General features: G+C 65.4%; 37 protein-coding genes, 2 tRNA genes and 3 pseudogenes. 21 read left to right on the forward strand and 21 right to left on the reverse strand.

Annotated features, from left to right (window positions below):
* The coding region (locus A39O_RS0109000) for a tyrosine-type recombinase/integrase (RefSeq protein WP_020504332.1) at positions 1-401 on the forward strand (401 nt) is incomplete at its 5' end.
* A 200-nt stretch (positions 402-601) separates the two neighbouring features.
* On the opposite strand, the gene A39O_RS40620 is transcribed toward A39O_RS0109000, so the two are convergent.
* The 6 genes from A39O_RS40620 to A39O_RS0109030 form a co-directional block, all read right to left on the reverse strand.
* On the reverse strand, positions 602-763 hold the full coding sequence (locus A39O_RS40620; protein WP_157639887.1) for a PDDEXK family nuclease: 162 nt from the start codon (positions 761-763) through the stop codon (positions 602-604).
* 66 nt (positions 764-829) lie between these two features.
* Positions 830-1,768, reverse strand: coding sequence for an oxygen-dependent coproporphyrinogen oxidase (hemF, locus tag A39O_RS0109010; RefSeq protein WP_020504334.1), 939 nt, complete (start codon positions 1,766-1,768; stop codon positions 830-832).
* 9 nt (positions 1,769-1,777) lie between these two features.
* Positions 1,778-3,079, reverse strand: a complete 1,302-nt coding sequence (locus A39O_RS0109015; protein ID WP_020504335.1) for a citrate synthase — start codon at positions 3,077-3,079, stop codon at positions 1,778-1,780.
* A gap of 42 nt (positions 3,080-3,121) precedes the next feature.
* The gene (locus A39O_RS43120; RefSeq protein ID WP_281170068.1) at positions 3,122-3,256 is read right to left on the reverse strand and encodes a hypothetical protein; all 135 of its coding nucleotides are present in this window, start codon (positions 3,254-3,256) and stop codon (positions 3,122-3,124) included.
* A gap of 143 nt (positions 3,257-3,399) precedes the next feature.
* The gene (locus tag A39O_RS36425) at positions 3,400-4,224 is read right to left on the reverse strand and encodes a tellurite resistance TerB family protein (protein WP_157639889.1); all 825 of its coding nucleotides are present in this window, start codon (positions 4,222-4,224) and stop codon (positions 3,400-3,402) included.
* A gap of 177 nt (positions 4,225-4,401) precedes the next feature.
* Positions 4,402-5,172 (reverse strand): hypothetical protein, encoded by a 771-nt coding sequence (locus tag A39O_RS0109030; protein ID WP_026199261.1) that lies wholly within the window; start codon positions 5,170-5,172, stop codon positions 4,402-4,404.
* 156 nt (positions 5,173-5,328) lie between these two features.
* On the opposite strand from A39O_RS0109030, the gene A39O_RS0109035 reads away from it, so the two are divergent.
* Complete coding sequence (locus A39O_RS0109035; protein WP_020504339.1) at positions 5,329-6,267, forward strand: hypothetical protein; 939 nt, start codon at positions 5,329-5,331, stop codon at positions 6,265-6,267.
* Between the two features lie 14 nt (positions 6,268-6,281).
* Here the strand turns inward: A39O_RS0109035 and A39O_RS40625 are convergent, their stop codons facing one another.
* The gene (locus tag A39O_RS40625; RefSeq protein WP_020504340.1) at positions 6,282-6,995 is read right to left on the reverse strand and encodes a response regulator transcription factor; all 714 of its coding nucleotides are present in this window, start codon (positions 6,993-6,995) and stop codon (positions 6,282-6,284) included.
* Positions 6,996-7,149: 154 nt separating this feature from the next.
* Here A39O_RS40625 and A39O_RS36430 point away from each other — a divergent pair, with 154 nt between their 5' ends.
* Positions 7,150-10,839, forward strand: coding sequence for a PAS domain S-box protein (locus A39O_RS36430; RefSeq protein WP_020504341.1), 3,690 nt, complete (start codon positions 7,150-7,152; stop codon positions 10,837-10,839).
* Between the two features lie 47 nt (positions 10,840-10,886).
* Here the strand turns inward: A39O_RS36430 and A39O_RS0109050 are convergent, their stop codons facing one another.
* From A39O_RS0109050 to A39O_RS0109085, 8 genes are all read right to left on the reverse strand, one after another.
* Positions 10,887-11,684, reverse strand: a complete 798-nt coding sequence (locus A39O_RS0109050) for a type III pantothenate kinase (protein WP_020504342.1) — start codon at positions 11,682-11,684, stop codon at positions 10,887-10,889.
* Positions 11,681-12,658, reverse strand: coding sequence for a bifunctional biotin--[acetyl-CoA-carboxylase] ligase/biotin operon repressor BirA (gene birA, locus A39O_RS0109055; protein ID WP_020504343.1), 978 nt, complete (start codon positions 12,656-12,658; stop codon positions 11,681-11,683). Before birA ends, A39O_RS0109050 begins: the two co-directional genes overlap by 4 nt.
* A 7-nt stretch (positions 12,659-12,665) precedes the next feature.
* Complete coding sequence (locus A39O_RS0109060; protein WP_020504344.1) at positions 12,666-14,522, reverse strand: M61 family metallopeptidase; 1,857 nt, start codon at positions 14,520-14,522, stop codon at positions 12,666-12,668.
* Positions 14,523-14,634: 112 nt separating this feature from the next.
* A complete protein-coding gene (locus tag A39O_RS0109065) occupies positions 14,635-14,934 on the reverse strand; it encodes an RNA recognition motif domain-containing protein (protein WP_020504345.1) in 300 nt (99 codons plus the stop codon).
* Positions 14,935-15,055: 121 nt separating this feature from the next.
* Positions 15,056-16,357: a DEAD/DEAH box helicase gene (locus A39O_RS0109070; RefSeq protein ID WP_020504346.1), complete on the reverse strand. Its 1,302-nt coding sequence runs from the start codon at positions 16,355-16,357 to the stop codon at positions 15,056-15,058.
* Positions 16,358-16,620: 263 nt separating this feature from the next.
* On the reverse strand, positions 16,621-17,028 hold the full coding sequence (locus A39O_RS0109075) for an H-NS histone family protein (RefSeq protein ID WP_020504347.1): 408 nt from the start codon (positions 17,026-17,028) through the stop codon (positions 16,621-16,623).
* A gap of 404 nt (positions 17,029-17,432) precedes the next feature.
* Positions 17,433-17,517 (reverse strand) — tRNA-Leu (locus tag A39O_RS0109080).
* Positions 17,518-17,594: 77 nt separating this feature from the next.
* Positions 17,595-17,668: transfer RNA gene (locus A39O_RS0109085), tRNA-Cys, on the reverse strand.
* Positions 17,669-17,945: 277 nt separating this feature from the next.
* Here A39O_RS0109085 and A39O_RS0109090 point away from each other — a divergent pair.
* The gene (locus A39O_RS0109090; protein ID WP_020504348.1) at positions 17,946-20,669 is read left to right on the forward strand and encodes a cation-translocating P-type ATPase; all 2,724 of its coding nucleotides are present in this window, start codon (positions 17,946-17,948) and stop codon (positions 20,667-20,669) included.
* 50 nt (positions 20,670-20,719) lie between these two features.
* On the opposite strand, the gene A39O_RS0109095 is transcribed toward A39O_RS0109090, so the two are convergent.
* A complete protein-coding gene (locus tag A39O_RS0109095) occupies positions 20,720-21,673 on the reverse strand; it encodes a hypothetical protein (protein ID WP_020504349.1) in 954 nt (317 codons plus the stop codon).
* A gap of 266 nt (positions 21,674-21,939) precedes the next feature.
* On the opposite strand from A39O_RS0109095, the gene ndk reads away from it, so the two are divergent.
* From ndk to A39O_RS0109140, 9 genes are all read left to right on the forward strand, one after another.
* Entirely contained in the window at positions 21,940-22,368 is a 429-nt protein-coding gene (ndk, locus tag A39O_RS0109100; protein WP_020504350.1) for a nucleoside-diphosphate kinase, read from the forward strand.
* 28 nt (positions 22,369-22,396) lie between these two features.
* On the forward strand, positions 22,397-23,530 hold the full coding sequence (gene rlmN, locus A39O_RS0109105) for a 23S rRNA (adenine(2503)-C(2))-methyltransferase RlmN (RefSeq protein ID WP_020504351.1): 1,134 nt from the start codon (positions 22,397-22,399) through the stop codon (positions 23,528-23,530).
* Positions 23,527-24,291, forward strand: a complete 765-nt coding sequence (pilW, locus tag A39O_RS0109110) for a type IV pilus biogenesis/stability protein PilW (RefSeq protein ID WP_026199262.1) — start codon at positions 23,527-23,529, stop codon at positions 24,289-24,291. The genes rlmN and pilW overlap by 4 nt, the downstream gene beginning before the upstream one ends.
* Positions 24,292-24,304: 13 nt before the next feature.
* The gene (locus A39O_RS0109115) at positions 24,305-25,297 is read left to right on the forward strand and encodes a RodZ domain-containing protein (protein WP_083924595.1); all 993 of its coding nucleotides are present in this window, start codon (positions 24,305-24,307) and stop codon (positions 25,295-25,297) included.
* Positions 25,298-25,364: 67 nt separating this feature from the next.
* The gene (gene hisS / locus A39O_RS0109120) at positions 25,365-26,636 is read left to right on the forward strand and encodes a histidine--tRNA ligase (protein ID WP_026199263.1); all 1,272 of its coding nucleotides are present in this window, start codon (positions 25,365-25,367) and stop codon (positions 26,634-26,636) included.
* Between the two features lie 49 nt (positions 26,637-26,685).
* Complete coding sequence (locus A39O_RS0109125) at positions 26,686-27,315, forward strand: YfgM family protein (RefSeq protein ID WP_020504355.1); 630 nt, start codon at positions 26,686-26,688, stop codon at positions 27,313-27,315.
* A 10-nt stretch (positions 27,316-27,325) separates the two neighbouring features.
* Positions 27,326-28,663, forward strand: a complete 1,338-nt coding sequence (bamB, locus tag A39O_RS0109130) for an outer membrane protein assembly factor BamB (protein WP_020504356.1) — start codon at positions 27,326-27,328, stop codon at positions 28,661-28,663.
* 47 nt (positions 28,664-28,710) lie between these two features.
* Entirely contained in the window at positions 28,711-30,117 is a 1,407-nt protein-coding gene (der, locus tag A39O_RS0109135; protein ID WP_020504357.1) for a ribosome biogenesis GTPase Der, read from the forward strand.
* 90 nt (positions 30,118-30,207) lie between these two features.
* Positions 30,208-30,405, forward strand: a complete 198-nt coding sequence (locus A39O_RS0109140) for a hypothetical protein (RefSeq protein WP_020504358.1) — start codon at positions 30,208-30,210, stop codon at positions 30,403-30,405.
* Here A39O_RS0109140 and A39O_RS38150 read toward each other — a convergent pair.
* Positions 30,400-30,564: pseudogene (locus A39O_RS38150) on the reverse strand (type II toxin-antitoxin system RelE/ParE family toxin); the annotation flags it as partial. The gene A39O_RS0109140 and the pseudogene A39O_RS38150 sit on opposite strands and share 6 nt — an antisense overlap.
* A 199-nt stretch (positions 30,565-30,763) precedes the next feature.
* On the opposite strand from A39O_RS38150, the gene A39O_RS0109145 reads away from it, so the two are divergent.
* The 3 genes and pseudogenes from A39O_RS0109145 to A39O_RS32805 all read left to right on the forward strand — a co-directional run.
* Positions 30,764-32,458, forward strand: coding sequence for a diguanylate cyclase domain-containing protein (locus A39O_RS0109145; protein ID WP_083924596.1), 1,695 nt, complete (start codon positions 30,764-30,766; stop codon positions 32,456-32,458).
* The gene (locus tag A39O_RS0109150) at positions 32,386-32,718 is read left to right on the forward strand and encodes an EAL domain-containing protein (protein WP_157639893.1); all 333 of its coding nucleotides are present in this window, start codon (positions 32,386-32,388) and stop codon (positions 32,716-32,718) included. The genes A39O_RS0109145 and A39O_RS0109150 overlap by 73 nt, the downstream gene beginning before the upstream one ends.
* A gap of 94 nt (positions 32,719-32,812) precedes the next feature.
* Positions 32,813-32,959: pseudogene (locus tag A39O_RS32805) on the forward strand (DUF1640 domain-containing protein); the annotation flags it as partial.
* A gap of 169 nt (positions 32,960-33,128) precedes the next feature.
* Here A39O_RS32805 and xseA read toward each other — a convergent pair.
* From xseA to A39O_RS0109170, 3 genes are all read right to left on the reverse strand, one after another.
* Positions 33,129-34,550, reverse strand: coding sequence for an exodeoxyribonuclease VII large subunit (gene xseA / locus A39O_RS0109160; protein WP_020504361.1), 1,422 nt, complete (start codon positions 34,548-34,550; stop codon positions 33,129-33,131).
* Positions 34,551-34,559: 9 nt separating this feature from the next.
* Entirely contained in the window at positions 34,560-34,916 is a 357-nt protein-coding gene (locus A39O_RS36435; protein ID WP_020504362.1) for an HVO_A0114 family putative DNA-binding protein, read from the reverse strand.
* A gap of 108 nt (positions 34,917-35,024) precedes the next feature.
* Positions 35,025-35,834, reverse strand: coding sequence for a DNRLRE domain-containing protein (locus tag A39O_RS0109170; RefSeq protein WP_157639895.1), 810 nt, complete (start codon positions 35,832-35,834; stop codon positions 35,025-35,027).
* Between the two features lie 353 nt (positions 35,835-36,187).
* On the opposite strand from A39O_RS0109170, the gene guaB reads away from it, so the two are divergent.
* The 5 genes from guaB (at position 36,188) to A39O_RS36440 (ending at position 46,359) form a co-directional block, all read left to right on the forward strand.
* Complete coding sequence (gene guaB / locus A39O_RS0109175; protein WP_020504364.1) at positions 36,188-37,654, forward strand: IMP dehydrogenase; 1,467 nt, start codon at positions 36,188-36,190, stop codon at positions 37,652-37,654.
* Positions 37,655-37,736: 82 nt separating this feature from the next.
* Positions 37,737-39,323 (forward strand): glutamine-hydrolyzing GMP synthase, encoded by a 1,587-nt coding sequence (gene guaA / locus A39O_RS0109180; RefSeq protein ID WP_020504365.1) that lies wholly within the window; start codon positions 37,737-37,739, stop codon positions 39,321-39,323.
* Positions 39,324-39,673: 350 nt separating this feature from the next.
* The gene (tadA, locus tag A39O_RS0109185) at positions 39,674-40,150 is read left to right on the forward strand and encodes a tRNA adenosine(34) deaminase TadA (RefSeq protein ID WP_020504366.1); all 477 of its coding nucleotides are present in this window, start codon (positions 39,674-39,676) and stop codon (positions 40,148-40,150) included.
* 440 nt (positions 40,151-40,590) lie between these two features.
* Positions 40,591-43,326, forward strand: a complete 2,736-nt coding sequence (locus A39O_RS32820; RefSeq protein WP_020504367.1) for an HlyD family secretion protein — start codon at positions 40,591-40,593, stop codon at positions 43,324-43,326.
* A gap of 543 nt (positions 43,327-43,869) precedes the next feature.
* Positions 43,870-46,359, forward strand: a complete 2,490-nt coding sequence (locus tag A39O_RS36440) for a sulfotransferase family protein (RefSeq protein ID WP_020504369.1) — start codon at positions 43,870-43,872, stop codon at positions 46,357-46,359.
* Between the two features lie 355 nt (positions 46,360-46,714).
* Here A39O_RS36440 and A39O_RS41700 read toward each other — a convergent pair.
* A pseudogene (locus A39O_RS41700) lies at positions 46,715-47,364 on the reverse strand (hypothetical protein); the annotation flags it as partial.

A 47,364-nucleotide genomic window follows, 5' to 3' on the forward strand; every position in this document is an offset into this window, starting at 1 on the left:
ATGATCGCGACCTGGCGGCAGGGGCGGGCAACGTGTACATGCCGGAGGCCCTCAGCCGCAAATACCCGAGCGCGGCGCGGGAGTGGATCTGGCAGTACGTCTTCCCGAGCAGCCGCCTGGCGCAGGACCCGAAGTCCGGCGTGGTACGCCGACACCATCTGCACGAATCGTCCTTACAAAGCGANATCANGGCGGCCGGGCAGCGGGCCGGTATCCCCAAGCGCATCAACAGCCATGCGCTGCGGCATTCATTCGCGACACACCTGCTGGAGGCCGGCTACGACATCCGCACGGTGCAGGAATTGCTGGGACATGCCGATGTGTCGACGACGATGATTTATACCCATGTGCTCAATCGACCGGGGGTGGTGCCGGTTAGGAGCCCGGTGGATGCCTGGTAGTCTCAGCAAACCGCGGAGCCCGCCGGTGGAACCTCGTGTAGGGTGCCGATCGCGCAGGTCGCCGGTCCGCAGAGCGGCCCCTACAGGTCCCCGGTCCGCACAGCGGACCCTACAGCGGACCGTCCGCGGCCGGCCGGAACGATGATCAAGGCCGACTCTCCGGTGGGGCGGCGATCGAGCGGGCCACCGTGGGTCGGTTCCTAAGCCGGAAACAACCGAGCGACGTCCAGGGTTAGCCCCTCCAGGATACCGTTCCCGGTAATCCGGTCGGCGGCATCGAAACGCTCGCCCGTGGTTGGGCCGGTGTAGATGGTGACCTGCCGCCGCTTTGGATCGACCATCCATACAGGAAAGCGTGGCACGTGGACCTTTCCACCGGGTCAAGGATAGACCAAAGACGGCTTTTGCGTGAGGTGACCGGCTCGCGTTCAACCGGATGTGACCTCCGGCCTCTCCGTCACCCAATCCCGCGGCACCAGAAAGCGCTCGTAGAGTGCCGCCTCCGGACTGCCGGGCTCCGGCCGCCAGTCGTAACGCCAACTGACCTCCGGGGGCATTGACATCAGAATGGATTCGGTCCGTCCGCCGGATTGGAGCCCGAACAGGGTCCCGCGGTCATAGACCAGATTGAACTCGACGTAACGGCCGCGCCGGTATTTCTGGAAGGCTCGCTCCCGCTCCCCATAGGCGCAGTCGCGACGGCGCTCCAGGATGGGCAGATAGCCGGCCAGGTATTGGTCGCCGACCGCGCGCATGAACGCGAAGCACCGGTCGAAACCCCAGGCATTCAGATCGTCGAAAAAAATCCCGCCGATCCCTCGGGGTTCAGCGCGATGCTTCAAGTAGAAATAGTCGTCGCACCACTGTTTGTAGCGCGGATAGACAGACTCACCGAAGGGTTGGCAGACGCTATGGGCGTTGCGGTGCCAATGGATGGCATCGGCGTCGAAGCCGTAATAAGGCGTCAGGTCGAAACCGCCACCAAACCACCAGACCGGCTGCGCACCCGACTGTTCGGCGATAAAAAACCGCACATTCAGATGCGAGGTCGGCACATAGGGATTGCGGGGATGGACCACCAGGGAGACGCCCATGGCCTGGAAGCCCCGCCCGGCCAGGTCCGGACGGTTGGCGGTCGCGGCGGGCGGCAGCCGGTCGCCGAAGACCTGCGAAAAATTGATGCCGCCCTGCTCGAACACGACCCCATCCGCCATCACGCGGGTGCGGCCGCCGCCCCCGCCGGGTCGGTTCCAGGCGTCCTCCCGGAACCGGGCCTGCCCATCCGCCTGCTCCAGGGCCGCACCGATGCGGTCCTGGAGCGCGAGCAGATAGCGCTGCACCGCAGCGCTGTCGGGGGCTTCAGACATGGGCCGCCGTCAGCCCCGCCGCTCCTTCGGGACATAGTCACGCAAGGTCTCGCCGACATAGATCTGACGCGGACGCGCGATCTTGTTGCGCTGGGTCTGATCATGCTCCCACCAGTGCGCGATCCAGCCGGGCAGCCGACCGATCGCGAAGATCACGGTGAACATGTTGGTGGGGATGCCGATGGCCCGCAGGATGATGCCGCTGTAGAAGTCGACATTGGGATAGAGTTTGCGCTCGATGAAATAAGGGTCGGAGAGCGCAATCTCTTCAAGGCGTCGGGCGATTTCCAGCAGCGGATCATCCCCGCTCAATTGCGGCAGGAGACGCTCGGCGACACTCGCCAACATGCGCGCCCGCGGGTCAAAATTCTTGTAGACCCGGTGACCGAAGCCCATCAGGCGCACCTTGCTGTCCTTGTCCTTCGCCAGTTTGACGTATTCCTCCGGGGTCATGTTGCCCGCGTGGATCTGCTCCAGCATGGTCAGCACTTCCACGTTGGCACCGCCATGCAGCGGTCCCCAGAGTGCACAGACGCCGGCCGCGCAGGAAGCGAACAGATTGGCCCCGCTGGAGCCCACCATGCGGACGGTCGAGGTCGAACAATTCTGTTCGTGGTCCGCATGCAGGATCAGGATCAGGTTGAGCGCCTCACGCACCAGTTGGGGGCAGATATACTGCTTGTACGGCTGCGAGAACATCATGTGCATGAAGTTCGGCACGTACTTCAGACTGGGGTCCGGATAGATGTAGGGCAGACCGCGCGATTTGCGGAAGGCGTAAGCCGCGATGGTGCGGATCTTACTGATCAGACGCGCCGCGGCGTGGCGGAACTGGGTCAGATCTTCCAGTTCATGCAACTCCGGGTGGAAACAGGACAGCGCGTTGATCATGGCCGAGAGGATGGCCATCGGCGGAGCGGTGCGCGGGAAGCCCTCGAACTGGTGCTTCATGCCCTCGTCCAGATTCGCGAAGCGCGTCAGATCCGCGGAGAACTCCTCGTACTCGGCCGGTGTCGGCAATTCGCCGAAGATCAGCAGCCAGGCGACATCGGTGAAGGTCGGGCTGCCCGCGAACTGCTCGATGGGGATGCCGCGATAGCGCAGGATGCCCTGTTCCCCATCGATAAAGGTGATCGCACTCTCGCAACTGCCGGAATTGCCGTATCCGGGGTCCAACGTGATATAGCCCGTACGGTCACGCAAGGTACGGATATCGATGGCCCGTTCGTGCTCGCTGCCTTCGACGATCGGCAGTTGATATTGGCTGTCACCCAGGATCAGGGTGGCCTGTTCGGCTTTGCTTTCAGACATCTATGGGCCTCCGGGTTACTGAAGAAACCGCCGCGGCAACGATCATTGACCGGCCTTGTTGGTGATGGAACGGACGAAACCAACGACCTTGTCTTGCCACTGCCTGGCCCACGACGGCTGGGGCAGATTCCAGCCGATAACGATCCCTATAGCGATAAAAAACAACATCGTGATCAAAACCATGTCTCCCAAGTTTGAGGTCGGATAAGGGGTCTGGCCGGGCCGGGTCTTCCGCATCCAAGCACCGCACCGACGGTGGGCGCTCGCGCCGGCCCAGACCGGCACCAGCCGACCTGGACCACTGGAGACACGACAGCGCATCAGGATAGACCGACCGCCTGGTGCATATAGGTCACCGCGGCCGGATCCAGCTTGAGCTTCGCGGCCAGATCGGCCAGGTAATGCCGCTCGGCATCGGTATCGACGGCGATCGTCATCAGGGACGCGGCATAGAGTTGCGCCGCCACCTGTTGGTTGGGCACCGTCCGGGTGAGGGCGTCCAGGTCGATGGGCTTTTGCATCTCCTCGGCGACGAAGCGCTGCTCCTCGGGCGAAATGCCGCCCTCGTTGAGCTTGCCGAGCAAGCGCTGACGCTCCTGTTCGTCGACCTGACCATCCGCCTTGGCGGCGCTGATCATGGCCCGCAGCGTGAACATGGCCACATCCATGACCTGTTGCTGCTCCTGGGCGTTGGCCGGGGCACGCATGCCGGCCAGCACCGCCGTCTGGTTGTCCATGCGGACGTTGGTTGGACCGCCCGCCTGGGCTTGCGCCCCCCCAAACACGCCTTTTGCCATCTCCAGGGCTTGGGCCGCCAGGGTACCGAATACGGCCAGCGAGCCGGCACCGGTGGCCGTGTTGCCGGGGGCCGCCTGACCGCCCAGCACGGCACCGGCCACCTGCTTGAGTATCTCGGTGGGGAAGCCACCCATCGCGGACGTCCCGCCTTGCCCACCCATCATGGCGCCGGCCACCTTGGAGAGCACATCGAACATGCCGCCGCCCGGCGTACCGCCCGCAACGGCGGGCGCGCCGCCGCCCATCTGCCCACCCATGATCTGACCGAGGATGCTGCCCATGCGATCCCCGGCTTGTGGGGACATGCCGGACTGCATCACTGCTCCAAGGATATCGAGCGCATTCATGTGAACTCTCCGATGGGCCGCTGACTGAAGGCGATGTCTGTCGATCGCCTGAGTCCTGTTGTGGATGTTATCGGGTACGCGCACCCGGTACGCGCGCTGAACGCCGGATCGGGTTGCCGTCTGCCGACTCATGGTACCGCGCCGGGAGGCGCCGGGGTACCGTCAGGCACCGCGCCGTCAGGCGTGATCTTCCAGATGAAAACCCAATGACTCCAAGATAACGCCGGTAATGGCTCCACCCAAGAGCCCGCCGAGAAATCCCGGGGGAAGCTCGCGGCGGATTTGACCCAGCAGATCCTGGCTGGTGCCGTCCAGTGCCAAGGTCGGCGCGCCCCCGAGCAGCCACACGCCGGCACCCACCATCGTGGCGATCAGACCAGCCACGACCGCCGCCGACAGACCGGCGGGAAATAACGCGCCGCCGCGGCTGACCAACCAGCGTTCGGAGAGCTCGAACAGGGTTCCCACCAACGCCACCACGCCGGCAGCCAGCACGAAGCTACCCGCGCGGTGGCCGGTCGCGGCGACCAACGCGGCGACGCCGCCACCGGCGATCACCCCCCCGACCAGCCCGGCCAGGGTCCGGGCCAGCGGACGGCCGCCGCCACCCGTCATCCAGGCAAAAAAGCTCCCGCCAGCCAGCCCCGCGACCCCGGCCGCCCCGGCAATCTGGAGCAGCCCCGGATCGTGGCCGAACACGATCAGCGACCCGATAGATGCCAGCACACCCGCCATGGCCCCGGCCAGCGCAACGGGCATCGCGCTGTAGAAGGCGGAGGTCGTCATGGCCGCGGCCGCGGCCGCCACCACCGGCGGCTGCCAGCCGGTCAGCCCCACGACCAACAGCACCTGATGCAGCCCCGCGAACAAGGCGCCAAACAGCCCCCCCGCGAGTCCCCAGGCGAACAAGGCCATCACGATGGCGGTAAACTGGTCTTTGGTTATCATATCGGCTCCGCCGCTGCAGGTGGTGAACACCGCCAGTCTAACAATATCCGGGACGATGCGACGCGCGGACACCGCGCGACCGCAGGCCGCACCGGCAAGCACGCGACGCCAACCTCCGATACACTTGCCCATCCCACTGGCAGCTCATTAAGTCCTATGTCCGAGCCCACGGCCAACGGTACCCGCCGCCTGATCGATGGCGAGATGCGCGTCTACTACGACGGGTACTGGATCAAACATTACGATCCCCCGATCGACACCCTGGAAACGCGCAAGGGTCTGATCCAGGCACTGACCCGGCGCCTCTTCAATCATGTGGAATTCGGGATCAACATCCCCGGCAACCGCCTCGACGCGGCGCGGGCGGCCTACCAGGCCGAAACCGACACCGAGCGCAAGCGCGTCAACGGGGCCATGCTCGCCGGTGCCCTGTTCAACCGCGCGACGGATATCTTCACCTGCCTGGTGGACTTGCAGAGTTCCGGCATCGAGATCACCCCCGACAACACCCTCATGCGCGAGTGCGGGCAGTGCCTGATGGAGGCCCTCGACCTGGGCAAGATGGTGCGCCATCGCGGCGGTGACGAGGGAATCGACGAACTCTGGGGTGAGCCTTTCAAGGCCTACTCGATTCCCATCGAGGCCTTCTATGAAAGCCGTTACCTCAAGATGGCCATGACCATGAGGGACATCGACCGCATCGGTACCGGCCTGAAAGACGCCTTCTCCAACAGCACTCAGATCACCATGATCGCCCCGCGCGTCGACGCCTTGGCCGAGGCCGGCAAGCGCAAGTGCGAAATGCTGCGCACCGACCCGGGGATCTTTCGCGTGTGGCCAAGTTATGTCGTCGCCCGCGAGCGCCTCTGCAACATCCAGCCCCGGTTGCCGGCGGCCCCGGACGCGGCGACCATCCGCGAGGCTCTGGAAGGCGCGCGCCTGATCCGCGAGGGGACCGACCTGGTCACCAACATCGTGCGTGCCCGCGTCCCCATGCCCAAGAGCACACGGGAATTTCTCGACCGGTGCCACCAGTTCCGCCAGGCCCTGAGCCGGGCGTACAGCACCCGGTCAACGCGCCCTCCGAAGTCCTGAATCGCCTACCGGAATCAGCGCTTGGGCCCGGAATCTGCCGGCAGCACGCAGGTGAGCTGATAGCCGACGCCCCGCACCGGCTGGATACATAACCCGGACATGCCGCCCCCTTGAAGCTTGTGCCGGATGTGGCTCATGTGGACATCCGTCGCCCGGTCGTCCGGGGTCCAATACTCGCCGCGGGCCAGGTCGGCCCGATGCACCGGCTCACCCAGGTGGGCGATCAGATAGGCGAGCAGGGACGTCTCCCGCGCGGTGAACTCGATCCGCGCGTCCTCGCCCTCACGGGTCAGGCACCGATTCGCGGTGTTCAGCCGAAAGGGACCGACCGCGAGCACGGGTAGGGCATCCCGCCCGCGCTGACGGCGGCGCAGCACCGCACGCATGCGCGCGCGTAACTCGTCGGGATCGAAGGGCTTCGCCAGAAAGTCATCCGCCCCGGCCTCCAGCCCCGCGACCAGATCGGCCTTACCACCCCGCCCGGTAATGATGATGAGCCCCGTGGAACGGGTGCGCGCCAACTCACGGGCGATGTCCATGCCATCCTCGGCCCCCAGATTCAGATCCAAGAGCACCAGGTCCACATCACCGCGGTTCAACAAATCGATTAATTCGGCGCCGCTAAAGGCCAGGGAAACATCGAAGCCGTCGCTGATCAGGATGCGCTGCAGCCCCCTGGCCAAGGCCACGTCGTCTTCGACGATGATGATACGCGCGCGTTCAGGCATGATAGATCGCACAAACTGCCGGTGGGGAAGCGCCAGTGACTGCCTTCCTGGCGTCCGTTGCCGATCGCGAGGAAGGCAGCGGCGCGTTGTGAACATCCGCAAACCACCGGATGCTCCCGATACTCTAACAAAATTAACGGGGCCTGGATCTCCTATGACGGCGCTCCCTTTCCCCCCCGCCGCGCAAACCGCGGGTCGACGACTGCCGGCGCGCTTGAGCGACCTCGCCCGGGTGGCCGGACTCGCGGCGGCGGCCTTCACCGTCAGCCTCGCGCATCTGCCGGTCGGCTATGGACTGGACCTGGTCTTCGGGTCGGTTTTTGCCATGTTGGCCATCCACTGGCTGGGGACCGGCGCCGGCGTCCTGGTGGCCGCCATCGGCGGGGCATACACGATTATACTATGGCACCACCCCTATGCCTGGCTGATTCTGATCGCCGAGGCCCTGTGCGTGGGTGTGCTGCGCCGCTATCTACGACCACGGGGTGAAGTGTTACCCCTGGCTGCCGCGGACGGTATCTACTGGCTGGTGCTCGGCATGCCCCTGGTGGCCCTGAGCTACGGCGGACCGCTTGCCATGACCGGCACCGAGGTGGCCCTGGTGGCGTTCAAACAGGCCATCAACGGGGTACTCAACGCCGCGCTCGCCGGCGCGATCGTACTCAGCATCCAGTTACTGCGGCGGCGAGCCGTCACGGTACCCATCGGCGAGATCCTGTTCACCTCCATGGTGCTGGCTGTCCTGGTTCCGGCATTGAGTGTCTCGATCTTCCAAATCCGCCGCCTGACCGATGCTATGGAAGCGGAGGCGTCCGACACCTTGACCCTGGCCAGTCGACTCGCCGCCGCACGTTTCAACCGGCCCGACCCACCGCCGACCCTCGCCGCGGCACGGGCCGAACTGCCGGGGCTCATCGAGCAAATCCATTGGCTCTTGCCCCAGGCCGGCGGGATCACGATGACCCTCTTGCCGGCTCCGGATCACCCGCCATCGGCAGCGCCCGACCGCATGATGGCGCAGCACTCGGCAACCGAGCCGAATCTCCAACCGGCGACCGGCCCGCGGCTATCGCGCATGGCGCGTTTCCGTAAAGGCCGTTTCCAGCAGCGCGCCGACCTGACCCTGGCGGGTGTACCGATCCAACTGGTCTCGGATCTCACCGCAACCTGGGCGGTGGAAGCCTTGCAGCGAGTGCAGCTTAGCGTGTTCCGCCAACTCAGTACCATCCTGGTGCTCGCCCTGATCGGTGCTTTCGTCTTCAGTCGGCGCATCGGCCGGCCCATTGCCGCGCTGGCCGCCATTGCCAGCCGCCTGCCCGCCCAACTGGACCGACCGGAGCATGATGTTGCGCCGCAGCCCAGCCGGCTGCGGGAAATCGCCGAGTTCAGTGCCGCCTTCACCCGCATGGAAGCGGCCCTGCGGGCCGACATCAAGGCCCGGCAGGAGAGTGAACGCGAACTGCGGCACAGCGAGCGACGCCTGGCGCGCGCCCAACGGGCGGGTCGCGTTGGCGTCTGGGAGTTGGACATCGCCACCAGCACCGTCTGGTTCTCCGACGAGTCCCTGCGTCTCTTTGAACTCCCGCCGGATCAGGCCCTGGTGGATTACGCGGTCGGCGCCGCCGTGGTCCACCCCGAGGATCTGCCGGGCATGGAAGCCGCCATCACCCAGACCCTCGCCGAGCGGCGTCCCTACCACTTGGTCCTGCGTTTACGATTTGCCGACAACCGGGTGAAGCATACGAGTGTCGATGCTGAACCGGTCGACGACGCGGGGATCATCCGCATCATCGGCACTATCCGCGACATCACCGCCGAACAGTTGGCGGAGCACGTGCTGGCGCAGAGCGAGGCACGCTTCCGGGCGGTCTTCGAGCAGGCGCCGATCGGCATGGCCATCGTCGGACCCGACCGGCGCCCGCAATTTACCAATCCCGCCCTGGAGCAGATTCTCGGACGCGACGCGGCGACCATCCAGACCCTGCGTTTCGACGACTTCACCCATCCGGAAGACCTCGACACCGACCTGTGTCTGTTCCAGGAACTGCTGGCCGGCAAGCGTGCCAGTTATCGCATGACGAAGCGCTATCTGCGGCCCGACGGCACCCTGGTGTGGGGTGACCTCAGCGTGGCCCTGCTGCCGGCGAGCGATGGCGGGGCACCGCTGCCACTCGGCCTGGTGCAGAACATCACCGAACAGCGCCTCGCCGAGCAGGCGCGGGCCACGGCGGAACAGGCGCTGCAACGTTACAGCGCGAAGCTCGAAGCATTTTCGGAGCTGACCACCCGCTACCAGCCGCCCGCGCAGCACCTGCCGGCACTCCTGAGCTACGGTTGCCAATCACTCGGGGTTGGACTCGCGGCCCTCGCCGAGGTCCGCGATCGACACTATCGCGTGCTCGTCGCGGTGGGTGACACGGCGGCCGACAGCAGTGGCGCGGCAGGACCGGTGCTCGCCGACGACCTGGCCGCCAACCCATCGCCAATGCCGCAACATCCGGTCTTCGGCGCGGACCTCGCGTTCCTGACCCGGATGGATCTGACCTGGAGCGACGCCGAGGGCGTTGTTCACCACGGCCTCCTCGACCTCGCCGACCGCACCGCCGCGCCGCATCTGGGTCAACCGGAACAGCAGATTCTGACGCTGATGACCCAGCGCATCAGCGCCAACCTCCGCGAACAGGCGGTGCTCGATGGTCTCCTGCAAGCACGCCAGCGTGAGGTCATCGGTCACCTGGCCGCCGGGGTGGCCCACGACTTCAACAATGTGCTGGGAGTGATCGGCAGCAATCTGCACTACCTGAAACATCTATTGTCCGCCGCGGCGGACACGGGTGAAGCGCAGGAGGTGCTTGCCGAGACCGAGGCCGCGATCGCTCAAGCCAAGGTCGTCACCTCCGGCCTGCTCTCGCTGGGACGCGGCGAGGAGGTCAGTGTCGATCCCTGTCCGCTCGGCGAGTTGGTGCAAGACTTCGCACCCGTGATCCAGCGCCTGCTGCCGCCGCGGATCGCACTGACCCTGGACCTGACGCCGGGGATCAGTGTGTTATCAAACCCCGCCTTACTCCAGGCCGCCCTGCTCAACCTCGCACTCAACGCGCGCGATGCCATGGGGGCCGCCGGGCAGTTGACGATTCGCGTCACCGCCCAGCCGACCGCGGGCAGCGCGGTGACCGGCTCAAGCGTCGACGACCTCGCCGGTTATGGGGAATTATGCGTCATGGATACCGGGGTGGGCATGACGCCGGCCGTCCGCGCCCGTCTGTTCGAGCCGCTGTTCTCCACCAAGGCACGCGGTCGCGGTACCGGTCTCGGGCTCTTCATGGTGCAGGAGTTCGCCCGGCACAGCCACGGCGCGGTTCAGGTCACCTCGGCACCGGGCGAGGGGACCCGCGTTCAGCTCCGGCTGCCATTGTCCTCGCCCAACCGGACCGCGGCCCATGGCGCCAAGCAGGGTCGCGTCGAGTCGGGCGCCGGAGCGCCCGAGATCTTGCTGGTGGACGACGAGCCCCTGGTCTGCAAAGCGCTGCGCCGTCCATTGGAGCAGGCCGGTTACCGCATCCGGGAAGCCGTGGACGGCGCCGACGCGCTCGACCGGCTAGCCGATGAACCGGCCATTGCCCTGGTGCTGTCGGACATTGCCATGCCCCGCCTGGACGGCCTCGCACTGCATCGCACGCTCTGCCGTCACCGACCGGAACTTCCGGTGATCCTGATGAGCGGCGACCCCGCGGCGACCGCGGACGCGCGCGCCCGTGACCCGACCCTGCGGATTCTGAGTAAACCGATCGACACCCAAGCGCTGTTTGCCCTGCTCCGCGACATTTTGGGGGCTCCTGAGTAACGCGTCGGAAACAAGTGAAACAACGACCGAGACGCCAAAGGAGTCCCCTAATGGACCGGAGCCTGACCAACCTCAAGGACAGGAGGCGGATCCTGTGCCAGGCGCGCAAGCCCCCGCAGCACCAGGTCCGGCACCAACGCGAGTGGGCGCCCGATCCATGGGCTGATCCGCGCACCGTCGCCCCCGGTCACCAGTAAGGCCGGGGCAATCGCCGCCGGCCCCTGGTATTCAGCGGCCAGCCGCTCAGCCAGGCGATCGTGCAGACGCTCGGCCAGGGCCGCCAGCGCATGCAGACCGCCGGTCGCAACCGCGGCGCCGGTGTCACTGGCCCAGGGATCGGACACGGGGACCAGATCACCACGCGGAATCTGGGTCCCGGCCAGCAGGCTGTCGCACATCATCTCCACACCGGGCAGGATCAAACCGCCCAGGTGATGGCCTCCTGGAGCCAGGAGGTCATAGGTCGCGGCGGTACCGGCATCGAGGATCAGCGCCGCCCCGGCCCCGCGCTCATGCGCGGCCAGCAGGGCCAGCCAACGATCCACCCCCAGCCGGGCGGGCTCCGGATAGGCGACCCGCAGGCCCAGATAGCCTTGGCGCACGGCGGCGAACTCCGCGTCCAGCCCCCAATAGGCGCGGACCACCCGCGCCGTGGCGCGGCCGACCCGATCCCCGCCGACATTCGCGATCAGGACCCGCTCCGGCGGATCCAGCGTCTCCCACGCGGCCAGCAAATCCAGCGGCACGCCCCGGCCATGCCGCACACCCTGCATCGGACCGAGCCCGGCGGCGTCATGCAGCGCCCAGTGCAGGTTGGTGTTGCCGATATCGATCAACAGATTCATAGACGTAGACTGACCTCGCCCGCATGCAGACACAAACGGCCAGCGGGGGTATCGAGGCGCAGGGCGCCGTCCGGCGCGATACCGGCATAGGTGCCCGCGATGACCCGGTCGCCGAGCTGCACCTGCACCCGCTGCCCACGCAGCAGGTCGTAGCGCTCCCACTCGGCGAGAAAGGGACGCAGGCCAACCTGGCCGAAGCGCTCCAGCATCTCCAACAGGGCATCGATCAGCGCCGCGGCCAGGACATTGCGTTCCGGCGGCCGACCATCCAGCGCCTGAAAAAGATCGACCCAGGGCTGGTCGATGGCACGTCCCTGGTCAGCCTCCATGCGCAGGTTGACGCCCAGGCCGACCACCAGATGACTCGGCCCCTGCGCTTCCCCGACCACCTCGAGCAGCAGCCCCCCGAGCTTGCGCCCCCGCCACAGCAGATCATTGGGCCATTTCAGCCCCACCTCGGCCAACCCGAGCCGCTGCAGCGCCGCGGCGACTGTCACCCCCGCCGCCAGGCTCACCCCGCCCAGCGCGGCCGGCCCTGCCGGATAACGCCACAGGACCGAGAGATAGAGGTTGGCGGCGAAGGGCGACACCCAGGTCCGACCGCGCCGCCCCCGCCCCGCGGTCTGCCGTTCGGCCAGACACACGCTTCCCGCCGGTGCCCCCGCGGCCGCCTCCGCCAGGAGGCGCAGATTGGTGGAATCGATCTGTGGCAGGACTTCGAGACGGCTGAGGCGCGCCGCGGCGGCCGTCGGCAGGGCGCGGAGTAACCGCTCGGGCTCCAGTAACTGCAACGGAACCGCCAGCCGATAGCCGCGCCCCGGCGCGCGCTCGACGACCAGATCGAGTTGCCCGGCCACCTTGGCCAACGCCTTCCAGACCGCCGTGCGGCTGATCCCGAGCCGCCTGGCGATCAACTCCCCGGAGTGATAGTCACCATCGGCAAGCACGCGGATCAGGTCGAGACCCCGCTGCATCACCGACTCACACCAGACTCGCGAGCCACGCGGTCCGCGCCCGCAGCACCGCGTCCGGGACCGCATCGATCAACATCAGCTCACAGGTATCGGCGGCCGCCGGTTGCGGGCAGGCCGTCAACTCCAGCAACTCGTTGCGACGAAAGCAATGCAGTCGAATCGGCATCGGCGCACCGTGCCGGTCCTGGGTCGCGGCCACCAGGCGCTCGAGATTCTCGGCCGTGGCGCGCAGTCCGTTTACCGCCACCACCTGATCCCCTGGTGCCAGCCCGGCACATTCACCGGCGCCGCCGGAGAGCACGTGCGCCAGCACGGCCTCCGGACCGCCGTTGCGCAGCCGCACGCCCAGAGTCGGCTGGACCTGAATCGGTTCGAAGCATGCGACACAGCCCCCCTGGTCCTTGGGACCGATCGCGGGCCGCAGCCGCATCAGGATGCCCACGGAGGCCAACAGGGAGATCAGGTCCAAGTCATCGGTGGAGTCCAACGCCTGAGCGAAAAAGTCGCCGAGATCGAGCCCGGAGACCTCCACCGCGAGCGCCTCGAACCCCCGCTCCGGCACCCCGAGTCCAGTACGGCCGTGGCGCACCCAGAGCGCGCGCATCACGTCGTCCAACGCCACCCGTCCGCCGGTCTCCCGGCGGATGGTCAGATCGAGGGCGAGTGCGACCAGCGCACCCTTGGCGTAGTAACTGATGATGGCGTTGGGTGCATTCTCATCCTGCTTGTAAAACTTGGTCCAGGCATCGAAGCTCGATTCAGCCAAGGTCTGTACCAACCGGCCCGGGGTTCGCATCACCCGGGTCACATTTTCCGCGAGCGATTGCAGATACGCGGTCGGTTCAATGCAGCCGGCGCGAATCAAGGCCAGATCGTCATAGTAGGACGTGATGCCCTCGAAGACCCACAGCAGCCGGGTATGGATCTCCATGGTCAGGTCGGCAGTCAGCATACAGAGTGGTTGGATGCGCTTGACATGCCAGAGATGGAAGTACTCATGGCTGCACAGACCAAGAAAACGCTGGTAGCCTGCGGTGAGTGCCGACTCGCCGGGACTCGGCAAGTCGTCCCGCGTACACAGCAGACTGGATGAAAAACGGTGCTCCAGCCCGCCGTAACCCTCACTCGCCGCAACGGCCAGAAACAGGTAACGGTCGATTGGGAGTTCGCCGAACAGGGCGGCATGCTGGTCGCAAATGCGCTCCAGGTCACGCTGGAGCCGCGCGAAGTCGCAGCGCTGTCGGCCGCTCACGGCGAATCGATGAGGCACAGCGCGGACGTCAAAAGAGGTGAGATCGAACTGCCCCATTTCCACCGGGTGATCGATCAGATCGGCGTAATCGTCCGCCTGATAGGCCCCGAAACCCAGGGGTTCCGCTGCGAGGGGTCTCAGGCTGGTCGCCAGGCGCCAGTTGAGGCTGGCGTCCGCCGGCGGGGGAAGCAAGTCGATGCGGCAGGGTAAGTGTTCACAGCCGCGGACCTGCAACAATAGACTCGGTCCATTGAAATAGGCACGCGTGCGGTCGAGGTAGGCCGCGCGGACCGAGAGGTCCCAGGCGTACACTTGATAGCTGACGATGAGCGGCAGTGTGAGCGCATCACCCGACGTCAACGCCCAGGTTTGTTTGTCCTGCTTGAGGATCGGGATCATCCGTCCGTGGCTGTCGACCGCGGTGATCCGCACGAGATGACGTGCGAAATCGCGGATCATGTAGCTGCCCGGACACCAAGCCGGCAGTGCGAGCAGCAGGGTACCGGCCGGAGGTTGGGCAATATGCAGTTCGACACCAAACAAATGGGCTGCGGGCTGCGCCGGACATACCCGATAGGTCAATTGAAATGAGGCGGCGTCGGGGCTCAACATACAGACGCGCCGCAAGTGCTGATCGCGCTACAGCAGTCCAAAGGCAAGGCCCCAGGCAGTGGAGGTCACGGACATCGAAAGCCGGGGCGCGGAGCCCCGGCTCATACGGCATCTACCAACGCGGACCACGGCCCCCGCCGCCGCCCCCGCCGCCGCCGGACGGACGCTCACCGCGCGGCTTGGCCTGGTTGACCTTGATGTTGCGGCCCTTCAGCGGAGTCTCGTTCAGAGCCTTGATGGCGGCGTCGGCCTCCGCATTGTTCGGCATCTCAACGAAGCCAAACCCCTTGGAATCGCCGGTGAACTTGTCGGTGATCAGATTGACGCTGGAGATGTCGCCGTAGGCGGCGAAGGCGTCGCGCAGATCGTCTTGAGTCACGGAGTAGGCCAGGTTGCCAACATAGATATTCATCGTTCAACAATTCCGTCAATGTGCATTGAAGAGAAAGAGAGAACGGTCGAATGATCAATGCACAACTGATTCGACAGTCTTTGTCCCCAACCGTTGGGGCGAAGATTTTCCGGCAATCGTCTCAGCGCCCGCGTGCCGGCGGTGCGGCACGTCGGCTGCGCGGCGCCGACCTCCCGGCCAGACCCGGACCCGGACGCGGCTGATCCCCGCGTCCGACGTGACGCCGCGGCGGCACGCCGCTCGGGCGCGCGCCGGAGCGATCGTCATCCGCCGCCGACTCGACTGAACCCGCCGCGGAGGGCTCGAAACCGGCGACCGGGGTCAAGGGAATCTCCCGGCGCAGCAGGCGCTGTATCCCTTTGAGGAGCGCCTGTTCGTCGTGACTGACGAGCGATAAAGCGGCGCCGCCGGCGCCGGCACGACCCGTTCGCCCAATCCGATGCACATAGTCCTCGGCCACGTTCGGCAATTCAAAATTGACCACTTGGGGCAAATTCACGATATCCAAGCCGCGCGCGGCAATATCGGTGGCGACCAGTGCCCGAACCGAGCCATTCTTGAACTCATCGAGCGCACGGGTGCGGGCCGACTGACTCTTGTTGCCGTGGATCGCCGCGGCGGTAATCCCATCCTTAACCAGATGTTCGGCAAGCTTATTCGCACCGTGTTTAGTGCGGGTGAAGACCAACACCTGCTCCCAGCCCTCGCGGTGGATCAGATGAGCCAATAAATCGCGCTTGCGCTGTTTATCGACCGGATGCGCGGACTGTACGACGGCCTCTGCGGCCGTGTTGCGTCGTGCCACGTCGACAATTTTCGGGTGCCTCAGCAAGCCGTCGGCGAGCCGTCGGATATCGTCCGAATAGGTCGCGGAGAACAGCAAATTCTGCCGCCGCTCGGGGATCAGCTTCAGGATCCGTTTGATGTCGTGGATGAAGCCCATATCGAGCATCCGATCCGCTTCATCCAGCACCAGGATTTCAACTCGCGACAGATCCACGGTCCGACGGCCGGCATGATCGAGCAGGCGCCCAGGCGTCGCAATCAGAATATCGACACCGCGTTGCAGCCGGTCAATTTGCGGCTGCATGCCGACCCCGCCAAACACAATGGCAGAGCGTAGCGTCAGGTGAATCCCGTAAGCGTGCACGCGTTCACCGACCTGAGCCGCCAGTTCGCGGGTGGGTGTCAGGATGAGCGCGCGCGGGTGGCGCTGCGGATGCCCTTGATCGGCAAGCCGCTGAAGTAATGGGAGGACAAAGGCCGCGGTCTTGCCGGTGCCGGTTTGAGCGCCGGCGAGGAGATCGTGTCCGGCGAGTATCTCGGGAATGGCTTGCGCCTGGATCGGCGTTGGCCGGCCGTAACGCTGTGACGCCACAGCGCGCAGCAGATCGGCCCGTAAGCCGAGCGAATCAAAAGACATGAAGGCTCCGTGCCTGCTTGAACAGGCAGCCTGCCCAGGGTACCTGGGAGCGGCCTAGGCATCGACACAAGTATAAGGATAAACGTATATTCGAGGATGATGCCTGAAGGTCGAGGAGTCAGCCGCGATTCGGAAGCATCGGCGCACCGATGCTGAGTCTGAATTCTAGACACGTACGCAAAAAAAATCCAGCGATATTTGTTGAGAATCCGGAGAAAACGATCTCCGGATTGCTGTTGGCAGCGTGCCGACGAACGGCGCGATCAGGCCTCGACGGCCTGCAGATAATTCGCCTTGAACGCCTCACGATCCGCCTTGACGGACGAATCGTAGCCCTGCTCCTGCATCTTCTGCTTCATCCAGCCCGGCAAGACACCACGCACATAGACGTTCGCCGGGTTTTCCGGATCGACATAACGCGTGTAGTCACGTCCGCTGGTGGCGGGGCGTGCTGCTGCCGCGGTACCACGACGGCGCCGGGCCGTGATCAACGGCAAAATCTCGTCGAGCTCATAGCCGTTCTGCGTGATCAACTCCCTGACCTGCGCCACCACGCCATGCTTCGCCTCTTGCCGCCGGGTCACCAATGCCCGCTGCAATTCCGCCTTATTTTGCTCGATCGTCTCGAGCTGCTGCTGGATCTCATCGACGCTAAGGTTAGCGTATTCCACGTGATATACCTCCGATCTGATAGTGCTGAGTCAGGGTGCGCAAACTTGACGCGCGCATCTTATAATTTATTCGTTTTCGAATGGATGTCAAGTGATCGAGTGAAAAAACATGGACGATGGGTTCGCGCCGGGAGCACCGCATGACGGACAGTCGAGTTCACCGCCCGCGATGGCATTGACGCAATACACCGTGGCCGCAATATCCCCGCGAACCGCGGTCGCTCAAATCCCCCGCGGTCCGAGCGCATAATGCCCGTGGCGCGGCGCGGCGAGCCCATCACGCCGAGTGATGCATGAACGACGACATAATTGAAGCGCCGGACCCGAGAACCGGCCGGCGCGGTCAGAGCAAAAAACGTGGGGACGATCGAACGTCCGGTCGCGGTGCGCAATTGGCGCCTGATTGGTGCCCGGGGCGGGACTCGAACCCGCACGCCTCACGGCGAGGGATTTTAAGTCCCTTGCGTCTACCGATTTCGCCACCCGGGCAGAGGGAGAAAAGGGCTCGTGATGCCGCAAACGAGCGGAACCAGAAACCACCAGGAGCCAATTGCGGGAGTTGAAGATGGAGGCTGAGCCCGGAATCGAACCGAGGTACACGGCTTTGCAGGCCGCTGCATAACCACTCTGCCACTCAGCCCAAGCAGCGAACGATAGCAGATGTCATCAAGGTTGTCACCAGCCTGGATCGATTTTCGGGATCGATTTTCGCGAAACCCGAATACCCGGCACGCGGATGGATGCGCTTATCCTGACCGCACTCCCAACCCCGCGACCGCGTTTGCCTGCGGCGGCGACGGCGACCGCGGCGCCTGGCATGATAGCGCGTGATGGGGCACGCTGCTCACGGCCGCCCACCCCTGCTACCATGCAACCCCAATCCCCGCGCCGTACTAACCCGCTCCCAAGGGACCTTTATGGTAAGCCAACCAACCTGGCACCAGCGATCGATCGACGAGACCCGCGTCGCGTTGTCCACCACCACCGACGGCCTGTCCAGCGAGGAGGCGGCATCGCGATTCGCCGCGACCGGACCGAACGAATTGCCGGGCATCAACCGGATCTCCCCGTGGGCGATCTTAGGCGCGCAATTCCAGAACGTCCTCATCTTGATTTTATTGGCCGCGGTGGGCCTCTCGGCCTTCCTCGGCGAAGTCCTGGAGGCCGTGGTCATCGCCGTCATCGTGCTGTTCGCGATCCTGCTCGGGTTCGTACAGGAGTACCGGGCCGAACGCGCCATGGAGGCGTTGCGGCGCATGGCGGCACCCACCGCCAAGGTGCTGCGCAATGGGCGGGAACTGACGATCCCCGCCCGCGAGGTCGTGCCGGGCGATCTGGTTCTGCTTGGTGTCGGTGATCGCATTCCGGCCGACCTGCGACTGATCGAGGCGGTGAATCTCCGGATGAACGAGGCCTCCCTGACCGGCGAATCCAATCCGGTCGAAAAGCGCGTGGCGCCCCTGACGGATGCGTCGCTCGCCGTGGGCGATCGGGTCAACCTGGCCTATGCGGGAACCGATGTCAGCTATGGCCGCGGTCGCGGCCTGGTCATCGCCACCGCGCTGCACACCCAGTTCGGCCAGGTGACCAAGATGCTGGCGGGGGTCGAACAGGTCCGCACCCCGCTGCAACAGAATCTGGACCGGGTGGGCCGGGTCCTCGCCATTGCCGCCGGGATCATCGTGGTCCTGATCGCCGGGCTGGGGTGGCTGCGCGGCGAACCGCTCCTGGAGATGGTCATCTTCGGCGTTGCACTCGCCGTGGCCGTGGTCCCCGAGGCCCTGCCGGCGGTGGTCACGATCTCGCTGGCCATCGGCGTCCAACGCATGGTGAAACGCCACGCCCTGGTGCGCCGCCTGCCCACGGTCGAGACCCTGGGCAGTACCTCGATCATCTGTGCAGATAAGACGGGCACGCTCACCCGCGACCAGATGACCGTACGGGAGATCTGGATGGAGGGGTGCCGCTGTACCCTCACGGGCAGCGGCTATGCGCCTACAGGGGACTTGACACTGACCACGGACGGCCCGAATGAGCGCGCGCTGCTCGGCTACCTGCTGAGCGCCGCCGCGCTCTCATGCGACGCCCACCTGGAACTGGAAGACGGGGCCTGGCAGCTGTCCGGGGATCCGACCGAGGGGGCGCTGATCGTAGCGGCAGCCAAGGCCGGACTCGACCCGAACCGCCTGCAGGCGCGGGCCCCGCGCGTCGATGAGATCCCCTTCAGTTCCGAACGCAAACGGATGACCACCCTGCATCGGACGGCCGGCGGGGTGGTCGCCTTCTCCAAGGGCGCCACTGAAATCCTCCTGGCCGACTGTTCCCACCTGGCCAGCCCGACCGGACTCCTGGTGCTCGATGACACCGCCCGTGAGCGGATCAACGCCGCGACTTTGGCGATGGCGCAACAAGCGCTGCGAGTGCTGGCGATCGCCTACAAGCCGGAGGCCGCGCGGGCGGATGCCGAACGCGCCATGATCTTTGCCGGCCTGATCGGGATGATCGACCCGCCGCGACCCGAGGCACAGCCCGCCATCGCGGCCTGTAAGCGCGCGGGCATCCGCGCCGTCATGATCACCGGCGACCATCCGGACACCGCCGCGGCCATCGCCCGTGAACTCGGGATACTCGGTAACGGACGGGTCGTCATGGGTGCGGAACTGGACGCCATGAGCGACGCCGAACTCGCACGCCAGGTCGCGGACATCGAGGTTTATGCGCGAGTCTCGCCGGAGCACAAGTTGCGGGTAGTGACTGCTTACCAGGCACAAGGACAGGTCTGCGCCATGACCGGCGACGGGGTGAACGACGCACCCGCCCTCAAGAAGGCGGATATCGGAATCGCCATGGGCGTCACCGGGACCGATGTCAGCCGTGAGGCCGCGGACATGACGCTGACCGACGATAACTTCGCGAGCATCGTCGGCGCCGTGGAAGAGGGCCGCGGAATTTTTTCCAACATCAAGAAATACTTGATGTACCTGCTATCATCGAATATCGGCGAAATCGGACTCATGGCCGTGGCCACCCTGGCCGGGATGCCGCTGCCCCTGTCCGCGGTCCAGATCCTCTATGTGAACCTGGCCACCGACGGCCTTCCGGCGCTGGCCCTGGCGTTCGATCCGCCGGAATCCGATTTGATGCAGCGACCACCCCGCGACCGTCAGACCGGAATTTTCACCAAGCCGGTCGTCTTGTTGATGCTGGTTGGCGGGATCTGGTCAACGCTGGTCAACGTCGCGCTATTCGCCTGGGAGCTGCACTTGGGCGCAACCGCGGGGCTCGACTCCGCGGTGACCCTGACCCGCGCCATGACCATGGCCTTCCTGTCGCTGGTCCTGATCCAGTTCTTCAAAGCCTACAGTTTCCGTTCCGACCGCGACTCGGTGTTCATCCGACCCTTCGCCAACCGCTGGCTCAACCTGGCCATCCTCTGGGAACTGACGCTCCTGCTGCTCGTCATCTACGTACCGGCACTGTCCGCAGCCTTCGGCACCTATCGACTCACCGGCACCGACTGGCTGGTGGTCACCGCGGCGGCAGCCACCATCATCCCCGTGCTGGACCTCACCAAATGGCTGATTCGAAGATACTTCCCGTTGAGCGCCGGGAGTCCATCAGGGGTCTCGTGGGCGCCTTGAACCGGAGTGAATCAGCCGCCGGCCGCGTACGTCCGGCCGGTTGGCGTGAGTCAGAACGCCGCGATGAAACGCTCCACAAAACGATCGTAGTCCGCTTCGGGCAACTGATTGATGCCCGCCGCGGCCTTGCGGCCGCCACCGGTCGCGAATTGGCGGCAGAGCACATCAGCGCCCTCCGGACGCGTCACCGGAGCCCGCACGCTGACCACGAAACCGCCGGCGGGTAACCGCGTCAGCAGCGCCTGGGCGCACTCCGGCGACGCTTGCGCGAGCTCATTGGCAAGGACGCCGCTGGCACGACGCGCCCAGGGATCGACGGGGAGGATGTAGAGCCGATGACGCTCGCCCGCCACGGTCGGCGCGGTACCCCGTGCCCGCGCCATATCGTCGGCGTAACCGTCACTCAAGGCGCGGAAGGCGGAGTCTTCATTGATGAAATCCAGCGGATTGACGTAAGGATGGAGCCGACGGTAAAGATCATCAGGAGCGAAATGCAGGTCGGCGACCTCGGCCCCGTAACCATTGTAATTGATATAAATCCCAAGCTCACGCAACTGGGCCAGCGCGGGCGGGGCGAGTTCGAGCGGCAGCGCCGCCCGGTAGGCAGCGGCATCGAAGTTGTCGCCGAAGGTGCCGACGACCGCCCAAGCACGGAAACGTCCGTCGAGAAACTCATCCACCAGCAGACAGGTGCCCTTATCGGGCAGGGTCTCGATGTGGCAGTCAAATCCGGGGTGACTGGGAATCTCGCCGGGAAAATGGTGATCGAAATAGCGCACCTGGACCTCGGCGGCCAGCAGGCGATCGAGTGCCGCACGGTTGGTATCGAGTGAAATATCAAGCACCGTCACCCGGTCGCCAGGGCCGGCGGTCACCCGCTCCAGCAGCGCGATCTCACGCTTGACACCGGTCACCAGGGTACTGTCGAGCGGCTCGGCGAGCCGCAGTTGCTGGAGGGCGCAGATGCCGTCCGCGTCGCCGTTGAAGACATCGAATTCAGTCATGGATCACCTTTTAGAGAGACTGTGAGATACTGTTTGGACTGTCCGGGGTTCACTAAGCACTGGTTCGCTGCCCCCCGGAGACGGGACCCCGATCCGGCGGGCAACGCCCGGCATTGCCGGACACTCCCCCTTGCCGTTAAACTTCGCGGCTACCCTCAAGCTGGTCCGCCGGGGCGTCGGTCGTCGCCAGGTGGCGTCGCGCCGCTGCGACAGACCGCTATTATCATCCCGGAAGCGCACCGCCGCACCCCATCCTGGAGCCTCAGATGTCCGTCGAACGCACACTCTCGATCATCAAACCCAATGCCGTTGCCAAAGATGCCATCGGCGCCATCCTCGGTCGTTTCGAGGCCGCCGGACTGCGTATCGTCGCCGCCCGGATGCTGCACCTGAGCACCGAACAGGCGTCCGCGTTTTACGCGATCCATCAGGGCAAACCGTTTTTCGACGAACTCGTGGGGTTCATGACCTCCGGTCCGGTCATGGTCCAAGCCCTGGAGGGCGAGGACGCGGTCGCCAAGAATCGTGAGATCATGGGAGCGACCAACCCGGCCAACGCGGCACCCGGTACCATCCGCGCCGACTTTGCCGACTCCTTCACGGAAAACGCGGTCCATGGCTCGGACGCCCCGGATACCGCGGCCGTGGAGATCGCGTTCTTCTTCCCGGAAGGCATCTGCCCGCGGACCCGCTGACGGCAGCCGGAACCTCGCGGTGACACCCATGACCACGCCGATGGATGCCGGTCGGACCAAACCGAACCTGCTGGACCTGGACGCCGCGGAGTGCGCCGCCCTGGTCGCGGCACTCGGTTTCAAGCCGTTCCACGGACGCAGTTTGTTCAAGTGGCTGCATAAACATGGGGTCATCGACTACGATGGCATGACCGATTTGCCGAAAGCGCTGCGTACGGCACTCGCGGACACGGTCAGCATCCGCCTCCCGCGTATCAGCCACACCCAGCCCAGTACGGACGGCACGGTGAAATGGGTCCTGGAACTCGCGGACGGCCAACGAGTGGAGGCGGTGCACATTCCCGAAGATGGCCGCAGTACCCTCTGCGTCTCGTCGCAGGTCGGCTGCGCCCTCGACTGCGCCTTCTGCGCCACGGCCCGCCAGGGATTCAACCGCAACCTGCAGGTCGGGGAGATCATCGGCCAGGTCTGGCACGCGGCACGACAACTCGGGGCGGCACCGACCAACGTGGTGATGATGGGCATGGGTGAGCCGCTCGCCAATTTCGAGGCGGTGGTCAAGGCGATGGCAATCATGCAGGATGACTTGGCCTACATGATCGCCAAGTCGCGGGTGACCCTGAGCACCTCCGGCATTGTCCCCAATATCTATCGTTTGCGCGAGGTCAGCGACGTGTCACTCGCCGTCTCACTCCATGCGCCGAACAATGCATTGCGCGACCAACTGGTGCCAATCAACCGTAAATATCCGCTCGAAGAACTGCTGCCCGCCTGCCGTGCCTATCTCGGCGGCGACAAACGCCGCAAGATCACCTGGGAGTATGTCATGCTGGACGGCATCAACGACAGCCTCCAACATGCCAAGCAGTTGATCCGGTTATTGGAAGGGACCCCGTCCAAGCTCAACCTGATTCCCTTCAACCCCTTCCCCGGCAGCGGCTACACCACCTCGTCGCCGGAACGGCTGGAAGCCTTTCGGCAGCGACTGATGGGCTCGGGTCTGCTCACCTTCACGCGCAAGACACGCGGCGACGCGATCGCCGCCGCCTGCGGACAACTGGTGGGCCGGGTCGAGGACCGTACCCGCAGAAACGCCGGCTTGCTCCCTGTCCCGGTTGCGCTACCCGCGCTCGGGGCCCGCCTGCGCCATGACGGATCATGAGTGTGATCAGGGTCGCTCGTTTCATCGCCGTGAGCGGGATCTGCCTGAGTCTTGCCGCATGCGGGTATTTTCTACCCCGCAAGACAAATGACTCCATGTCCCTGGATACCGAGAACAGTTCGGGCGACCTCTATGTGGCGATGGCCTCGGAGTATTACCGGCTCGGACAACTGGATGAGGCCTTGCGACGTGCCGAGCGTGCGATCGGCGAGGATAAGAAAAACCCCCGCGCCTATTTTGTGATTGCGATGATCTACCAGCGACTCGGAGAGACCGCCCGCGCCGACGAGAACTTCAAACGGGCACTCGAACTCTCCCCGAAAAATCCCGATATTCTCAATGCGTACGGAGCTTTTTTCTGCGCCCAACGACGTTACGCCGAAGCCCAGCAACAGTTCACCAAGGCGACCGAGAATCCGCTCTATGCCACCCCTTGGATGTCGCTGACCAATGCCGGCGCCTGCGCTGCCAGTGCCGGCAATCTCGCCCAGGCCGAGGCCAATTATCGGCGCGCCCTGAGCGCGAACTCAGGCTTCGGACCGGCCCTGTTCCAGATGGCTGACCTCGAGTTCAAACGCGGCAGTGCCAAAGCTGCCAAGGAATACCTGGATCGCTACTTTCAGGCTAACGCCCCGGCGCCGCAGGTCCTGATCCTGGCGATCAGAATCGAGCGCAAACTGGGCAATACCAAATCCGCGGAGACCTACGAACAGGTTCTGCGGAACAGCTTTCCGGACGCCCCCGAAACCAAAGCGCTTTAGGGAGCCGCTGTCGATGAATCCAGTACAAGCCATGAGCACCGATGATCAGAACGTCGTCGAATTCGCCGAGAGCCCGGGGCGCCGTCTGCGCGTCCAACGTCAGGCCCGCGGACTGGAGGTGGAGCGGGTCGCCGCACAGCTCCATCTGCGCGTACCGATGGTCGAGGCATTGGAGCAAGACCGCTATCATGACCTTCCCGGTCCGGTCTTCATCGCCGGCTATCTGCGCAATTACGCACGCCTGCTCGGGCTCGACCCGGAGCCCCTCATCATGGCTTACCGCGCGTCAAATCCGGACCCGGAACCGGTCGAACTGGGCTTCAAACCCGTCCCGCAACAAACCATCGGCCATGAGATCACCAGCGCGCACGTCCTGATGCGGTTGATCAGTGTCGGGGTGCTGGCCGCCGTGATCGCGATGGTCGTCTTGTGGTGGCAAAATCGGGCCGAATTGATACCCGTACCAACCGCCGCCGACACGGCTGAACTCCCCTTGGCCGCGACGGCGAACCCGAGCGTCGGGCAACCTGCCGCGGGCGTCTCGCTGGAGATGCCGACACCTGATCCGACGGCGGATACCGCGACGGCGCCGCCGACCGCCGCGTCCGCTGCTTTATCCGCATCAGGAGCGACAGCGGAACTCGCGCTGCCGACGCTCCCCCGCGCGGATGAACCCGCGAGTCTCGCCCCAACGCTCACCGACACCACCGCGGCGGCGGATGCGCAAGGCGCCGCGGCGAGCCCGCCGGCCAAGCCGACCGAGGTTTCCCTGACCTTCTCCGGCCCGACCTGGATCAAGATCCTCGACGCCGGGGGTGCCGCCGTACTCAGTGGTACGATGCGCAAGGGCGACACCCGCGTCCTCGCCGGGACCCCGCCCTACACGTTCAACATCGGCATTGCGCGCGTCGCCCAAGTCACCGTCGGCGGCCGCCCCATTGACCTCGAACGCCACACCAAAGGCGGTCGGGCCAAATTCAAGCTCGACCCGAGTAACCCCGAATGACCCGGTTACCGGGAACGCACTCCGCACACCCCATACGCTGTGACCGACACGACATGACGATGACCCTATGACCACGACGATAGCGGCGATTCGCGGGATGCATGACATCCTGCCGGAACGGATCAGCACCTGGCAGCGGATCGAAGACGCGGCCCGGCAGGTGCTCGCCGGTTATGGCTATGCGGAGATCCGGACCCCGATCGTCGAGATCACCGACCTGTTCAAACGCTCCATCGGCGAGGTCACCGATATCGTCGAGAAGGAGATGTACAGCTTCACGGACCGTAACGGTGACTCGCTGAGCCTGCGTCCGGAGGGCACAGCAAGCTGTGTGCGCGCCGTCATCGAAAACGGCCTGCTGAATCAGCCCCTGCGACTCTGGTACCGCGGCCCCATGTTCCGCCACGAACGCCCCCAGCGCGGTCGCTACCGGCAGTTCCACCAGATCGGCGTCGAGGTCTTCGGCCTCGATGGTCCGGATATCGACCTGGAAGTCATCCTGCTCACGGCCCGACTGTGGCGTACCCTGGGGCTGACCGGTCTGCGGCTGGAGGTCAACAGCCTGGGCGACACCCAGGAGCGCGCGGCCTACCGCGAGCAACTCGTGGACTATCTGGAAGGCCATCGGACGCACCTCGACGCCGATAGTCAGCGTCGACTCACGACCAATCCATTGCGGGTGCTCGACTCCAAGAGCCCCGAGACGCAGGCCATCACGGCCGCCGCACCGCGCCTCATGGACAGCCTGGGGGAGGAGACGCGCGCTCATTTCGCGGCAATTCTGGCCGGACTGGAGGCCGTCGGCATTGCGTATCGGATCAACCCGCGCCTGGTGCGCGGACTGGACTACTATAACCGGACCGTCTTTGAGTGGATTACCGACGATCTGGGCGCCCAAGGCACGGTCTGTGCCGGCGGCCGCTATGATGGATTGGTCGCGCAACTGGGCGGGCGCGACACCCCGGCCGTCGGGTTCGCACTCGGGATCGAACGTCTGGTCGAACTCGTGGAGGCCGCGGGCACGGTCGCCGCACCGCCGCTGGACGCCTATCTGGTCGCGGTCGGCGAGCAGGCGCAGCGTGAGGCACCGGTGCTCGCCGAGCGCCTGCGCGATGCGGCGCCCGGACTGCGGCTCATGACCCACTGCGGCGGCGGCAGTTTCAAGAGTCAGTTCAAACGCGCCGACAAGAGCGGGGCACGTTACGCCCTGGTCATCGGCGATACCGAACTGGCGCGCGGCGTGATCGGAATCAAACCCCTGCGCGAGGAGACCGGACAACGGGAACTGACCCTTGCGGAGGCGGCCGAGTTGCTGACCGCGGCCAGCCCGCGCGCTTAGGAAAACGGTTCACTGACAATCCAATAATGAGACCCAAAAGGATACGAGCGTGAGTGACTACGAAACCGACGACGAGAAAGTCGAGGCAATCAAGAAGTGGTGGAAAGAAAACGGCATGTCCGTGGTCATCGGGTTAGCCCTCGGCCTCGCGGCAGTCTATGGTTGGCGCGCCTGGACCGACTACCGCAATAGTGTCGGGTCCCAAGCGTCCGCCGCCTTCGAGCAGTTGGCGGCGAGCGCCGAGGCCGGGCAGTTGGACTCCGCCGCCAAACAGGAGGAGATCCTCAGCAGCCGTTTCGGCTCCACCCCCTACCCCAGCTTCGGCGCGCTGGTCATCGCCAAAGCCCGCTATGACCAAGGCGACGCCGCGGGCGCCATGACAGCACTGCAACAAGTGACCGCGAAGGCCCCGGACCCGGCGCTGGCGCGGCTGGCCGCCTTGCGGCTCGCGCGGATTCAGCTCGCGGAGGGCCAACTGGACGCCGCCGCGGCCACCGTCGCCGCGCATGACAACACGCCGGCTTTCGCCGGTGATTTTGCCGCGGTGCGCGGCGACATTGCCGCCGCGCGGGGTGATCACGCGGGGGCACGTCGCGAATACGAACGGGCCATCGCTGCCGGGACCAGCCTGCCCCAGTTGATTCGGCTCAAGCTCGACAACCTGCCCGCGGCCGGGTGAGTCACACGCTATGCCCACTCGGCACCTGACCCGCACCCGGACCCTGCTGCGCCTGGCCGGCCGCGCTGCCCGCCACGGCTGCGCCGCGCTTCTGATCGCCGGCACCGTCACCGGTTGCAGTTATATTCCCTGGCTCAGCGGCGACAAGGATCCGACCCCCCCCATCAAACTCAGCAAGATCGTCCCCGAGGTTACGGCGAATACCCTCTGGTCCAAGCGTCTGACCAAGGGCAGCGAGGGCCGGCGGCTGTACCTGGTTCCGGCAGTCGGCGGCGGCCGTGTCTACGTGGCGGATTCCCGCGGCCTGGTGGTCGCGGCGGATGCGGACAGCGGGCGGGTCCTCTGGGCGCGGAAGACCGGTCTCCCCTTCAGTGCCGGGCCCGAACTGGCCGGCGATCAACTGATCCTGGGAACCACCAGCGGCTTGGCGGTGGCCTTGTCCACCACCGACGGACGCGAACAATGGCGTGCCGTCGCCAGTGGGGAGATCCTCTCGGTACCGCGCTACACCGCGGACGGAAAGGTGATCGTACACACATTGGACGACACCGTCATCGCGCTCGACGGAGCAAAGGGCACCGAATTGTGGCGCGTCAGTTACCCCGCCCCAATCCTCACCCTGCGCGGCAGCAGCACCCCGACCATCACCCCGAAAGGCGTCATCGCCGGACTGGCGGGCGGCAAGCTGGTCAAGCTCGACACCACGGACGGAACACCATTGTGGGAGGTGACAGTCACCCCACCCAGCGGCCGCTCGGAACTGGCCCGCATCGCCGACATCGATGCCGACCCGATCCTGGTCGGTAATCTGGTCTTCGTCGGCACCTACAACGGCGATCTGGCCGCGGTCGATCAGGAAAGCGGGACCGTCCGGTGGCGCCGTCAATTGTCCTCCCATGCCGGGATCGCCGCCAACGACTCCCACCTCTTCGTCACCGACTCGCAGGATCAGGTGTGGGGAGCGGACCCGGTCAGCGGCGCCGGACGCTGGAAACAAGAACGACTCCACAACCGGCAATTGACCGCGCCCGCGCTGATCGGCAACCTGATCGTGGTGGGCGACATGGGGGGCTGGCTGCACCTCATTGCCCAGTCCGACGGCCGACTGCTGGGCCGCACCCGGGTCGCCAAGAAGCCGATCACCGCCCGCCCGGTCGTCGCCGGGGGACGCATCTATGTCTACGCCATCGACGGCACCCTGGCGGCACTCACGACCGGCACGGCGCCCGCGAACAGCAACCGGAGCACCAATAACCAATCGGCCGCGGCGGCCGATCAGACACCCCCTGACGCGTCGCGCACGGCACCGGTCGCCCCGAGCACCGGACCGCGCAAACAACCCCAATAGACCACCCAATCGCAACCCCAGAAGACACCCTTGGAGGCACACCCGACATGCTGCCCGTCATTACCCTGGTGGGCCGTCCCAATGTCGGCAAATCCACCCTGTTCAACCGGCTGACCCACAGCCGTGACGCCCTGGTCGCCAACTACCCCGGGCTCACCCGTGATCGCCAATACGGCATCGGCCGCATGGGACCCGGCCCTTACGTTGTCGTCGACACCGGCGGCATCAGCAACGACAGCGACGGTGTCGCGTTCCTGATGCAGCGCCAGGTCCAGCTCGCCATCGACGAGGCGGACCACGTCCTCTTCCTGGTGGACGCGAAGGACGGCTGCACCACCGGCGACTACGAAATCGGCGAACGCCTGCGCCGCCTGGGCAAACCCATGACCCTGGTGGTCAACAAGGCCGACCACGCCGACCCCGACTTGCTGGCCGCCGAGTTTCATCTGCTCGGACTGGGCGACCCGGTGCCCACCTCGGCCACGCAGGGGCGCGGGGTCCGCGGCCTCATGGAGCAGGTGTTCGCGCGGCTGGAGGCCGCGGCCCCTGCGCCCGATCCTGACGCGGAGCCCAGCGGCGCGGATGAAGGCACCAAGGTCGCCGTGGTCGGCCGCCCGAACGCCGGCAAGTCCACCCTCATCAATCGCCTGTTGGGCGAAGAGCGGCTGGTCACCTGCGACCTGCCCGGGACCACCCGCGACAGCATATTCATCCCCATGGAGCGCCGCGGCCGCCGCTACACCCTGATCGACACCGCCGGCGTGCGGCGCCGCGGCAAAGTCACGGACGTCATTGAAAAATTCAGCATCATCAAGACCCTCCAGGCGATCGAGGCATGCAATGTCATCATCCTGGTGCTGGATGGGCACGAGGGGATCGGCGAACAGGACGCCAATCTTGCCGGTCACATCATCGAAAGCGGTCGGGCGCTGGTGATCGCCATCAACAAGTGGGACGGCCTGGACGCGGAGGCCCGCACGCACATCCGGACTCAGTTCGAGCGCAAACTCGGCTTTCTCGACTTCGCCACCCAGCATCGCATCTCGGCACTGCACGGCAGCGGCGTCGGGCTCCTGCTCGACGAGGTCGACAAGGCCTATGCCAACGCCATGCGCGACATCCCCACGCCGGCGATGACACGCCTGCTGGAGGCCGCGGTCCAGGAGCACCAGCCGCCGCTGGTCCACGGCCGCCGCATCAAAATGCGCTATGCCCACCAGGGCGGCCGCAATCCGCCGCTCATCATCATCCACGGCAACCAGATGGAGGCGGTTCCCGAGACCTATAAGCGTTATCTCATCAACCGCTTCCGCAAGGAGCTGGATCTGACCGGCACTCCGCTGCGCATCGAATTCAAGGGCGGCGACAACCCCTTCAAGGGCCAGCGTAACAACCTCACCGAACGGCAGATCAAACACCGGGCGCGGCTCAAGGCGTACGTCAGACGCAAATAGCGACGGTTGCCTGCGAGGTCTGCGATCTCTCCAAGCACTGCAACTGGCAAGCCCTCGACTTCATCAGCCGATTTCATCAACCGATTTAAGATGGTCCCGCGAGACGCCAAACCGATCCGAGCAATTCGGGACCGGGAACTGGTGCATTGCCTCGGGCTCTTCGACCGCCCCGCCGCCTGGGGTACGCTGCCGGCGCTCAAGGCCGCCGAGCCGCCCATCCCCGGGCTGATGGAAACCCTGCACGACGCGGACGACCGGGCTATCGCCGAGTCGCCGGCAAGGCTATGAGCGCCCGTAAGAAACCGTCCGGACACCTTCGCCAAGCTCCGGACGCAATCGCGCCGCATTGGGGAATGAAGCGATCTTCTTACATCGATCCCTAAGCTCACGGACAAAGGACAGCGCACGGCGCGGATTGTCGCGGGCGATGTAGTCGGCGATTTCTTCAAGGTCGCTACGGTAGCGCGATTGGGCTCAATGACATAGGACAGGTGACGCGTTGCTCCAGCAGCGGTTTACCCAATTGGATGCACCTCAAGTTGTGAACCTAATTGGCGAACTGCAAGCCGACGGGCTATCGTTATAGGTGACGGACGCAGTCCACCACAAAGGTGCTCCCGCGTTCCGCGCCGCCGGAGGCGAGTCCATGTTTGAGCGGTTAACGGGTCAAGACGCGACTGGTTGGGGTACCCGCTGCCTGGCAGGGGCTCTCTTGTGCCTTGGTTCGCTGAGTCTGGCCTGGGCCTCGGGCACTGCGAGTCCGGCGCTGCTCTGGGAGGCACCCCAAGGAATTGATGCCTCGGCCGCCGCCACGCACTGGCTCACCGATTTAGCGCTTGAAGTCAGCGAAGCCAAGACCCGGTGCCCGGATGCCGCACTGCCGACCCTGGACCCTGATGTCCCATCAAAGGCCTTCCGGGTCACGGTTGCGCCGACACAGCCCGTGTTCTATTCGAAAGATACCCTGGTCGATCACCTGCTGGTCATCGCCATGGACAGCCGCGGCTGCCCCTGGCACGCCGCCTCCGGGCGTATCCGGCCCTTCGACGACCGTTGGTTGCTGAGTCCGCTGGTCAACGTTCATCTGCCGGCCGGAATGCCGCCGCAAGAGGCAACCGTCGTGATCCAGGATCGAAAGACCATCCGCCCCTGGATACGCGGCAGCCCCGAGCCGGACTTCGTCCGCGGCACGATGCGCTTGTGGGTCCTGCTCGGCATCTATACCGGGGTCCTCACGGTACTGCTGTTCGTCGGCCTGGGCCTGCGGCGCTCCTACCCGAGCCCGGTGACGGACGCCTATTGCTTCTACGTGTTCACTCTGATCCTCTATCAACTCCAGGTGCTCGGCGTGGGGCCGGCCTGGATCCCCGGCTGGCCCCAAGGGGAGGCGTTCAGCCTCATGCAGGCCGCCGCGGCCGCCGCGGTCGTCGTGGGCCTCGGCACGGCCATGGTCGCCTTCTTGCGCCCCGGCGGGATCCTGCGTCAGATCATCGTCGGCGGCGTCACGCTCGCCGCGCTCGCCTTTCTCGCCTCGTTCTGGTACGCCCCGAGCTACCGGCTCGGCGCCCTGATCATGCTGTTATTGGCACCCGCGGTCCTGTTCATGCTGATCCGGGGGCTCAAGGGCAATCAACCCTGGGTCCGTTGGTTCGCCGTCGGACTGAGCGCCACGATTATCGGCGGCGGGGTCCAGACGGCCACCGTCGTCTTTAACGGGGCGGGCATGAGCGCCCTGGGCAGTTTTGCCTTCCCGCTGGGGAATCTGGTCGAGTCCGTGTGCTGGTTGATCTCCCTGTTGGTGCGGTTGCGCGCCGAGCGCACCCTGGCTCAGGAACGGCTGGTTTACGACGCCACTCATGATGCCCTGACTGGTCTGCCCAATCGGGTCGCCCTCAGCACCCGCATGGCGTCCGGTCTCACCGACCAGCGGATCGCGCCGACCACCCGCCGCAACTGCCGCGGACTGGTGCTGCTCGATCTGGACCGCTTCAAGGTCATCAACGACAGCCTGGGCTATGCGGCCGGCGACAACCTACTCGTTGCAATCGCCCGACTGCTGCGCACGCTTGCTCCGCCCCAGGCCACGGTCGCGCATCTGGGCGCGGATGCCTTCGCGATCCTGCTGCACACCGACGACCGGATCGGCGACGCGCAAGGGGTCGCCCTGCGGATCATGGAGCGCCTGCGCGAGCCCATCGCCCTGGACGGCGGCTCGGTGCATGTCCGGGCAAGCATGGGCGTATCACCAACATCGACGCCGCCAGCAGCGTGCTGCCCGCCCTGCGCGAACGGCACATCCCCTTATACATGGACGACTTCGGCACCGGCTATTCGTCATTGAGCTACTTGAACGAATTGCCGTTCGACGTGCTCAAGATCGACCGCTCATTCATCACCGAGATCGAGACCCGCGACCAAGCGCAGATTCTGGTGCGCACCGTGCTCGCGCTGGCCCAGGCCATGCGGCTTGACGTGGTTGCCGAGGGCATCGAGACCGAAGGACAGGCAACGCTCCTGCACGCCATGGGCTGCCGCTATGGTCAAGGTTATTATTTCTCGCGGCCGGTCGCGGCGGAACAGGCTGAGACCTGGTTGGCCTGAGGCTGAAACAGCGGCGTTGAGACCCCGGCGCCTATCCGACTGATGCGCCGATCCGTCACTTGCGCACGCGTTCGAATGATCCCATAGTGACACCATGACATCCGTTGTTGCCCTTTATGACGCGCTCACCACGGCTCCCGACGAGCGCACCCGCGCCCGACTGATCGCCGAGGCCTTCGAGCGCCTGGAAGAGCGGTATCCGCACCTGGCGGACCTGGCCACCAAGGGCCATTTGCGCGAAATGCGTAATTTTCATTTTGTGTTCGGCCTTGGGGATTTAACCAACCTCGGTGGAGACGCGGTTTAAAATCGATGCTCTTCAAAACTTTAAGCCGCGCCAACTCCATCAATCGTCGAGTCTGCCGGGGCCGAGCCAATCCAAAAACATCGCATACCGCGCTGGGCGCGGTTTAGGCGTCAACGGGGTCGTCCCCGCGCGTGTTGTCCCGCCGATTCCGCGCCGCAGGACGCGGGAGCACCGCGGCAGCCGGCTCCGGCGCTTCCACCCGCGCGTGCAGCGTCCCCGCGGCCAACCGCGCGGCGATCCGGGTGCCGGGCGGAGCCTGATCCGGATCACGCAGGATCACCCCGTCCGGCAGCCGGGTGACGATGGCATAACCGCGAGCCAGGGTCGCCAGCGGACTACGGGCATCCAGGCCGGTGATCGCCCGCCCCAGCCGCTCGTGCCAACTGGCCAAGGCGCGCGACTGGACCCAGCGCAGGCGGCGCACCAGATCATTCAGGCCCGCGGCAGCCCGTTCCAACCGGCGCTCGGGTGAGACCGCCAGCAAGGCGATCCGCCGCGGTTCCAGCCGCGACCGGGCAGCGCTCAGGCGGCGGCTCATGGTCTCGGCCAGCCGCCGCTCCAACTCGTCCAGCCGCTGCGCCCGCCGCTCCAGACGCGCGGCCGGGTGCAGCAAGGCCAACTGGCGCAGCACCGCCGCCAGACGCTGGTTGGCGCCATCGAGCACGCGGCCTTCCAGATGCAGCAGACGCGCCTGCAGGGCGGCGACCCGCTGAGCAAGATGCACAGCCGCCGGCGCCACCAACTCGGCGGCCGCCGAGGGCGTCGCGCCGCGCCGGTCCGCGGCCAGATCGGCGATGGTCACATCGATCTCATGCCCGACGCCGGTGACCACCGGGATCGCGGAAGCGCGGATCGCCCGGGCCAGGGCTTCATCGTTGAAGGCGGCCAGATCCTCGATCGACCCGCCGCCGCGGGCGAGAATCAGCACGTCGCACTCGGCCCGCCGGTTGGCGGCGGCCAGCGCCTGGATCAGCGTCGCAGCCGCCCCGGCACCCTGGACCTGGGCCGGGTAGATCAACACCGGCATTGCCGGACAGCGCCGCCCGAGCACCGTCAGCAGATCGTGCACCGCCGCGCCGGAGGGCGAGGTGATGAGCCCCACCTGGCGCGGGAAGGCCGGCAGCGGGCGCTTGGCCGCCTCGGCAAAGAGCCCCTCGGCGGCCAACCGACGCTTGAGGCGCTCAAGTTCCAGGCGCAAGGCGCCCTCCCCGCCCGGCTCCAGGTGCTCCACCACGAGTTGGAAGTCGCCGCGCGGCTCGTAGAGCGTCACCCGCGCCCGCGCCAGCACCTGCTGGCCGTTCTCCGGCCGGAAACCGAGCAGCAGGCGTTTGGCGCGAAACATGGCGCAGCGCACCTGGCTGGCTTCATCTTTAAGACTGAAATAGATGTGACCCGAGGCCGGCTGGGCGAGGTTCGAAATCTCCCCGCGGACCCACAGCAGCGGGAAACTGCCGTCGAGCACGGCCCGCACCTCGCTGGTCAGGCGTGAGATGCTGTAGATGTCGCGGGTGAAGTCCAAGGCCATGCAAAGGGTCTAGGCTGCGGCGCGAATATCGGCATGGATCAGGATTTCATCGTACAGTGTGGACAACCCACCGTCCGTGCGACGCTCCAACAGCCCAAGATCGACCAGACGGGTCACATCTGTATGCACATTCTTGTAGTCCCGGCCCAGCGCGTTGGCGAGTTGCCAAATAGTGAGACCATCATGGTCCGCAACATGGCGCAGCAGGTCGAGTCGCTTTTCGGTGATCGCCGAGAATAGCTCGTGCAGACTGCCGAAAGCGAGTCTGGGTGTCACCGCTTCTCCGGTCTCGACCGCGTGCCAGACTTCGGCGCAGGCGCGTAACGCGGCCTCCGGCCTCAATACGCTGATCTCGATTCTATTCATTACCATCTCCAGCCCGCGACACGGGCGCAATCCTTTCTGAAATCTTCCAGCAGGTTTTCGATCGAAACGAAGCGATACGGCTCTTCCAGAATCACGTAGTGTCGATGGTCACTGTCCGGTTTTCGGAGACCACTCGAGCATCGGCTCGCGGCGATGATCCGCGGGTTGGTCGTCGTTGACCGGCTCGCGGTCATCGTCCACGGGTAGGTCGACCGACGGGCGGTCGGGATCCGCGGCCTCGTGGTGCAACTCGACCGACTTGCGGGCATCCTCCGAAGTCTCGTAGGTGATGACCAGACGCGGATGCGAGTCTGGATCGGTATTGTCGTTCGAGCTGAAAGCGACCGCCCGGTAAGGCTCTTCGTGCAATAGCTTCAGGGCCAGCCCGAGGCTCATGTCGTTGTGATCGAGGGCATCCTTCAGCAGCGGCGTGACATCGATCTGGTAGTCCTGAATCGGGCTGGTGCTGGCCGGGACTATCACCTGATTGCTGTCGGTCGTCGTCGGCTGGGTGTTCCAGGAGATGTCCCGCTCCGACCAGGGCGAAATGATCCGCTGGACGACCAGCGCGTTGGACCCGCTCAGGGTTGAGTGCTGTGCATTCTTGTTGGTAGTCGCAACGCGTTTGTCCTGGTAGAGACCCAGCACTGCACGCAGGATCCTGGCAGTTGGCGGGAGTTCGGACAGATCGCACGCGAAGAAGCTCCGCGTGATTCCCGGTCCGTCGCCCTGGCCGTTCCAGGTCCAGGCCCGCGCATCGATAAAGTCGTAGGATCCGCGCGGCTCACTCGGCCGGGAGATCCAAGCGTGTCCATCCTGGCACACATCGTTTCCTTCGAGCGTCATTACCTGTTCCGCGGCATCGATCTGGAACGCACAACAGGCGAGAACACCGGCCGCACATGCAGAATAATTCATCCAGGCCTCCTCAGGTGTCACTGACGGCCTGCCGGGTAGCCGGCGGGGGCGACGCAGCAATTCCAAATTTGGGCGGCATCGCGCGATCCCTGGTGGATGCGGCGCGCGCGACCGCCGTGCCGGGCCCCTGACACCGAGCGGCGCGCCTTATCCACCCTACAGCGGAGCCGGTTTTGTAGGGTGGATAAGCGCAGCGCATCCACCATCAGCCTCGCGGCCGGCACGCTGTTGGCGGGGGCCACCCAAATTTGGAACTGCTGAGGGCGACGCGGGGAAGTTTACTCAACCAGTGGGAAAATATATACTACTAGGTTATTCTTCCGGGGTAGCTGCCCCTTCGGAGTGCCTGAGCCATGCGCCTGATCCAGGAAGCACTGACCTTCGACGACGTCCTGCTCGTCCCTGCCCATTCCCGGGTGCTGCCCAACGAGGTCAGCTTCCACACCAAACTGACCCGTGAGATCGATCTGAAGATCCCGCTCGTCTCCGCCGCCATGGATACCGTCACCGAGGCACGACTGGCCATCGCCATGGCCCTGGAAGGCGGCATCGGCATCATCCATAAGAACATGAACACGGAACGCCAGGCGCGCGAGGTGCTGGCGGTCAAGAAATACGAGAGCGGCATCATCCGCGACCCGATCACCGTCCGGCCGGACGTCACCGTCGGCGAGGTGCTGCGCCAGACCCGCGCCCACAATATCTCGGGCGTCCCGGTGACCGAGGCCGGCAAGCTGGTCGGCATCGTGACCGGCCGCGATCTGCGCTTCGAGACGCGGATGGATGAACCGGTCTCGGCCATCATGACCCCCAAGGATCGGCTGGTCACGGTCATGGAAGGCGCCAGCCGCGATGAGGTGGTGCGGCTGCTGCACCAGCACCGCATCGAAAAGGTGCTGGTCGTCAATGACCGGTTTGAGCTGCGCGGACTGATCACCGTCAAAGATATCCAGAAGGCCAAGGATTTCCCCAAGGCGTCGCGCGACCACCACGAGCGCCTGCGCTGCGGGGCCGCGGTCAGCGTCGGCCGCGGCACCGACGAGCGCGTCGCCGCGCTGGTGGAAGCCGGGGTCGACGTGATCGTGGTCGACACCGCGCACGGGCACGCACAAGGGGTGCTGGACCGCGTCGCCTGGGTCAAACGTCACTTCCCCGAGGTCCAGGTCATCGGCGGCAACATCGCCACCGCGGACGCCGCCCGCGCCCTGGCCGACGCCGGCGCCGACGCGGTGAAGGTCGGCATCGGGCCCGGGTCAATTTGTACGACACGCATCGTCGCCGGGGTGGGCGTGCCGCAAATCACTGCCGTGTCCAACGTGACCGAGGCGCTGGAAGGCACCGGCATCCCGGTGATCGCCGACGGCGGCCTGCGCTACTCCGGCGACGTCGCCAAGGTGATCGCCGCGGGTGCGCACAGCGTGATGATCGGCGGGCTCTTCGCCGGTACCGACGAGGCTCCGGGCGAGGTCGAGATCTACCAGGGCCGCTCCTATAAATCCTACCGCGGGATGGGCTCACTGGGCGCCATGGGGGCCAAAGAGGGGTCCAGTGACCGCTATTTCCAGGAGGATGCCGAAAAGGACAAGCTGGTCCCCGAGGGGATCGAGGGCCGGGTCCCCTACAAGGGCAGCGTGCTCAACGTCATCCACCAGTTAGTCGGCGGCCTGGGCTCCGGGATGGGCTACACCGGCTGCGCCACCATCGAGGAAATGCGGACCAAGCCGCAGTTCGTCCGCGTCAGCAGCGCCGGCATGCGCGAATCCCATGTGCATGACGTGCAGATCACCAAGGAAGCCCCGAACTACCGCATCGACAATTGAATTCTTGCGCCGGATTGCGCTTGAGGCGCAATCCGGCGCACGAATTCAATCTGCTTCTTCCTTCCGGAATCATCACTAAGCCATGACCAATATTCACGCCGACCGCATCCTGATCCTGGACTTCGGCTCGCAGTACACTCAACTGATCGCGCGGCGGGTGCGTGAGTCCGGGGTCTATTGCGAGATCCACCCCTGGGACATCGCGGCGGCAACCATTCGCGGCTTCGCGCCCCGGGGCGTGATCCTCTCGGGCGGCCCGGAGTCGGTGCACGCGGCCGAGACGCCGCGCGCCGATCCACTGGTTTTCGACCTCAAGGTGCCGGTGCTCGGCATCTGCTACGGGCTCCAGACGATGACGGCGCAGCTCGGCGGGGAGGTCGCCGCGGCCACCCATCGGGAATACGGCTATGCCCAGGTGCGTGCCCGGGGTCATTCCCGGCTGCTGCGCGATATCGAAGACCACACGAGCCCAGAAGGCTATGGGCTTCTGGACGTATGGATGAGCCACGGCGACCGCGTGGAATCCCCGCCGCCGGGGTTTCAGGTCATCGCCGAGACCGCCAATGCCCCGCTGGCCGGCATCGCCGACGAATCCCGCGGGTTCTACGGGCTCCAGTTTCACCCCGAGGTCACCCATACCCGCCAGGGCGGACGCATCCTGGAGCGCTTCGTCCACGAAGTCTGCGACTGCGGCAGCCTCTGGACCCCGGGCAACATCATCGCCGACAGCATGGCCGCCGTGTGCGCCCAGGTCGGCCAGGATCAGGTCCTGCTCGGACTCTCCGGCGGCGTCGACTCCAGCGTGGTCGCCGCCTTGCTGCACCGCGCGATCGGCGACCAACTCACCTGTGTCTTCGTCGACAACGGCCTGCTGCGCCTGGGCGAAGGCGATCAGGTCATGGCGACCTTCGCCCGCCACATGGGCGTCAAGGTCATCCGGGTCGACGCCGCGGACCGCTTCCTCGACCGGCTTCAGGGGGTCACCGACCCCGAGCAGAAACGCAAGATCATCGGCAACACCTTCATCGAAGTCTTCGATGACGAGGCCACCCGACTGCGCGACGTGAAATGGCTCGCCCAGGGCACGATCTACCCCGACGTGATCGAATCGGCCGGGGCCCAAGGGGGATCAAGGCTGGGCAAGGCGAAGGTGATCAAGTCGCATCACAATGTCGGCGGTCTGCCGGAGCACATGAAGCTCAAGCTGGTCGAGCCCCTGCGTGAACTGTTCAAGGACGAGGTGCGGCGCATCGGCGTGGAACTCGGCCTGCCCGCGGAAATGGTCTACCGTCATCCCTTCCCTGGTCCCGGCCTGGGTGTGCGTGTCCTGGGCGAAGTGCACCGGGAATTCGCCGAGACCCTGCGCCGCGCCGACCACATCTTTATCGAAGAACTACACCGGGCCGACCTCTACGACAAGGTCTCGCAAGCGTTTGCGGTCTTCCTCCCGGTCCGCTCGGTCGGCGTGGTCGGAGACAACCGCCAGTATGCCCACGTCATCGCCTTGCGCGCGGTGGAAACCATCGACTTCATGACCGCCCGCTGGGCGCATCTGCCTTACGACTTCCTGGACCTGGTTTGTCGGCGCATCGTCAACGAGGTCCCCGGCGTCTCCCGCGTGGTCTATGACATCACCGGCAAGCCGCCGGGTACCATTGAGTGGGAGTGAAAAGAGACAGCAGCCGCAATCACGCGCAATAGGGTCTTGGTACGCACTCCGAATCCAACGGATCGGTCCGCTGTGTGCGCCGACGATGGCGGAGAATTCTCGATCATCGTTCCGGCCAGCGTCCGGGCGTCCCCCACTGGAGGTCGAGGCTTACCCGTGAAGGTCGCGCAGCGACCCCGTGGGAGCGGCGTCCCGCCGCGATGGGGCCGGGCGTGCAGCCGCAGCGTTCGCGGTCACCGCGGCACCGCATCGCGGCGGGACGCCGCTCCCACGAGGGACTTTCATCTTCCGGGGGATGCTCAAGCCGTGTTTTCCATGCGGATCGTGACATACAGGACCAGGAAAGCGCCATGATCCAGCCGGAAGCAGCCACCGCAGAGGCCGAGGCCCGCTGGATGACCCACGCACTGATGCTGGCCGAGCGCGCGGCCGCGGCCGGCGAGGTCCCGGTCGGCGCCGTCCTGGTCCTGGACGACGTGCTCATCGGCGAAGGCTGGAACCGCCCGATCGCCGCCCGCGACCCCAGTGCCCACGCCGAAATCCAGGCCCTGCGCGCCGCGGGTCAACATCTGGACAACTACCGCCTCCCCGGTTCCGTCCTTTATGTCACCTTGGAGCCCTGTGTCATGTGCGCCGGGGCCATCATCCATGCCCGCGTGGAGCGTGTTGTCTATGGTGCACCGGACCCCAAGGCCGGCGCCTGCGGCAGTGTCTTCGACCTGCTGCCCTCCGACGGCCGTTTCAACCACCGCACCGCCTGCTCGGGGGGCGTGCTCGCGGAGTCGTGCAGCGAAACCCTGCGCGCCTTCTTCCGCGCACGCCGCTGACCGCGCGCCGCATCCACCAGGGGTCCCGCGATGCCGCCCAGATTCGGAATTGCTGATCGACAAGGCTGCCGCTTGACAGACGCAGTGCGCTTGCATAGCCTGAGTCGATTGACTCGTAGCTCAGCTACCGTGGGAGCGGCGCTCTCGCCGTGATGGCGCGTCCGGCGTCAGCACTCAGGCGCGGTGTGGAAGGGCCGTGGCTGGCAAGCGCGGAGGTGGCTCCCAGCGTCGCGGCCGGGGGGCCGCTCCCGCAAGGGGGTGCAGCGCTAGCGGAGGCACGACCCTAATCACCTATTCTGAAACTCCGGCGCCGGCGCCACCGTTCAGGCGACGGCGCGTCCTCCGGCAATCCCGCGCCACACGCTACCCCGAATGTCGGTGCCATGGTAATGAACGGCGCAACAGCCAAGAAAGAGCATACCCACACAGGAAGATATCGATTGAGCGAGGCCGCCCTCGTGACCACGAGCAGCCAGGCTGGCGAGTTCGGGGTTTCGGCCTACGTCAAGAACCGGCGGACCGGGGCGCTCTATCGTATCGGGGCGGAGGAACTCTTCCTGCTGAACGGGCTGACTGGGGGGCTGCCGCCCGACGCGCTTGCCTCGCTATTCCAGGCGCGAATGCACCTGACGGTCACCGTGTCGGTGATCGAGCAGTTCGCCGAACAGATGGTCGAGAAAGGGATCCTCGAGCACGCCGGAGCCACTACCAAGGGGCTCGCACCCACGCTGGAGGACACCTCAGTTGCTGCGGACGCGGCGCAAGGGCTCGGGGGGACGGCGGCCTGCGACATGGAGTCGGATGATTTCGCCATCGACGCAATGGCGGAGGACGACGAGGACGCCCTCGATGTCGACGAGGACGCCCTTGATGTCGATGATGAGGACGACCTCGACGCGCTGGTCTTTGACGGCACGGAGACCAAGGTCGAGACAGCGCCACCGCCGGACGCGGGCGGCGCGGCTGGGGCCGCGGGAGCAGCGGAAGCAGCGGAGCAAGATGCGCCGGAAACCGGCACCGGCCCTGCCAATCCCGAGGTTTCACGGCGCGAGCCGCGGTTTCGTGACGGCACCTCGAAACCCCAGACGCCCAAGGACATGGACGTGCTTCTGTTCGACCCCGGCAGACTGTTGCGGGGGCTGAACATCGCCTTCGGTCCAGTCGCCCGGGTCCTGTCCGCGCTCACCCTGCCCTTGGGTCTCGTCGCCGTATTGGCGATCTTCCACCGACTGCACGACGTGGTCGAGACGCTCTTCAGCACCCACCGCATGGTCAGCCTTGCGGGCATACTCGCGATTTCGTTGTTTACGGTCAGCCTTGTATCGCGGCTCGTGGTCGGGGCCGTTCTGCAACGCGAGGGGGCCGCGGTCAGGCGCTTCGGCATCAGTTTCCTGTTTTTCCTGATCCCGCGCTTCGCAGTCGACATGACTGATCTGTACAAGCTCGACCGGGAGGGCAAGATGCGTGTCTTCGCCGCCGCCTTGCGCACGCGTTTGCTCTTCTTCGCGCTCGGGACCTTGCTCTGGGCGGCGACGAGACAGTCGGGCTCGCTGGTATCCGATATCGCGGCGATCGTCGGACAACTCGGACTGTTCTCCTTCTTGATCGCGGCCTTCCCGCTGTTTTCCGGCGAGGGCTACCGGCTGATGAGCGCCTATTTCGATCAGCCGAGACTGCGGCAACGATCATTGGCCTACCTCTTCGGGACGGGACGGGCCGACACCGGGCCGGCGAGCGCCACTGAACGCTGGGCCTTCGCGCTTTACGGGATTGGCTCGCTCCTGACCACGGCCTTCGTCGCCACGCTTCTGGTGGCCTACACATCCACTGCACTGGAGGGTCGTTTCGGCGGGACCGGGGTGGCGATATTTTTCGGGCTGTTTGCGCTGATCGTCGCCTGGTATATCGTTACCCGCAGGCGCGGCAAGAGGTTGCGCGAGCACATCGTCACCGAATTGGTGGCCAAGCGGAAGGCGCAGTCGGGAAACAGAACCAACCCCGTGAGCCAGGTCCGACAACTTCTCGTGCCCGCCGGCGAGCGGGCGCCGCAGCCCCGCACCACGCTCCCCGGCTCGTTCCCGCCAGGAGGGCGGCAGACCTACCGTCCGCTGCCGAGCATCTATGGCGACTATGCCCCCCATGTGCGCCGCAACCGTTGGATTCGGCGCGGGATCTTGTTGGCGTTGCTGGCCGGCGCAGTCTATGTCGCCTTCCTCCCCTACCACTACGAAACCGGCGGTGATGTCGTGATCCTCGCCGACAACCGGGTTCAGGTTGTGGCCCAGGTGCCCAACGAGATCGCCGAAGTCGTGGTCAACGAGGGCGATATCGTCCAGAAGGGAGACCTTTTGGCCACCCAGATCAACATCCGCGAGACCCACGCGCTCGAGGTCTCCAAGGCCGATCTGGCGAAGGCACGCGCGAATCTGCAACAACTGCGCGACGGGGCCACGCCGGAGGAAATCCGCGTTGCCGAAGAACAAGCAGAGCGCTATCGGGTCGCCCTTCCCTTCCTCAAGTCCGAATACGAGCGCGCAATGACGCTGGGCGCGCGGGGGACGATGTCGCTCTCGCAGAAAGAGCGGACCATCAACGATTACGAAACCGGCAAGGCCGACCTACGCTCTGCCGAGGCGTCTCTCGAAAGGGTTCGCGCTCAGGCTCGGGACACCGAAATCGCAATCGCCCAGGCCGACGTAGACCGCCTGGAATCCGATGTGGCCTACGACGAAATCAAGTTGAACGCCACGCGGATGGTCGCGCCCGTCTCCGGCCGGGTCGTATTCGACGGCGATGAGCCGGTGCCAGGCAAATACCTCGACATCGGCGATCTGCTGATGGAGATCGAGGATCACACCGTCGCACGCGCCGAAATCAAGGTGCCCGAGGCCGATGTCGGCCTGATCCGGGTCGGTGAGCACGTTCGACTCAAGGCCTGGGCATGGCCCGAAGAGGAGCATATCGGCGTCGTCTCTGCGATCGCGCCGGTGGCCGAGACCAAGGAGTTTGGTCAAGTCGTCCGTATAAGGACCTCGCTACCGAACGAAAACGGTCTCTTCCGCCCCGGCATGACTGGCTATGCTAAAATAGAAGGCGCTCAGATGCCTAGCTGGCAAGCCTTTTCCCGCGTCTTCGTGCGTTTCTTCCTGATCGAGGTCTGGGGCTGGATCCCATAAACCGCCCGTCGGCTTTGGCCGATTTTTGAAAAGGGTCAGGATCAAACGAAGAACGACACGCCTGCATCTTCCGTTCGCGACATCGACCCGATTGATCTGGAGGCGCTCCAAGAGGGCAATGCCGGTGAGGGCCGCGTCGGGTTTGACAACCCCAACGATCAGGGCGACACTGGCGCTTAGGGTCGATCAGGGGTTTGGCGAGCGTCAAGGAAGAGCAGTTGAAGGAGGTCAGTGGGGGGACCACGCGGTGCGGGGTCTCAGGGCGGCAATCCGGCGCTGCGGCGGGCATTCTTCCTCAAGATACTGATGAGGCGGCGGTTTGGCCTTGGTGCCAGCACGCAACAGGTGTGAATGCTCGGGCCGATGATGATCGCCAATGGGCCGCAGGTGGCAGCCCTCACCCAGTCCGGATCTAGAGGTCGCTCGATGTTGAACCCGTTCTTCGATGACAGCGAGATGAGCGACAGCCCGGCCGCGGTGTTTCGGCTTGCGATTCTCGCACCTGCATCAGGCCTGGCCGGACCGGCTTAAGGGACGACGACCATGCGCGAACCGTTGTTCATTCTGGGTCCCGGACGGTCATTCACCTCGGTCATCGGCTCCATGATCGGCCAGCACCCCGATCTTTTCGGACTACCCGAAACCAACCTCGCCACGGCCGAGACGGTGGGGCAATGGTACGGCGGCACCCTTCCGGGGATAAAGCCGCGTCGCTCGGGGGCGTTGCGGTTGTTGGCGCACCTGCATCATGGCGTTCAGAGCGCTGAGGCGGTGGACGAGGTCGCTGCCTGGCTGCTCAGTCGCCCAGGGATGACCACGGCAGAACTTTACGAGCATGTCGAGCGTCTCGTCACGCCTCGGCGGCTGGTGGACAAGAGCCCGCGGCACGTCATAACCGATGTCTGTCTGGCACGGCTTCCCCGGATCGCGCCCACGGCGAAATACCTGCGCATCGTGCGCCATCCCTATTCCAACGGCAAGTCGATCGTCGCCACCGGCTGGTACTTGGACGGACTGCGGGCCTGGAGCGGCAGATCCTGGGACCGGCGCACCGATCCGCCGACGTTGGACCCACAGTTCCATTGGATTGACCTTCATGAGCGGATCGACCGCTTCTTCGCCTCTCTGCCATCCGACGCCTGCCGCACCGTTCGGGGTGAGGACCTGTTGGCTAATCCCAGGCCGGTTCTAAGACAGATTGCCCGGTGGTTGGAAATCGACGAGTCCGACCTCGCTATCGAGGCGATGCTGCATCCCGAGCGATCCCCTTTTGCAAGCAAGGGGCCGCCCAATGCGGAGTACGGCAACGATCCGAGCTTCCTCGAAAGCCCGGCTCTGCGCGCCTTCACCCCGCCAAAGGTGCCGCTGTCGGGCCGGCTGCCCTGGAGGGGGGATGGCGAGGGTTTCACCGCGCAGGTGATCGCCCGCGCCCGCGAGTTCGGCTATACCGACGAGCCGCTGCCAATGCCGCGTTTGCCCGAGGGCTTCGACGGCAGCCGGGGCCGGCTGATGGCGATTGAGCCCGACGGCCAGGGCTTCCCGATGGCTCATGGTAATCTGCTGGACAATTCCTGCATCGCGCTATCTCCGCTACGCGCCGTCTCTTCCGTAAAGACCCTGCCCGGTCCCGCATATGGGGGCGGCAATTTCGGGGCCTTCACCGCCTCCGACTATGCGGTCGGGGTCTTCGACAGCCCGCGCGAGCCGGCACTCGTGGGCATCGATTTGAAAACCGGTGCGCTGCGGTGGCAATCCGAGTTGGGTCTGCTGCCGAAGTTGCGCGATGACCTGAAGGGACGGTTTGTCGGTGGGCTCCTGCTTGTACGGCTTTATTTCGAGAATGGCGCCCCCTTGCGGTGCATCTTTGCCGGCAACCGCGCGGAGATCGTCTGCCTCGACCTTGACGGCACCCCTGTCTGGCGGCGGGACACACGCGACATCGTACGCTCTCACGGCAGCACGGCACGCGCGCACGGCACCCCGCGCTGCCTGCGTTATACCGCCGACAATGCGCTTATCTACGGCTCGCGCAACGGGTACGTAGGCAAACTCGACCTACTGACGGGCCGGACCATCGATATCGCGGACCTCTCGACGACTGTCGATCACGCCGGGGACCGCGTCTGCGGACATTTCGATGTCCGACAGTCCATTATCGTTGCCGGAGACTTCGCCTATTTCCAGGCAAAGTTTACCGCCGAGCGAGAGGTCACCGCGCCCGAGTCGCTGCCGACCGCGTTGTTCAGACTGCGCGTGGCGCACAATCCCGATGGCCGCATCGAGCGGATGCCCGACCAGGTCTCGGAGGCGACGGTGCCGACCTATGTCACCATCGGCTCGGTGGGCGACCGCAGGGTGGGTGGCTCCCCTTCGGCACGACGGCGCGAGGACGGGCAGCTGGTGATCTTCACCAATGAATTTGCCGAGGATGCGGTCCCGCCGGGCGGCCTGGGCACGGTCTTCCAGTACTGCGGTATCCGCGACCAGGGCACGCGGTTGCTTCTGCAGTGGCGCTGTCGCGTGCATCATCCGGTGGATGCCAAGGTGACCACAGCCCCCGCCGTCGACGAGCCCACCGACACGTTGATCGCCACCCACCGCTTCGCGATGCTCCTCTTTGCTCGGGCATCATGGCGAGAGGGTGAGATCGAGCCCGACCTGGTTGTGGATGCGCTCGACTGTCTGGCCCCAGAGGTTCGCGCGCGGGCGACGGCGGCGGAATTCTCCAGTCCCATCAGCATCGCACGCGATGCCGGGGCAGCGGATTTCGTCGCGTTCGTGGGCCTTGCGGTCTGGACTCCCTGGACCGACCGCAGCTATGCGTTTCTCAGCGCGTTGGAAGTTCGCACGGAGCCGGCGCCTTCCGTCACGCCGCTCTGGAGTCGCTCGATCGTTGTCGATAAGTCGGGTAACGCCCTGCCGGCGGCGCGCTCCTTTGCCCAGCCCGCGCTATTTGCACTTCAGGAGCCGGGGGGGATGCGCCCGGGCCTCATCATGGGCACGATGATGGATGGGCCGACGATCTTTTGCTAGCACCGCAACAGCGGCCTGCCCGGCCGATGACCCTGGCGCCTGCCTTGATCTCCCGATTGACCATGAAGCATGACCGCGTAGCCTCAGTCACAGCGCGGACTGGCGGGGTTAGCGAAAGTTAACGTTCGCACGAGGGAGTAGACACCGCGGCGCCGCAGTCACGTGGTTCGATCAGGCTGCCGCCGCGGTCCGACGACACAGCGAGATCGCAATAGCCCAGGCCGACGTAGACCACCTGGAATCCGAGGTGGCCTACGACGAATTCAAGTTGAACGCCACTCGGATGGTCGCACCCGTCTCCGGCCGGGTCGTATTCGACGGCGCTGTCTGCTTAGGGACACAAAGCCGGGGCACGCTACAAAATCCCAGATACGCAGAGCGCTGCCGCTTTGTTATCCTTCTGGGCAGACTTTTGAAAAAGGGTGAGGATCAAATGAAGAACGATACGCCTGAATCTTCCGTTAGCGAAAACGAGCCGATTGATCGAGAGGCGCTCCAAGAGGGCAATGCCGGTGAGGGCCGCGTCGGGTTTGACAACCCCAGCGATCAGGGCGACACTGGAGCGCAGGGCCGATTCAGGGCCGATCAGAGGTTTGGCGGCGGCCAAGGCTCTGGCGGTGGTGGGATTAGTGATGGGCAGTATCGATTCGGCGCTGGCCAGGGAGCCTTCGGCGGCGCTGGCCGGTTCGGTGGCCAGGGCTTCGGCGCCGGGACCGCCGGCGGAGGCCTTGGTGCCGGACAGGGCCGATTCGGCGCTGGCCAGGGGGCCTTCGGCGGTGCCGGCCGGCTCGGTGGTCAGGGCTTCGGCGCCGGGGCTGCCGGCGGCAGTGGACCCGGTGCCGGACAGGGCCGATTCGCCGCTGGTCAGGGGGCCTTCGGCGGTGCCGGACGGTTCGGTGGTCAGGGCGCCGGCGGCGGTGGCCTTGGTGCGGGACAGGGTCGATTCGGCGCAGGCCAGGGGGCCTTCGGCGGTGCCGGCCGGTTCGGTGGTCAGGGCTTCGGCGC

The sequence above is a fragment of the Lamprocystis purpurea DSM 4197 genome (assembly GCF_000379525.1).
GTDB classification, from domain to species: Bacteria; Pseudomonadota; Gammaproteobacteria; order Chromatiales; family Chromatiaceae; genus Thiodictyon; species Thiodictyon purpureum.

Coding starts and splice junctions, on each gene's coding strand:
- A39O_RS0109030 (WP_026199261.1), bottom strand. CDS start 5,172: ATGATAACCAAAGACCAGTTTACCGCCATCGTGATGGCCTTGTTCGCC.
- ndk (WP_020504350.1), top strand. CDS start 21,940: ATGTCCGTCGAACGCACACTCTCGATCATCAAACCCAATGCCGTTGCC.
- A39O_RS0109070 (WP_020504346.1), bottom strand. CDS start 16,357: ATGTCTTTTGATTCGCTCGGCTTACGGGCCGATCTGCTGCGCGCTGTG.
- birA (WP_020504343.1), bottom strand. CDS start 12,658: ATGCAGCGGGGTCTCGACCTGATCCGCGTGCTTGCCGATGGTGACTAT.
- A39O_RS0109140 (WP_020504358.1), top strand. CDS start 30,208: ATGGTCCCGCGAGACGCCAAACCGATCCGAGCAATTCGGGACCGGGAA.
- tadA (WP_020504366.1), top strand. CDS start 39,674: ATGATCCAGCCGGAAGCAGCCACCGCAGAGGCCGAGGCCCGCTGGATG.
- A39O_RS36430 (WP_020504341.1), top strand. CDS start 7,150: ATGACGGCGCTCCCTTTCCCCCCCGCCGCGCAAACCGCGGGTCGACGA.
- bamB (WP_020504356.1), top strand. CDS start 27,326: ATGCCCACTCGGCACCTGACCCGCACCCGGACCCTGCTGCGCCTGGCC.
- A39O_RS0109095 (WP_020504349.1), bottom strand. CDS start 21,673: ATGACTGAATTCGATGTCTTCAACGGCGACGCGGACGGCATCTGCGCC.
- A39O_RS0109015 (WP_020504335.1), bottom strand. CDS start 3,079: ATGTCTGAAAGCAAAGCCGAACAGGCCACCCTGATCCTGGGTGACAGC.
- A39O_RS0109035 (WP_020504339.1), top strand. CDS start 5,329: ATGTCCGAGCCCACGGCCAACGGTACCCGCCGCCTGATCGATGGCGAG.
- A39O_RS0109170 (WP_157639895.1), bottom strand. CDS start 35,834: ATGAATTATTCTGCATGTGCGGCCGGTGTTCTCGCCTGTTGTGCGTTC.
- pilW (WP_026199262.1), top strand. CDS start 23,527: ATGAGTGTGATCAGGGTCGCTCGTTTCATCGCCGTGAGCGGGATCTGC.
- A39O_RS40625 (WP_020504340.1), bottom strand. CDS start 6,995: ATGCCTGAACGCGCGCGTATCATCATCGTCGAAGACGACGTGGCCTTG.
- A39O_RS36435 (WP_020504362.1), bottom strand. CDS start 34,916: ATGAATAGAATCGAGATCAGCGTATTGAGGCCGGAGGCCGCGTTACGC.
- rlmN (WP_020504351.1), top strand. CDS start 22,397: ATGACCACGCCGATGGATGCCGGTCGGACCAAACCGAACCTGCTGGAC.
- A39O_RS0109060 (WP_020504344.1), bottom strand. CDS start 14,522: ATGTTGAGCCCCGACGCCGCCTCATTTCAATTGACCTATCGGGTATGT.
- A39O_RS0109115 (WP_083924595.1), top strand. CDS start 24,305: ATGAATCCAGTACAAGCCATGAGCACCGATGATCAGAACGTCGTCGAA.
- guaB (WP_020504364.1), top strand. CDS start 36,188: ATGCGCCTGATCCAGGAAGCACTGACCTTCGACGACGTCCTGCTCGTC.
- guaA (WP_020504365.1), top strand. CDS start 37,737: ATGACCAATATTCACGCCGACCGCATCCTGATCCTGGACTTCGGCTCG.
- hemF (WP_020504334.1), bottom strand. CDS start 1,768: ATGTCTGAAGCCCCCGACAGCGCTGCGGTGCAGCGCTATCTGCTCGCG.
- A39O_RS0109050 (WP_020504342.1), bottom strand. CDS start 11,684: ATGAATCTGTTGATCGATATCGGCAACACCAACCTGCACTGGGCGCTG.
- A39O_RS0109090 (WP_020504348.1), top strand. CDS start 17,946: ATGGTAAGCCAACCAACCTGGCACCAGCGATCGATCGACGAGACCCGC.
- A39O_RS36425 (WP_157639889.1), bottom strand. CDS start 4,224: ATGAATGCGCTCGATATCCTTGGAGCAGTGATGCAGTCCGGCATGTCC.
- der (WP_020504357.1), top strand. CDS start 28,711: ATGCTGCCCGTCATTACCCTGGTGGGCCGTCCCAATGTCGGCAAATCC.
- xseA (WP_020504361.1), bottom strand. CDS start 34,550: ATGGCCTTGGACTTCACCCGCGACATCTACAGCATCTCACGCCTGACC.
- A39O_RS0109145 (WP_083924596.1), top strand. CDS start 30,764: ATGTTTGAGCGGTTAACGGGTCAAGACGCGACTGGTTGGGGTACCCGC.
- A39O_RS36440 (WP_020504369.1), top strand. CDS start 43,870: ATGCGCGAACCGTTGTTCATTCTGGGTCCCGGACGGTCATTCACCTCG.
- A39O_RS0109065 (WP_020504345.1), bottom strand. CDS start 14,934: ATGAATATCTATGTTGGCAACCTGGCCTACTCCGTGACTCAAGACGAT.
- hisS (WP_026199263.1), top strand. CDS start 25,365: ATGACCACGACGATAGCGGCGATTCGCGGGATGCATGACATCCTGCCG.